56 protein-coding genes and 2 pseudogenes (2 of these 58 running past the window's edge) are annotated in these 55251 nt (G+C 62.5%); 20 read left to right on the top strand and 38 right to left on the bottom strand.

Annotated features, from left to right (window positions below; translation table 11 throughout):
- Window positions 1-1545, top strand: partial view of an aminopeptidase N gene (gene pepN, locus AMK00_RS06635; protein WP_064809946.1) — the 3' portion only. The gene continues 1104 nt to the left of window position 1, outside the view; the window shows 1545 of its 2649 coding nt (coding positions 1105-2649); the start codon falls outside the window, past its left edge; its stop codon occupies window positions 1543-1545.
- Between the two features lie 190 nt (window positions 1546-1735).
- A complete protein-coding gene (locus AMK00_RS06630; protein ID WP_064809945.1) occupies window positions 1736-4039 on the top strand; it encodes a PAS domain-containing sensor histidine kinase in 2304 nt (767 codons plus the stop codon).
- Here the strand turns inward: AMK00_RS06630 and AMK00_RS06625 are convergent.
- The 12 genes from AMK00_RS06625 to AMK00_RS06565 form a co-directional block, all read right to left on the bottom strand.
- Window positions 4036-6993, bottom strand: a complete 2958-nt coding sequence (locus tag AMK00_RS06625) for a bifunctional [glutamine synthetase] adenylyltransferase/[glutamine synthetase]-adenylyl-L-tyrosine phosphorylase (protein ID WP_064809944.1) — start codon at window positions 6991-6993, stop codon at window positions 4036-4038. The genes AMK00_RS06630 and AMK00_RS06625 overlap by 4 nt on opposite strands.
- A 135-nt stretch (window positions 6994-7128) precedes the next feature.
- On the bottom strand, window positions 7129-8541 hold the full coding sequence (locus AMK00_RS06620) for a sensor histidine kinase (protein ID WP_064801365.1): 1413 nt from the start codon (window positions 8539-8541) through the stop codon (window positions 7129-7131).
- Window positions 8538-9293, bottom strand: a complete 756-nt coding sequence (locus AMK00_RS06615; protein WP_405047712.1) for a response regulator transcription factor — start codon at window positions 9291-9293, stop codon at window positions 8538-8540. Before AMK00_RS06615 ends, AMK00_RS06620 begins: the two co-directional genes overlap by 4 nt.
- Window positions 9294-9360: 67 nt before the next feature.
- The gene (locus tag AMK00_RS06610) at window positions 9361-10962 is read right to left on the bottom strand and encodes a Do family serine endopeptidase (RefSeq protein ID WP_064809943.1); all 1602 of its coding nucleotides are present in this window, start codon (window positions 10960-10962) and stop codon (window positions 9361-9363) included.
- A 212-nt stretch (window positions 10963-11174) separates the two neighbouring features.
- Window positions 11175-11636, bottom strand: coding sequence for a cytochrome c-type biogenesis protein (locus tag AMK00_RS06600; protein ID WP_064809942.1), 462 nt, complete (start codon window positions 11634-11636; stop codon window positions 11175-11177).
- 179 nt (window positions 11637-11815) lie between these two features.
- A complete protein-coding gene (locus AMK00_RS06595; RefSeq protein WP_064809941.1) occupies window positions 11816-13810 on the bottom strand; it encodes a heme lyase CcmF/NrfE family subunit in 1995 nt (664 codons plus the stop codon).
- Window positions 13807-14307, bottom strand: coding sequence for a cytochrome c maturation protein CcmE (gene ccmE, locus AMK00_RS06590; RefSeq protein WP_064809940.1), 501 nt, complete (start codon window positions 14305-14307; stop codon window positions 13807-13809). Before ccmE ends, AMK00_RS06595 begins: the two co-directional genes overlap by 4 nt.
- A complete protein-coding gene (ccmI, locus tag AMK00_RS06585) occupies window positions 14304-15434 on the bottom strand; it encodes a c-type cytochrome biogenesis protein CcmI (RefSeq protein WP_064809939.1) in 1131 nt (376 codons plus the stop codon). Before ccmI ends, ccmE begins: the two co-directional genes overlap by 4 nt.
- 96 nt (window positions 15435-15530) lie before the next feature.
- Window positions 15531-15956, bottom strand: a complete 426-nt coding sequence (locus tag AMK00_RS06580) for a hypothetical protein (RefSeq protein ID WP_064801350.1) — start codon at window positions 15954-15956, stop codon at window positions 15531-15533.
- A gap of 119 nt (window positions 15957-16075) precedes the next feature.
- Window positions 16076-17479: a sensor histidine kinase gene (locus tag AMK00_RS06575; protein ID WP_064801348.1), complete on the bottom strand. Its 1404-nt coding sequence runs from the start codon at window positions 17477-17479 to the stop codon at window positions 16076-16078.
- A complete protein-coding gene (locus tag AMK00_RS06570) occupies window positions 17469-18140 on the bottom strand; it encodes a response regulator transcription factor (RefSeq protein WP_064682001.1) in 672 nt (223 codons plus the stop codon). The genes AMK00_RS06575 and AMK00_RS06570 overlap by 11 nt, the downstream gene beginning before the upstream one ends.
- Window positions 18141-18193: 53 nt before the next feature.
- The gene (locus tag AMK00_RS06565; protein ID WP_011424624.1) at window positions 18194-18442 is read right to left on the bottom strand and encodes a hypothetical protein; all 249 of its coding nucleotides are present in this window, start codon (window positions 18440-18442) and stop codon (window positions 18194-18196) included.
- Between the two features lie 513 nt (window positions 18443-18955).
- On the opposite strand from AMK00_RS06565, the gene AMK00_RS06560 reads away from it, so the two are divergent.
- Window positions 18956-20179, top strand: a complete 1224-nt coding sequence (locus AMK00_RS06560) for an MFS transporter (RefSeq protein ID WP_064809938.1) — start codon at window positions 18956-18958, stop codon at window positions 20177-20179.
- A gap of 259 nt (window positions 20180-20438) precedes the next feature.
- Here the strand turns inward: AMK00_RS06560 and AMK00_RS06555 are convergent, their stop codons facing one another.
- Both AMK00_RS06555 and AMK00_RS06550 read right to left on the bottom strand, forming a co-directional pair.
- Window positions 20439-20744 (bottom strand): Dabb family protein, encoded by a 306-nt coding sequence (locus AMK00_RS06555; RefSeq protein ID WP_064801342.1) that lies wholly within the window; start codon window positions 20742-20744, stop codon window positions 20439-20441.
- A 13-nt stretch (window positions 20745-20757) separates the two neighbouring features.
- Window positions 20758-21452, bottom strand: a pseudogene (locus AMK00_RS06550) (hypothetical protein).
- A gap of 157 nt (window positions 21453-21609) precedes the next feature.
- Here AMK00_RS06550 and AMK00_RS32450 point away from each other — a divergent pair.
- Window positions 21610-21771, top strand: a complete 162-nt coding sequence (locus AMK00_RS32450; RefSeq protein WP_164517771.1) for a hypothetical protein — start codon at window positions 21610-21612, stop codon at window positions 21769-21771.
- A gap of 9 nt (window positions 21772-21780) precedes the next feature.
- On the opposite strand, the gene AMK00_RS06545 is transcribed toward AMK00_RS32450, so the two are convergent.
- From AMK00_RS06545 to AMK00_RS06530, 4 genes and pseudogenes are all read right to left on the bottom strand, one after another.
- A complete protein-coding gene (locus tag AMK00_RS06545; RefSeq protein ID WP_064809936.1) occupies window positions 21781-22341 on the bottom strand; it encodes a TetR/AcrR family transcriptional regulator in 561 nt (186 codons plus the stop codon).
- Between the two features lie 20 nt (window positions 22342-22361).
- A pseudogene (locus AMK00_RS06540) lies at window positions 22362-22822 on the bottom strand (nuclear transport factor 2 family protein).
- A 78-nt stretch (window positions 22823-22900) separates the two neighbouring features.
- The gene (locus tag AMK00_RS06535; protein ID WP_064806040.1) at window positions 22901-23833 is read right to left on the bottom strand and encodes a pyridoxamine 5'-phosphate oxidase family protein; all 933 of its coding nucleotides are present in this window, start codon (window positions 23831-23833) and stop codon (window positions 22901-22903) included.
- A 58-nt stretch (window positions 23834-23891) separates the two neighbouring features.
- Window positions 23892-24503, bottom strand: coding sequence for a glutathione S-transferase family protein (locus AMK00_RS06530; RefSeq protein WP_064809935.1), 612 nt, complete (start codon window positions 24501-24503; stop codon window positions 23892-23894).
- A gap of 132 nt (window positions 24504-24635) precedes the next feature.
- Here AMK00_RS06530 and AMK00_RS06525 point away from each other — a divergent pair, with 132 nt between their 5' ends.
- Window positions 24636-25526, top strand: coding sequence for a LysR family transcriptional regulator (locus tag AMK00_RS06525; RefSeq protein WP_064809934.1), 891 nt, complete (start codon window positions 24636-24638; stop codon window positions 25524-25526).
- Between the two features lie 2 nt (window positions 25527-25528).
- On the opposite strand, the gene AMK00_RS06520 is transcribed toward AMK00_RS06525, so the two are convergent.
- Both AMK00_RS06520 and AMK00_RS06515 read right to left on the bottom strand, forming a co-directional pair.
- On the bottom strand, window positions 25529-25897 hold the full coding sequence (locus AMK00_RS06520; RefSeq protein WP_064801332.1) for a DUF983 domain-containing protein: 369 nt from the start codon (window positions 25895-25897) through the stop codon (window positions 25529-25531).
- Window positions 25898-26090: 193 nt separating this feature from the next.
- Window positions 26091-27494: an aminotransferase-like domain-containing protein gene (locus tag AMK00_RS06515; protein WP_064809933.1), complete on the bottom strand. Its 1404-nt coding sequence runs from the start codon at window positions 27492-27494 to the stop codon at window positions 26091-26093.
- A gap of 215 nt (window positions 27495-27709) precedes the next feature.
- Between AMK00_RS06515 and AMK00_RS06510 the strand changes: the two genes are divergently transcribed.
- The 4 genes from AMK00_RS06510 (at window position 27710) to AMK00_RS32445 (ending at window position 29882) form a co-directional block, all read left to right on the top strand.
- Entirely contained in the window at window positions 27710-28615 is a 906-nt protein-coding gene (locus AMK00_RS06510; RefSeq protein WP_064806038.1) for a S1C family serine protease, read from the top strand.
- Between the two features lie 162 nt (window positions 28616-28777).
- Complete coding sequence (locus AMK00_RS06505) at window positions 28778-29158, top strand: VOC family protein (RefSeq protein ID WP_064801328.1); 381 nt, start codon at window positions 28778-28780, stop codon at window positions 29156-29158.
- 202 nt (window positions 29159-29360) lie between these two features.
- On the top strand, window positions 29361-29678 hold the full coding sequence (locus AMK00_RS06500; RefSeq protein WP_064809932.1) for a hypothetical protein: 318 nt from the start codon (window positions 29361-29363) through the stop codon (window positions 29676-29678).
- Window positions 29679-29717: 39 nt separating this feature from the next.
- Complete coding sequence (locus tag AMK00_RS32445) at window positions 29718-29882, top strand: hypothetical protein (protein WP_167377184.1); 165 nt, start codon at window positions 29718-29720, stop codon at window positions 29880-29882.
- Here AMK00_RS32445 and AMK00_RS06495 read toward each other — a convergent pair.
- On the bottom strand, window positions 29873-30787 hold the full coding sequence (locus AMK00_RS06495; RefSeq protein ID WP_064801324.1) for an SDR family oxidoreductase: 915 nt from the start codon (window positions 30785-30787) through the stop codon (window positions 29873-29875). The genes AMK00_RS32445 and AMK00_RS06495 overlap by 10 nt on opposite strands.
- Window positions 30788-30893: 106 nt before the next feature.
- Between AMK00_RS06495 and AMK00_RS06490 the strand changes: the two genes are divergently transcribed.
- On the top strand, window positions 30894-31454 hold the full coding sequence (locus tag AMK00_RS06490; protein ID WP_064806036.1) for a TetR family transcriptional regulator: 561 nt from the start codon (window positions 30894-30896) through the stop codon (window positions 31452-31454).
- Window positions 31455-31461: 7 nt separating this feature from the next.
- On the opposite strand, the gene AMK00_RS06485 is transcribed toward AMK00_RS06490, so the two are convergent.
- Window positions 31462-31938, bottom strand: coding sequence for a YcgN family cysteine cluster protein (locus AMK00_RS06485; RefSeq protein ID WP_064801322.1), 477 nt, complete (start codon window positions 31936-31938; stop codon window positions 31462-31464).
- A 164-nt stretch (window positions 31939-32102) separates the two neighbouring features.
- Between AMK00_RS06485 and AMK00_RS06480 the strand changes: the two genes are divergently transcribed.
- The 3 genes from AMK00_RS06480 (at window position 32103) to AMK00_RS06470 (ending at window position 35589) form a co-directional block, all read left to right on the top strand.
- The gene (locus AMK00_RS06480; RefSeq protein ID WP_189637001.1) at window positions 32103-34307 is read left to right on the top strand and encodes a transglycosylase domain-containing protein; all 2205 of its coding nucleotides are present in this window, start codon (window positions 32103-32105) and stop codon (window positions 34305-34307) included.
- 150 nt (window positions 34308-34457) lie between these two features.
- Complete coding sequence (locus tag AMK00_RS06475) at window positions 34458-35045, top strand: DUF1214 domain-containing protein (protein WP_064809931.1); 588 nt, start codon at window positions 34458-34460, stop codon at window positions 35043-35045.
- A complete protein-coding gene (locus AMK00_RS06470) occupies window positions 35038-35589 on the top strand; it encodes a DUF1254 domain-containing protein (protein ID WP_064801318.1) in 552 nt (183 codons plus the stop codon). Before AMK00_RS06475 ends, AMK00_RS06470 begins: the two co-directional genes overlap by 8 nt.
- A gap of 52 nt (window positions 35590-35641) precedes the next feature.
- On the opposite strand, the gene AMK00_RS32440 is transcribed toward AMK00_RS06470, so the two are convergent.
- Both AMK00_RS32440 and AMK00_RS31835 read right to left on the bottom strand, forming a co-directional pair.
- A complete protein-coding gene (locus AMK00_RS32440; protein WP_167377183.1) occupies window positions 35642-35809 on the bottom strand; it encodes a hypothetical protein in 168 nt (55 codons plus the stop codon).
- Window positions 35810-36161: 352 nt separating this feature from the next.
- Window positions 36162-36542 (bottom strand): hypothetical protein, encoded by a 381-nt coding sequence (locus tag AMK00_RS31835; protein WP_123876186.1) that lies wholly within the window; start codon window positions 36540-36542, stop codon window positions 36162-36164.
- Between the two features lie 108 nt (window positions 36543-36650).
- Here AMK00_RS31835 and AMK00_RS06465 point away from each other — a divergent pair, with 108 nt between their 5' ends.
- Window positions 36651-37700 (top strand): DUF2336 domain-containing protein, encoded by a 1050-nt coding sequence (locus AMK00_RS06465; RefSeq protein ID WP_189637627.1) that lies wholly within the window; start codon window positions 36651-36653, stop codon window positions 37698-37700.
- A gap of 18 nt (window positions 37701-37718) precedes the next feature.
- Here AMK00_RS06465 and AMK00_RS06460 read toward each other — a convergent pair whose 3' ends face one another.
- From AMK00_RS06460 to AMK00_RS06445, 4 genes are all read right to left on the bottom strand, one after another.
- Window positions 37719-38063, bottom strand: a complete 345-nt coding sequence (locus AMK00_RS06460) for a DUF1491 family protein (RefSeq protein WP_064809929.1) — start codon at window positions 38061-38063, stop codon at window positions 37719-37721.
- Window positions 38064-38124: 61 nt separating this feature from the next.
- Window positions 38125-39573 carry a methyl-accepting chemotaxis protein gene (locus AMK00_RS06455; protein WP_064811661.1) on the bottom strand — a complete coding sequence of 483 codons (1449 nt, stop codon included), beginning with the start codon at window positions 39571-39573 and terminating at the stop codon, window positions 38125-38127.
- Window positions 39574-39707: 134 nt separating this feature from the next.
- Window positions 39708-40664 carry a peptidoglycan-binding domain-containing protein gene (locus AMK00_RS06450; RefSeq protein WP_064809928.1) on the bottom strand — a complete coding sequence of 319 codons (957 nt, stop codon included), beginning with the start codon at window positions 40662-40664 and terminating at the stop codon, window positions 39708-39710.
- Window positions 40636-42177 carry a sensor histidine kinase gene (locus AMK00_RS06445; protein ID WP_064809927.1) on the bottom strand — a complete coding sequence of 514 codons (1542 nt, stop codon included), beginning with the start codon at window positions 42175-42177 and terminating at the stop codon, window positions 40636-40638. The genes AMK00_RS06450 and AMK00_RS06445 overlap by 29 nt, the downstream gene beginning before the upstream one ends.
- A 452-nt stretch (window positions 42178-42629) precedes the next feature.
- On the opposite strand from AMK00_RS06445, the gene AMK00_RS06440 reads away from it, so the two are divergent.
- Window positions 42630-43118, top strand: coding sequence for a DUF5330 domain-containing protein (locus tag AMK00_RS06440; protein ID WP_064809926.1), 489 nt, complete (start codon window positions 42630-42632; stop codon window positions 43116-43118).
- Between the two features lie 387 nt (window positions 43119-43505).
- A complete protein-coding gene (locus AMK00_RS06435; RefSeq protein WP_064801307.1) occupies window positions 43506-43928 on the top strand; it encodes a SufE family protein in 423 nt (140 codons plus the stop codon).
- A 376-nt stretch (window positions 43929-44304) separates the two neighbouring features.
- Here the strand turns inward: AMK00_RS06435 and AMK00_RS06430 are convergent, their stop codons facing one another.
- A complete protein-coding gene (locus AMK00_RS06430; RefSeq protein WP_010060045.1) occupies window positions 44305-44736 on the bottom strand; it encodes a MucR family transcriptional regulator in 432 nt (143 codons plus the stop codon).
- A gap of 457 nt (window positions 44737-45193) precedes the next feature.
- Window positions 45194-45409, bottom strand: coding sequence for a hypothetical protein (locus tag AMK00_RS06425; RefSeq protein ID WP_064806030.1), 216 nt, complete (start codon window positions 45407-45409; stop codon window positions 45194-45196).
- Window positions 45410-45596: 187 nt separating this feature from the next.
- Between AMK00_RS06425 and msrB the strand changes: the two genes are divergently transcribed.
- Entirely contained in the window at window positions 45597-46010 is a 414-nt protein-coding gene (gene msrB / locus AMK00_RS06420; protein ID WP_064801305.1) for a peptide-methionine (R)-S-oxide reductase MsrB, read from the top strand.
- Between the two features lie 51 nt (window positions 46011-46061).
- Entirely contained in the window at window positions 46062-46592 is a 531-nt protein-coding gene (locus AMK00_RS06415; RefSeq protein WP_064801303.1) for a GNAT family N-acetyltransferase, read from the top strand.
- 214 nt (window positions 46593-46806) lie between these two features.
- Here AMK00_RS06415 and AMK00_RS06410 read toward each other — a convergent pair whose 3' ends face one another.
- The 3 genes from AMK00_RS06410 to AMK00_RS06400 all read right to left on the bottom strand — a co-directional run bounded on the left by AMK00_RS06410 (window position 46807) and on the right by AMK00_RS06400 (window position 48545).
- Complete coding sequence (locus AMK00_RS06410) at window positions 46807-47172, bottom strand: SPW repeat protein (protein WP_064801301.1); 366 nt, start codon at window positions 47170-47172, stop codon at window positions 46807-46809.
- Between the two features lie 332 nt (window positions 47173-47504).
- Window positions 47505-48014, bottom strand: a complete 510-nt coding sequence (locus AMK00_RS06405) for an Hsp20/alpha crystallin family protein (protein WP_064801299.1) — start codon at window positions 48012-48014, stop codon at window positions 47505-47507.
- 54 nt (window positions 48015-48068) lie between these two features.
- Window positions 48069-48545, bottom strand: a complete 477-nt coding sequence (locus AMK00_RS06400; protein ID WP_064809925.1) for an Hsp20 family protein — start codon at window positions 48543-48545, stop codon at window positions 48069-48071.
- Between the two features lie 214 nt (window positions 48546-48759).
- Here AMK00_RS06400 and AMK00_RS06395 point away from each other — a divergent pair, with 214 nt between their 5' ends.
- The gene (locus AMK00_RS06395; RefSeq protein WP_064809924.1) at window positions 48760-48981 is read left to right on the top strand and encodes a hypothetical protein; all 222 of its coding nucleotides are present in this window, start codon (window positions 48760-48762) and stop codon (window positions 48979-48981) included.
- Between the two features lie 37 nt (window positions 48982-49018).
- Here the strand turns inward: AMK00_RS06395 and AMK00_RS06390 are convergent, their stop codons facing one another.
- The 5 genes from AMK00_RS06390 to groES all read right to left on the bottom strand — a co-directional run bounded on the left by AMK00_RS06390 (window position 49019) and on the right by groES (window position 54936).
- Window positions 49019-51229: an amylo-alpha-1,6-glucosidase gene (locus AMK00_RS06390; protein ID WP_064809923.1), complete on the bottom strand. Its 2211-nt coding sequence runs from the start codon at window positions 51227-51229 to the stop codon at window positions 49019-49021.
- 15 nt (window positions 51230-51244) lie between these two features.
- The gene (locus AMK00_RS06385) at window positions 51245-52339 is read right to left on the bottom strand and encodes a glycosyltransferase family 4 protein (protein WP_064809922.1); all 1095 of its coding nucleotides are present in this window, start codon (window positions 52337-52339) and stop codon (window positions 51245-51247) included.
- Window positions 52340-52424: 85 nt separating this feature from the next.
- The gene (locus tag AMK00_RS32885) at window positions 52425-52847 is read right to left on the bottom strand and encodes a hypothetical protein (protein WP_064809921.1); all 423 of its coding nucleotides are present in this window, start codon (window positions 52845-52847) and stop codon (window positions 52425-52427) included.
- Window positions 52848-52941: 94 nt separating this feature from the next.
- The gene (groL, locus tag AMK00_RS06375; RefSeq protein WP_064809920.1) at window positions 52942-54570 is read right to left on the bottom strand and encodes a chaperonin GroEL; all 1629 of its coding nucleotides are present in this window, start codon (window positions 54568-54570) and stop codon (window positions 52942-52944) included.
- 51 nt (window positions 54571-54621) lie between these two features.
- Window positions 54622-54936, bottom strand: a complete 315-nt coding sequence (gene groES, locus AMK00_RS06370; RefSeq protein ID WP_064809919.1) for a co-chaperone GroES — start codon at window positions 54934-54936, stop codon at window positions 54622-54624.
- Window positions 54937-55217: 281 nt separating this feature from the next.
- Here groES and AMK00_RS06365 point away from each other — a divergent pair, with 281 nt between their 5' ends.
- A protein-coding gene (locus AMK00_RS06365) for an usg protein (protein ID WP_011424576.1) crosses the window boundary here: on the top strand, window positions 55218-55251 show its 5' portion. 239 nt of this gene lie beyond the right edge of the window; only the first 34 of its 273 coding nucleotides appear in the window; its start codon is at window positions 55218-55220; its stop codon lies beyond the right edge, outside the window.

The raw sequence follows: 55251 nt of genomic DNA, 5'->3' as shown, positions 1-55251 counted from the left end.
CATCCGGTGCGGCCGACGACATATCGCGAGATCAACAATTTCTACACGCGGACTGTCTACGAGAAGGGCAGCGAAGTCACGCGCATGATCGCGACGCTCGTCGGCAAAGACGGTTTCAAGAAGGGCATGGACCTCTATTTCGACCGGCACGACGGCCAGGCGGTGACGATCGAGGATTTCGTCAAATGCTTCGAGGATGCAAGCGGGCGCGACCTCACGCAATTCTCGCTCTGGTATCATCAGGCCGGCACGCCGCTGGTCACCGCATCGGGCGGTTATGATCCGGCAGCCGGCACCTTCACCCTGTCGCTCGAACAGATGATCCCGGCAACACCCGGCCAGTCGAGCAAGGAACCGATGCATATTCCGCTCAGCCTCGCGCTCTTCGGCGAAAATGGCGGCAAGATCGAGCCGAGCGCGGTCAGCGGCGCGGAATATTCCGGCGAGGTGCTGCACCTGACCAGCCGCGCACAGACGGCGGTATTCCACGGCGTCGGCTCACGCCCGGTCGTCTCGATCAACCGCAGCTTCTCGGCGCCGATCAACCTGCATTTCGATCAGAGCCCGGCCGATCTTGCTCGCCTCGCCCGTTACGAGACGGATCACTTCTCCCGCTGGCAGGCGCTGACCGATTTGGCGCTGCCGAACCTTCTCAAAGCCGCCCGTGACGCGCGTGAGGGCAAGCCGGTTGCCTGCGAGGCGACCTTCGTCGAGACCCTGGTGGCGGCTGCCGCCGACGAGAGCCTCGAGCCTGCCTTTCGCGCCCAGGCGCTGGCTCTGCCAAGCGAATCCGATATTGCCCGCGAACTCGGCGGCAATAACGATCCCGACGCCATCCATACCGGCCGGCAGGCGATTCTGAAACAAATTGCCGATGCCGGAAAGAGTATCTTTGCCGGCCTCTACGCATCGATGACGACATCAGGCGATTTCAGCCCGGATGCCAAAAGCGCCGGCTTGCGCGCGCTGCGCAATAGCGCCCTCACCTACCTCTCCTATGCCGAGCAGACACCGGTTCGCGCCAAGGCCGCCTTCGATGCGGCCAACAATATGACCGATCTCAGCCATGCGCTGACGCTTCTCGTCCATCATTTCCCCGAGAGTGCAGAGACGGGTCAGGCGCTGGCCGCCTTCCGCGACCGCTTTGCGGAAAACGCGCTCGTCATCGACAAATGGTTCTCCATTCAGGCCGGCATTCCAGGCGCCAAAACCCTGGAGCGGGTGCGCGCCCTCATGGAGAATTCGCTCTTCAGGCGGACCAATCCGAACAGAATGCGGGCGCTGGTCGGCACCTTCGCCTTTGCCAATCCGACCGGTTTCGGCCGTGCCGACGGCGAAGGCTATCATTTTCTCGCGGGCGAGATTCTCGAAATCGACGAGCGCAACCCGCAGCTTGCCGCCCGCATTCTGACCTCGATGCGCTCCTGGCGCTCGCTGGAGCCGACGCGCGCCGATCACGCCCGCGCCGCATTGAGCAGGATCGAACAGGCGCCCAACCTTTCCACTGACGTCCGCGACATCGTCGAGCGCACGCTTAAAGGGTAATTTGCCGAACCGGCCGCCGCGCAGGACGTGGCGGCCGGCCCGCCCGTGATTCGAATCGCGCAAAAAATACAGAAATATAAATAGTTAACGGATTTTTACCTTTGCCTCTGGACAAGGCGAATCACCCATGATTCTCTAGGTCAGGTTCGGGCGAGCGGCGCGCGAATCACACGAGGGACAAGGCGAAGAGATGATGGACGTGCGACGGGCAACCGTGGCCGGAGGACGGCTGCGTGTCGATTTTGACGGGCTGAAAGCTTGGCGAAACAGCCTTTCCGGTCATGCGGCATCGGAACCGCTCCTTCGTCATCTGCCGAAGGCGGAACTCGTCTTGAAGCGCACCATTCCGGCGCTGATCATCGCCTTCCTCTCCGTCGTCGCCGCCTCGCATTTCTTCGGCATGGCGAGCGAGTATGCCCGACTTGAGGCTTCCGCCCGCCATGCCACCGCGCTCTCGGCGGCCACTGCCTCGGCCGTGTTTGCCGATGCGGCCCAGATCTTCGACAGTGGCGATGTCGGCCAGGCGCAGACCCGCCTCACCAAGTACCTGCCGCAGGACCGGCTGGACAGCGGTGCTTTCGTGCTGCTGGTCCAGGCCAGCGGCAAGGTTTTTGCCGCAACGACCGCCGGGCTCTCGCATGTCGGCAGCAATGTCGGCGATTTCTTCCCGGAGGTCTCGGCGATCCGGCGTTTCGGCGATCGTGCCGGCGTCATCGAAACCACGATCGGCGGCGTGCCGCACTATGCCGAGATCACCTTGATGGGCAATGCCGGCGGCTATATCGTCGCCGCCACCTCGCTTGAGGAGATCAGTCAGGTCTGGCGTGAGGAGCTGGCGCTCAACGTCACGCTGTTTGCCGGCATATCCTCGATCCTGCTCGTCATCCTCTACGCCTATTACACCCAGGTGAAACGCGCCCGCGACGCCGACGATATCTTCCTGGAGTCGAACCTGCGCGTCGAGACGGCGCTGTCGCGCGGCCGTTGCGGCCTCTGGGATTTCGATTTCGAGAACCGCGAATTCTTCTGGTCGCGCTCGATGTACGACATGCTCGGCCTGCCGGGTTCGGACAAGACACTGGGGTTCGGCGAGGCCGCGCGACTGATGCATCCGGATGACGGCGGTCTCTACGAAATCGCGCGCGCCATCGCCAACGGCCATTCCGGCCAGGTCGACCAGATCTTCCGCATGCGCCATGCCGGCGGCCACTATGTCTGGATGCGCGCCCGCGCCCAGGTGATCCGCAGCAATTCCGGCCGCATGCACCTGATCGGCATCGCCATGGACGTGACCGAACAGCATCGCCTCGCCCAGCGCTATGCCGAAGCCGACCAGCGGCTCGCCGACGCCATCGAATGCACCTCCGAAGCCTTCGTACTCTGGGACAAGAACGACCGGCTCGTCATGTGCAACACGCATTTCCAGGAAGCCTACGGCCTGCCGGACAACGTGCTGGTGCCCGGCACCGAACGCTCGATCGTCAATGCCGCCGCCGCCCGCCCGGTCATCGAGCGGCGGGTCGCCGATGCCGACGGCTCGGGGCGCACGACGGAGGTGCAGCTTGCCGACGAGCGCTGGCTGCAGATCAATGAACGGCGCACGCGCGATGGCGGCCGCGTTTCGGTCGGCACCGATATCACGCTGATGAAACGTCATCAGGAGCGGCTGCGGGAATCCGAACGCCGGCTGATGGCGACGATCGGCGATCTCTCCGCCTCGCGTCAGACGCTGGAGCTGCAGAAGGCCGAGCTTTCGACGGCGAACGCCAACTATCAGGCGGAGAAGGAGCGCGCCGAAGCCGCCAACAAGGCAAAGTCGGAATTCCTCGCTAACATGTCGCATGAGCTGCGCACCCCGCTCAATGCCATCCTCGGTTTCTCCGAGATCCTGCAGAACCAGATGTTCGGGCCGCTCGGCTCGCTGAAATACGACGAATATGCCCGCGATATCCATGATAGCGGCAAACATCTGCTCAACGTCATCAGTGACATTCTAGACATGTCGAAGATCGAGGCCGGCCACCTGAAGCTGCACCGCGAGCGCATCGACCTCGTGCCGCTGATCGAGGAAAGCCTGCGTTTCACCGCCATTCCGGCCGCCGAAAAGAACATCGTCATCGAACAGCGCATCTCGTCGGGCCTGACGCTGACGGCCGACCGCCGGGCGATGAAACAGGTACTGCTCAACCTGCTCTCCAATGCGGTGAAATTCACCGACAATGGCGGCCGCATCGCGGTGCGCACGCGCCGCGTCGACGGCGCCGTCTTCGTCACCATCGCCGACACCGGCATCGGCATTCCCCGCTCGGCGCTCTCGAAAATCGGCCAGCCGTTCGAACAGGTGCAGAGCCAGTACGCCAAGAGCAAGGGCGGCTCCGGCCTCGGACTTGCCATCTCGCGCTCGCTGACCTCGCTGCATGGCGGCCGCATGAAGATCCGCTCCCGCGAGGCGGTGGGCACGGTAATCTCGCTGCGCATTCCGGATGATGTCTAAGCTTTCACGGTATTGACGAATATCTTTCTCACCGCCTTCGAAAGCCGCTTCACCTCTCCTTCCAGGGTCCTGATGTCAGGGCAGTCGCCGGCACGGCAGACGAGCTCGATGAGGCCGGCCGGCGCATCGTTCGGGTCAAACTCGCTCTCGATGCAGAGCCGGATCAGCTGCGAAAGACTGGTGTAGAGCGCAAAGGCTTCGAGGCAGATGTCGAGGTCGGCCGCCGACATCAGTCGGTCGCCGAGCAGCTTAAGAGCCTCACCGGTGCTCTTGCCGTTCACGGCAATGCCGACGTCCCTCGTTGGCGCGATCAACGCCAGATATTGGGCAATGAATTCGAGATCGATGACGCCGCCGGGGATCTGCTTCAAGTCCCATAGACTGGATGGCGGCTTTTCCTTGTCGATCAGTTCGCGCATCTCGGCAACATCATGCGCCACCTTGGCGATGTCGCGATCTGAAGTCAGCACCTCGCGGATAATATGCTCCGCCTCGGCGATCAGGCTTTCATCGCCCGAAATCAACCGGGCGCGGCTGAGCGCCATGTGCTCCCAGGTCCAGGCCTCCTCGCGCTGGTACTTGCCGAAGGCATTGATGCGGGTGGCGACCGGGCCCTTGTTGCCGGAGGGGCGCAGCCGCATGTCGACCTCATAAAGCACGCCCTCGGCGGTCGGCGCAGACAAGGCGGCGATCAGTCGCTGGGTGATACGGGTGAAATAACGCGTCGCATCGAGCGGCTTCGGCCCATCGGATTCGGAAGCCGCGTCGTCATAATCATAGAGCAGGATCAGATCGATGTCGGAACCTGCCGTCAGCTCGAAGCTGCCGAGCTTGCCCATGCCTGAGATGGCGATGCGACCACCGGGATAATCGCCGTGTGCGGCCCGCATCTCGCTCGTCACGGCATCGAGTGCGGCTGCGATGATGAGATCGGCGAGATGGGTGAAGGCGCGGGCGGCCATTGCGCCATCGATTGCGCCGGTGAGCAGGCGGATGCCGATCAGGAAGCGCTGCTCGGCAGCAAAGATGCGCAGCCGGTCGAGCACTTCCTCATAATGGCGCGCCTGAGCAAGCGAGCCCTTCAGGCGCTCGCCGAGATAGTCGCGCGTCGGCAGCTCGGCCATCAGGCCGGGGTCGAGCATGCCGTCGAAGACATGCGGCCTGGCGGCGATCACCTCGGCAAGCCGGGGTGCGGAGGACATGATGTTGACGATCAGCGACAGGAGCGCCGGATTGCTGCCGAGCAGCGAGAAGAGCTGGATGCCGGCGGGAAGGCCGGAGATGAAGCTGTCGAAGCGCAGCAGCGCCTCATCGGCGCGCTTGCTTTCGCCGAAGACACGCAGCAACTCGGGCGTCAGCTCCGTCAGCCTTTCGCGCGCCTCTACCGATTGCGTCGCGCGATAGCGGCCATAGTGCCAGGTGCGGATGATGCGGGAAATGTCGGATGGCCTGGTGAAGCCAAGCTTCTTCAGCGTCTCCAGCGTGTCCGGGTCGTCGCCCTGGCCGGTGAAGACGAGGTTTCCGGTTTCAGTGGAAAGCCTGGTCTCCTGTTCGAAAAGACGGGCATACCGCCGCTCCACCGTCTTCAGTACGCCGACCAGCCTTTCGGAAAAGCTCGGCGTGTCGGAAAAGCCCATCATGAAGGCAATGCGCTTCAGGTCGGCATCGGTCTCCGGCAGGAGGTGAGTCTGCTCGTCGCGCACCATCTGGATGCGATGTTCGACATCACGCAGGAACCAATAGGCCTCCGTCAGTTCGTCCCGCGTCTGCGCATCGATCCATTTCGCCTTGGTGAGTTCGCCGAGCGTCTCCTCCGTCGCCCGGCCGCGCAGCGCCGGCATGCGGCCGCCGGCGATCAGCTGCTGCGTCTGGACGAAGAATTCGATCTCGCGGATGCCGCCGCGGCCGAGCTTGACATTATGGCCCTTGACCGCGATCGCACCATGGCCCTTGTGCGCGTGGATCTGCCGCTTGATCGAGTGGATATCGGCGATTGCCGCGTAATCGAGATATTTGCGGAAGACGAAAGGGCCGAGCCCGCGCAGGAACTCGCCGCCGGCCGCAAGGTCTCCGGCCACGGCGCGCGCCTTGATGAATGCCGCCCGCTCCCAGTTCTGGCCCCTGCCCTCATAATAGATCATCGCCGCGTCAACCGGGATCGCCAGCGGCGTCGAGCCGGGATCGGGACGCAATCTGAGATCGGTGCGGAAGACGTAACCATCCGCGGTGCGCTCCTGCAGGATGCGCACCAGCCGGCGCATCAGCCTGGGGAAAATCTCGATCGCATCATCCGGGTCGGGCACGATGCCGGCCTCTTCGTCGAAGAAGACGACGAGATCGATATCGGAGGAATAGTTGAGTTCGGACGCGCCGAGCTTGCCCATGCCGAGCACGATCAGGCCCGAGCCCTCGCTTGGCTGCGCCGGATCGCGCAGCCTGAGCTTCCCACCCTCATGCGCCGAAAGCAGCAGATGGTCGATCGCGGCCGCAACCGACGCTTCGGCAAGCCGGCTGAGCCAGGCCGTCGTCGCACGTCCGTCCAAGATGCGCGAGAGATCGGCAACGGCAACGAGGAAAGCAGCCTTGCGCTTGATGATGCGCAGCCTGCTCATCACCACAGATTCCGCGGGTGCGGCGCCCTCGCCGTCCGGCCGCCAACAGCCGCGCGCCTCGGCGATCAGCGCCTCGATCTGCGGCTCCAGCGGTTCATTGATGGCGCCAGCGAGGATGGCGGGATCGAGACTGACGATTTCGCGCAGGTAGGGCGACAGCGACAGCACGGCGGCGATGAAATCGCGCAGCCGCCCTCCCGTCTTCAGCATCGCCGCGACTGACGGCTCGCTTTTGCCGGCCTCCTGAAGATCGGCCAGCGCCAGCTTCAGCTCCGTCTGGCTCAGCGGACGCAGCAACCCTTCGGCGACATCCTTCAGGCCATGCGTCGATTTCGTCAGCATGCGCTCTCCCTGGCTCTGCAAAAGAAGTGACGATTACCCGGAATCGCGCTCGCCGCCTCCGTTCCGAATTAACTTAGGGCCTAGGCGGAAAACCGCCAATACGCGATTCAGCCTATCGCAATTCGGACAAGACCTTCAGGCAGCCTTGGCCGGGAAGATCATGCTGACGGTCAGTCCGCGCTGCTCGGGCTTGTCGGGATTGGTGTCGGAGAGCTCCAGTCGGCCGTTATGCAGTTCCATCACTGCTTCGACCAGCGAGAGTCCAAGCCCGGTGCCCGGCTTCGAACGGCTTTCATCGAGGCGAACGAAGCGCTTCACCACATCGTCGCGCCTGTCGGCCGGAATGCCGCGGCCATGGTCGGCCACCGACAGGCAGATGCCGTCCGGATGGCGGGCAAGCTTGAGCGACACCTCGCCCGCCCCTTCCGTATCGGAGGAATATTTGATCGCATTGTCGAGCAGGTTGAAGATCGCCTGGCCGATCAGCTCGCGATTGCCCTGCACCTCGATGCCAGGCTCGACGCTGGCACTGAGACCGAGACCGGCTTCTTCAGCCGCCGGTTCGTAAAGCTCGGCGCTGTCGGAAACGATTGCCGAAAGCTCGACCGGCGACATCTCCGCCGCGACCGATCCGGCCTCAACGCGGGAGATCATCAACAGGGCGTTGAAGGTGCGGATCAGCTGATCCGATTCGGAAATGATGCCTTCGAGCGCCGTTCGTCGCGTTTCGCCATCGGCCATATCGAGGGCGTCGGCGGCCTTGTTGCGCAGCCGCGTCAGCGGGGTCTTGAGATCGTGGGCGATGTTATCGGAGACCTGCCGCAGGCCTTCATTGAGCTTCTCTATGCGTTCCAGCATGGTGTTCAGCGACATAGACAGCCGATCGAATTCATCGCCGGATCCGCCGACCGGCAGGCGCTGCGACAGATCGCCCGCCATGATCTTCTTGCTCGCATCCGACATGCGGTCGATGCGTTTGAGCGCGTTGCGGCCGATGCCGAACCAGATGATGATCGCGCCGAGCCCCATGATCGCCAAAGCCACCATCAGCGCCTGGCGCACCAGCAGGCGGAAACGCTCGGGATCGCCGAGGTCTCGGCCGACCAGAATTCTCAAGCCGTTGTCGAGCACGAAAATGTTGGCGATCGCCTTGTGCCGGCGCTCGACACCACCACCGTCTGTATAACGCTGATAGGCGAAGGGAGCCGAGGTCCAGCCGACCTCCTCGAAGACACCAGGCTGCACCGAGGCGACATTGCCGGCGAGAATATCCCCCGAGGGACCGGCGATGATGTAGAGATTGGCGCCCGGCTGGCGGGCACGCCGCTCCATCGTGCGCAGCAGAAGGTTCATGCCGCCGGTGTCATAGGCGCGCTGCACCTGCTCCACCTCCTGCCGGACGGCGTCGCGGATCTGGCCGGTCAGCAGCCGTTCCGACATCGCCGTCACATAGAAGACGAGGGTCGCGGCGCAGATGGCGAATAGCAGGATGTAGAGTGCCGAAAGGCGGACTGCGGTGGACTTGAAGAGAACCCTGAAGCGGCTCATCCCTCGTCCTTGATCATGTACCCCGCGCCCCGAATGGTTTTCAGGAGCGGTTGGCTGAAGTCCTTCTCGATCTTCGAGCGCAAGCGCGAGACATGGACGTCGATGACGTTTGTCTGCGGGTCGAAGTGGTAGTCCCAGACGTTTTCGAGCAGCATGGTGCGGGTCACCACCTGGCCGGCATTCTTCATCAGATATTCAAGCAGGCGGAACTCGCGCGGCTGCAGCGGGATTTCCTTGCCGCCGCGGCGCACCTCGTGGGAGAGTCGGTCGAGTTCAAGATCGCCGACGCGATAGACGACGTCCTGTTCCGGCGTGCCCTTGCGCCGGCCGAGCACTTCGACGCGCGCCAGCAGCTCACTGAAGGCGTAAGGCTTCGGCAGGTAATCGTCGCCGCCGGCACGAAGGCCGGTCACGCGGTCATCGACCTGGCCGAGCGCCGAGAGGATGAGGACCGGCGTGTGGATGCCCTTGCGGCGCAACTCGCTGATGACGGAAAGTCCGTCCCGGCGCGGCAGCATGCGGTCTATGACGATGACGTCATAGGTGTTCTCCGACCCCATGAACAGGCCGGCCTCGCCGTCGCTGGCGTGATCGGCGACGATGCCCGCCTCGCGAAAGGCTTTCGTGAGGTAGGCCGCGGCTTCGAGATCATCTTCGATGATGAGAATCTTCATGCGGCCGACATTACCCACCGGCTGCGTTTCGGCAAGGCTCAAAGCATCTTGCTGCGGGGCGGCGCTCATCGCGATCATCCTTGAAAGGTCAGAAGAAATGAGCCGCGCGGACCTCGGTCCGCACGGCTCCTGCTTTCTTTGCGGATCAGCCCTGGCCGTTGATCGGAAGCGCGACGAAACGGCTTCCTTCGCTGGACTGGATCTGGAACAGCGCGCGGGTGCGGCCGTCCTTCTTGGCCTGGTTCAACACCTTGACGACATCGGCGGCGGTGGAGACCTCCTGGTTGTTGACCGAGGTGATCTTTTCGCCTTCCTTGATACCCTTGTCGGCGGCATCGGAGTCGGGATCGATGCCAGTGATCGCCAAGCCCTTGCCGTCATCAGAAGGACCGACAGTCAGACCGAGATCGGCAAGGGCCTTCTCGGAAGCCGGTGCCTCAGGCTGCTGCGGCTGATTGTTGTTGTCATCGGCATTGGCATCCTTCTGATCGGCCGGCAGCGTGCCGAGTTCGACCGTGAGCGACTGGGCCTTGCCGGCGCGCCACACCGAAAGCTCGGCCTTGCTGCCCGGCTGCATCGCACCGATGCGGCGGCTGAGATCACGGGCATCCTTAATCGTTTCGCCATTCAGCGCCGTGACAACGTCACCGGCCTTCATGCCGGCCTTGTCACCCGGCGATCCGGGCTGCGGGGCGACAACGAGAGCGCCGCTCGGCTCGGAAAGGCCGATAGATTCGGCGATATCCTTGGTCACCGGCTGGATCTGGACGCCCAGCCAGCCGCGCGACACCTGGCCATCCTTCATCAGGTCGGCGACGACATCCTTGGCGGTCGAGGCCGGAATGGCGAAGGCGATGCCGACGCTGCCGCCCGAGGGCGAGAAAATCGCGGTATTGATACCGACGACTTCGCCGTTGAGGTTGAAGGTCGGACCGCCGGAGTTGCCGCGGTTCACGGCCGCGTCCACCTGCAGGTAATCGTCATAGGGACCGGAACCGATATCGCGGCCGCGGGCCGAGATGATGCCGGCGGTGACGGTGCCGCCGAGGCCGAAGGGGTTGCCAACGGCGACGACCCAGTCGCCGACGCGGACATTGTTGTCGTCGGCCCAGTTGACATAGGTGAACTTCTTGCCCTTGCCGTCGACTTTGAGGACGGCGAGATCGGTGCGCGGATCCTTGCCGATCAGCTTGGCATCGAGTTCGGTGCCGTCATTCATGACCGCGACGAAAGCCTGGCCATCCGAAACCACGTGGTTGTTGGTGACGATGTAGCCGTCCTCGGAGATGAAGAAGCCGGAACCTTGAGCGACCGGCCGCAGACGTCCTTTACCGCCCGGACCGTTCGGGCCGCCCGGACCACCGGGGCCGTTCTGGCCGAAGCGGCGCTGGTGGCCCTGCTGGTCGTTCGGATCCTGGCCAAACTGCTTGAAGAAGCGCTTCAGCGGGTGATCGTCGGGCAGATCGTCGAAGCCGCGGCCATTGAAATCGAAGGAGAAGCCGTCATTGTTGTCGGCAACGGGATTGACGCGGTTTTCAACGCGAACGGAAACAACGGCGGGCGAAACGGCATCGACGACATTGGCGAAGCTCGGGACGGCGGGGGCCTGAACCTTGACCGCTTCAGCGTAGGCCCGGGTAATTTCGAGCGGAACGCCGGTTGCGAGCACAGCGGCTGCGATACCGGCGACGGTAGAAGCCTTGAGCACAGTGGCGAGGGACGGACGTCCGTTGAAATTCTGCAGCATTGGAGCACCTTCTCTTGTTCTTGGATCTTCAGACCGGCGACGCCGGATCAGTCGATGACTTAAGATATAGGATGGCGCACCTTACTGCGAACTGTCCGGTCAATGAAAAGTTCGTAATGTTTGTGATGTTTCTGACGGTCGGACGCGCGCGGCCATGTCTCAGGCCCGCTCAGAGCATGCGGAAATAGTGTCGCTACCGCCTCGTCCGAGCGCTATTTCTTTAGAAGTTCGCGCAGCTGCGCCTGTTCTTCCGGCGTCAGCTTGCTGCCCGTCGGCTTGCCGGCCCTCCGACGCGCAAAGACCAGCAGTGACAGCCCCCCGGCGAGCACCAGCAGCGCCGGCGTTCCCCACAGCAATACCGTCTTCAAGCTGAACTGCGGTTTCAGCAGGACGAATTCGCCGTAGCGCGAGACGATGTAGTTGAGTACAGCCTCATCGCTGTCGCCGTTGCTGATGCGCTCACGCACAAGCAAGCGGAGATCCTTGGCGAGCTCGGCATTGGAATCGTCAATCGACTGATTCTGGCAGACCATGCAGCGCAGTTCGGCCGACAGGGCGCGGGCCCGCGCCTCCAGCACCGGATCGGCCAGCACCTCATCGGGATTGACAGCGAAGGCGGAGACGGGCGCGAAGAGGATGAAGAGAATGACGAGAAGCCGGGAGAGAAGCGGCATTCCCCTTCTCCCCTCGGGGAGAAGGTGCCCGACAGGGCGGATGAGGGGGCGACCCCTCGCAGCAATAACGACCTTTCGCTTGCGCTCAAAATCCTCGCGGCTCTGCCGTTCGGCCCCCTCATCTGCCCTTCGGGCATCTTCTCTCCGGTGGGGAGAAGCGGAAAAAAGGTGCGAGCGCATCATTCCGCCGCCTCCATCACAGGCGCGGCCGGTTTTGCCTTCGCCTTCCGGCGCGGGGCGCCGACGCGCAGGCGCCGGTCGGAGAGCGAGACGCAGCCGCCGGCGGCCATGAACAGCGCGCCGCCCCAGATGCAGAGGATGAACGGCTTCCACCAGATGCGCACGACGATGCCGCCGTCCTTGGTGGCGTCGCCGAGCGAGACATAGAGCTGGCTGAGGCCGAAGGTCAGGATGCCCGCCTCCGTCGTCGGCATCTGCCGGGCGGTATAGAGCCGCTTGGCCGACCAGGTGTCGGCAATGGTGACACCGGCGCGCCGGATGGTGAAGTGGCCGCGCTCCTCGGTGTAGTTCGGCCCCCTGCCCGCCCGCATGCCGTCGAACGCAAGGCTGTAGCCGCCGGCTTCGACCGTCTGACCCGGCTTCATCTCGACGACATGTTCGCTCTGGAAGGTGGTGACGGCGACGATGCCGAGCACACTGACGCCGAGCCCGGCATGGGCAAGCGCCGTGCCGAAAGCCGAGCGCGGCAGGCCCGACAGGCGGCGCCAGGCGACAGAGCCCGCCAGCTTGCCGATGCCGGCCCGATACCAGAGATCGGCAATGGCGCCGAGGATCAGGAACAGCCCGGCCGCCAGCCCGAGCACGGAGAGCACCGGCCCGCCATGTTGGAGATAGAAGAAGACCAGAGCGGTGGCGAAGGCGAGAGCCGCGACAAGGTAGAGCCGCTGCAGGGCGCCGAGCAGATCGCCGCGCTTCCAGGCCAGCAGCGGCCCGAACGGCACGATGACGAGCAGCGGCGCCATCAGCAGGCCGAAGGTCAGGTTGAAGAAGGGCGGCCCGACCGAGATCTTGTCACCGGTGATCGTCTCCAGAAGCAGCGGATAGAGCGTGCCGGTCAGCACCGTGCCGCAGGCGACCGTCAGGATCAGATTGTTGAGGACGAGCGCGCCCTCGCGCGAGATCGGCGCAAACAGCCCGCCGGCCGCAAGCTTCGGCGCCCGCAGGGCAAACAGCGACAGCGCCCCGCCGATGAAGATCAAGAGGATCGAGAGGATGAAGACGCCGCGGGTGGGATCGCTGGCAAAGGCATGCACCGAGGTCAGCACGCCGGAGCGCACCAGGAAGGTCCCCATCAGCGACAGCGAGAAGGTCAGGATGGCGAGCAGCACCGTCCAGATCTTCAGCGCCTCGCGCTTTTCCATGACGAGGGCCGAATGCAGCAGCGCGGTGCCGGCCAGCCACGGCATGAACGAGGCGTTCTCCACCGGATCCCAGAACCACCAGCCGCCCCAGCCGAGCTCGTAATAGGCCCAGTAGGAGCCCATGGCGATGCCGAGCGTCAGGCAGGTCCAGGCAGCCAGCGTCCAGGGTCTCACCCAGCGGGCCCAGGCGGCGTCGATCCTGCCTTCGAGGAGAGCCGCCACGGCAAAGGAGAAGCAGACGGAAAAGCCGACATAACCGAGATAGAGCAGCGGGGGGTGGATGGCGAGCCCGATATCCTGCAGCACCGGATTGAGGTCGCGGCCTTCGGCCGGGGCCGGATCGAGCCGCAGGAAGGGATTGGAGGTCAAGAGAATGAACAGGGTGAAGGCGAGCGAGATCCAGGCCTGGACGGCAAGCACATTGGCCTTCAGCGTCTCCGGCAGGTTGGCGCCGAAGATCGCGACCAGGGCGCTGAACAGCGCCAGGATCAGCAGCCAGAGCATCATCGAGCCCTCGTGATTGCCCCAGACGCCGGAATATTTGTAGATCAGCGGCACCAGCGAATGCGAATTCTCCCAGACGTTCTCGACCGAGAAGTCGGAGACGACATGGGCATAGGTCAAAACGGCGAAGGCGAAGGCGACGAGCGCAAACATGACAAGCGAACCGACGCTCGCCACATCCATCATCGCCCGGTCATGGCGGCGGGCGCCGATGACAGGCACGATCGAGACGATCAGCGCCGTCGCCAGCGCCAGCACCAAAGCGTAATGGCCGATCTCGATGATCATGGCGTCGCTTTCGCCTCCTGCCCTTGGCCCGGATTTTGTTGGCTCTGGCCCTGCCCTTGGCCATCCTGCCACAGGCCCTGCGCCTTCAGCTTGTCGGCCACCTCCTTCGGCATATAGGTCTCGTCATGCTTGGCCAGCACGGTGTCGGCAGTAAAGACGTTGCTGCCCGCGGCAAACATGCCTTCGGTGACGACGCCCTGCCCTTCGCGGAACAGATCGGGCAGGATGCCGGTATATTGAACCTTCACCGCATTGGCGCTGCCGTCGGTGACGGAAAACTCCACCGTCGAACCGGCGCCGCGCACGACGCTGCCGGCCCCGACCAGGCCGCCGAGCCGGATGCGGGTCTCCGGCGTCACCGGCGTCTTGGCCAGATCGGCCGGCATGTAGAAATAGGCCACCGACTGGCTGAAGGCGAACATCACCAACAACACCGCCGCCAGAATGAAACTCATCCCGCCAGCAATCACCGCAAGGCGCTTCTGCTTGCGCGTCATTGTGTCATTCCCTCCGTGGCAATGCCAAGTTCCCTGGCAAGCGCCAGCAATTGCCGACCCTGCTCGCCGGACGGCGGAAAGGCGGCAAGCCCTCGCTTCAGGGCGTCGGCTGCGCGATTCTTATCGTTCAATACGGCGTAAGAGCGGACGAGCCGCATCCATCCCTCGAAATTGTCGGGATCCTCGCTGAGCTCGGCATCAAGCCTTTCGACCATGCCACGGATCATCTGCTGACGGTCGCCGGCATTCATGTTTTCAGCCGCCGCCACATCTTCCGACGTCGGTCCACCGGGCGTCGCCGGCGGGGCGGCCGCGCCGCCGTTCTTGGCGATATGTTCATTGACCAGCGGCAGCCAGGGCGCATCGGCCGGCGATTGCTGCGCCAGCGCCTCGAAGGCCCGGCGGGCCTCGTCGGCCCGTCCCGCCTGTTCCATGCTGAGCGCAATGTAGAAGCGGGCACGAGGATTATCGGGCTCCAGCGCCAGCGACTGTTCCAGCGCCTGCCGGGCCTCCTCCGTCACGACGCCGTCGGAGACCGCCATCAACGTCTCGGCAAGACCGTCGAGCCGGATCGGGCTCGGGCCAAGAAGCCGGATCGCGTTGCGGTAGGCCACCTCAGCATCGGCCACCCGCATCGTGCGGAAATAGATCGGCGCCAGCACGTCCCAGCCTTTGCCGTCGTCGGGATTTTGAGCCAGATGCCGTTCCGCCTTGGCGATCAGCACCGCCACGTCGTCACCGGGATTTTCCAGCCGCGCTTCCAGCGGCTGCGACGGCAGATCCGGCCTGCCTGTCGTCAGATAAAGACAGAGCCCGAGCGCCGGCAGGATCAAGAGGACGAAGACTTCGGCAAGGCGATGATGCCGTGCGGGTTTCTGCGTCATCTCCGCCTCTCCGGCAGAGACGGCGATCAGCCGCCGGCCGATTTCGGCTCTGGCGTAATCAGCCTCCTCAGGCGTGATCAGCCCGCCAGCAAGATCGCGGTCGAGTTCGCGCAACTGGTCGCGATAGACTGCCGCCTCGCCGGCGCGGCTGTTCTGCGCCGCCTTCGCACCACGCAGAAGGGGGTAGAGCAGGATGACGGCGACGGCTGCCGTCAAAACGGCAACGAGAATCCAGAACAGCATATCGGCCCAAATACGTGAAGCATACGCCTATTCCAACTGCCAAAGCCGGAATGACGAAGATTTGAGGCTATTCGCCGCAATCTAGAGCCGGATTTCTCAGCCGAGCGGCGACCAACTGCCGTCTTCGTTGCGGCAGGCTGCACCCCGCGCCACGGTTTCCTTGCCGTCGACGGTCAGCGTATGGGTATATTGCCGGCAATTCTGCGAGCCGACCTGATAGGGCGCGGCCGCCACGACCTTGCCTGTGACGTCCTTGCCGCTCCAGACTACCGGCTGGCCGACCGCCGCTCCTTCCAGCGCCCGATATTCCGCCTCGAGCGCCCGCTGCTTGTTGCTGTCGCTCAAGCTCACGCCGCTGCGGCCGACGATGCCGCCCTGGAGCGCGGTGATGAACGCGGCCGACGCGGAGGGTTTGCTCGAAAAAATGCCGCGCGAAGCGGCACCCTTCGTCGTCGTGCAGCCGGTGAGCGCGACGGCGATAAGAAGGATGGAAACCATCATGCCTTGCGAGCGTAGAATCATTGCGTCGAACCGCGATCAGAGGTCAAATTCAAGCCGATCGAAGTGCAGCGTCCCCGTGTCAGCATTATGGCAAAGCATGCTATACGTTTGCCACTATCCTTGTGACATCAAGCAGTTGGTCATGCAACATCCTTTGTGACGCCTGGCAGGATAAGCTTCGCCTTCAGGCCGCCCCATTCGCCGCGGGAGAGCTCAAGCCTTCCCTGATATTCGTTGGAAATCTCGGTGACGATCGAAAGGCCGAGCCCGGTTCCCGGCTTGCTTTCATCGAGCCTGCGGCCACGCTTCAGCGCCTCGCGGATCTGGTCGGGCTCAAGGCCGGGCCCGTCATCCTCGACGGCAAGCTCCACCCAGCGCCGGCGGGCGCTCGCCTCCGCCCCTTTCACGTCCTCGCCGGCCTCGACGGCCGAAAGCCGCACCCTGCTCTTAGCGAAACGCGCCGCATTTTCCAGGAGATTGCCGACGGTTTCCTCGAGATCCTGCTGTTCCATGGCGACGGCAAGATGCGGCGGCGAGACGACAAGATCGAATTCGGTATCAACGTTCAGCCGGCGCATGACGCGCACCAGCCGCTCCAGCGCCGGTTCGGCATCGGTGCGGGCCAGCACGGATTCGCGCTGGGCGGCGATGCGGGCCCGGTTGAGATAGGACTGCACCTGCCCCTGCATCGATTCCGCCTGGCTGCGCACCAGTTCGCCATGGGATTTTTCCAGCACCCGCGCCTCGTTGAGCAGAACGGCGATCGGCGTTTTCAGCGAATGCGCCAGGTTGCCGACCTGCATGCGCGCCCGCTCGACGATGCGGCGATTGCTATCGATCAGCGCATTGACCTCGTTGGCGAGCGGCAGGATCTCGCGCGGGAAGTCACCTTTCAGCTGCTCGCTCTCGCCGGCGCGGATGCGCTCCAATGCGGCACGCGCCTTGTCGAGCGGCTTCAGGCCGTAGAGGATCGCCAGCGCATTGACGATCAGGCTGCCGACGCCGAAACCGGCGAGCGCCAGATAGAGGCTGTGGGAAAAGGTGCGGACATCGTCCTCGACGACGTCGACATTGCCGGTGACGCGGAAGCGCGCCGCGCGCCCGTCGGTGTCGAGCACCACTTCGGTCTCGGCCACCTGCACGCGGTTCCCGGAGGCATCCATCACCTGGTAGTAGCGCTCGTAATTCTTGTCGAAAGGCGCCTCGACGACGGAGGGTACCGGAATGAGCGCCGAGCCGAGCGAGGGGGAGACCAGCGGCGCAGTCGTATAGGTGCCGAGCGGCTCCACCACCCAGTACCAGCCGGTCTTCGGCTGAGCGAAACGCAGATCACCGAGCTGCGGGCTGCCGCTCAACGCCCCCTGATCGCCGATCGTCACGGAATTGATGACGTTATAGAGCTGCGCGCGCAGCAGATCCTGGAAACCGCGTTCTGCGCTCTTGCGATAGAGCGTCGAGATCAGCAGGCCGATCACCACCAGGGCCACCGTCGACCAGACCGTGGTCAGCAGCAGCACGCGTGCGGTGAGCGACTTAATTCGCATGTTTCGGCGCTTGGATGCGGTAGCCGAGACCGCGCACCGTTTCGATCAGGTCGACGCCCATCTTTTTGCGCAGGCGGCCGACAAAGACCTCGATGGTGTTGGAATCGCGGTCGAAATCCTGGTCATACATGTGCTCGACCAGCTCCGTGCGCGAGACGACCTCGCCCATGTGATGCATGAGATAGGCGAGCAGGCGATATTCATGCGAGGTCAGCTTCAGCGCCGTACCGTTGACCGTCGCCTTCGAGGATTTGGTATCGAGCCGCACCGGCCCGCAGACGATCTCGGAGGAGGCATGCCCGGCGGCGCGGCGGATCAGCGCCCGGATGCGCGCCAGCACTTCCTCGACATGAAAAGGCTTGGTGACGTAATCGTCGGCGCCGGCATCGATGCCGGCGACCTTGTCGCTCCAGCGGTCGCGCGCCGTCAGGATCAGAACCGGCATGCCGCGGCCGGCGCCGCGCCATTTTTCCAGCACGGTCACACCGTCCATCTCCGGCAGGCCGATATCGAGGATAATGGCGTCATAGGGTTCGGTGTCGCCGAGGAAATGGCCCTCTTCGCCATCGAACGCCTGGTCGACGACATAACCCGCCTCCTTCAGCGTGTCGGTCAGCTGCCGGTTCAGATTGACGTCGTCTTCGATTACCAGGATGCGCATCGGTCCGCCTTCGTCCACTTTAAATCGATCGTGATTGAATAGACCGATTCCGCTTACATCGGAACCTTTACCGTCACCTTGCGTGGACGCTGGCCATTGCCCGACACGAGAACGGTAATGATGCAGCTATCGCCCACCGGTTGCACGGACAGGAGTTGCCCGCCCGTCTGTTCGACGACCTGGGCTGCGGCGGCGCTGCAATCGCCAGCCACGCGCAGGACGAGGGTGCCTGCGCCGTCCGGTGAGGGCGCCGATACCACCAGTCCGGCGGCCACTACTGCGACGCTCAGAGGAAAGGCCATGTCTTACGCTTTCAAGGTAATTCCAACTTGCTGCGAATATGTACTCAAGCGACCTGAATGGCAAATGAATGCGCTGTAATACAGGGCATTTAGAACCGTTCTCGACTGTTTGGGGCAATCGATTTCAGCCCTTGGAATCGGCGGCCGCCACAAGTGCCGGCGGTCCGCCTTGCGCCTGGAGACAAGGCGTCCCGCCGCTGGAATCCGGATGCTGGCCAGCTCCTCCGGCAAGCATGCGAATCCGGGGTGATCCCACCGCGGTCATCGTTTGGCCGTGTCGTTCTGATTCGCGCCGAACAGCAATTACGTCAGGCCGGCCGACAGCGGCACGCATCAGGGCGCAGCGGGTCGTCCTCAAATTGTACCGCTCTCTCATGTCGTTCGCTCATCTTTTCATCCGTTCGAGAAAAACGCAGGCGTCAGGCATAGCGGAATTGCCGATCGCGGCTTTCGCCGGCTGGTTGAAACTGCTATCCCTTGCTGGCCTCGCATTTCAGAGCCTTTTCAGCCCCAATGCCAAATTCCTTCCGCTTCCGTTCGGCGCAGACGGTCACCGTGCTTGCCGCTACCCAGCTGATCGGCTGGGGCACGACGTTCGACATGCTCGGCGTCATGGGCCGCGCCGTGGCACCGGCTCTCGGCGTGGCGAACGAGGTTATCTTTGCCGGCCTGACGATCATGATGGTGGTCAGCGCCATTGCCGGCCCGACGACCGGCCGTTGGCTCGGCCGCTATGGCGCCGCCCGGGTGCTTTCGGCCGCCTCGCTGATCTTCGCGCTCGGCCTCTCTCTGCTGGCGGTGGCAAACGGCATTCTGCTCTACGCCGCCGCCTGGCTCGTCATCGGCATCGGCGGCGCATTGGGTCTCTCGGCACCGGCCTATACCGCCGTCGTCGAACGCGAAGGGATAAACGGCAAACGCGTCATCGCCATCCTCATGCTGTTCACCGGGCTATCGAGCACCATCTTCTGGCCGATCCTCAGCCTGCTCAACGAGGCGGTCGGCTGGCGGCTCACCTTTGTTTTCTGCGCGGCGCTGCAATTCTTCGTCTGCCTGCCGCTGCATCTTTTCGCTCTGCCGAAGCCGATCGTGACGCATGCCGAGAGCAGCGCGGCGGAGATTCCGCCGGTGCCATTGTCGAAGACGGCTCGGCGCAAGGCTTTCCTGCTGATTGCCGCGGTGACAACGATCTCGACCTTCGTCACCTTCGGCATCGCCCCATCGCTGCTCGAAATCTTCCGCCAGTCCGGGGCTTCACCGGCGCTCGCGCTGCAGCTCGGCTCGGCGCGCGGCGTCCTCGGCATCTCGGCCCGTTTCCTCGACATGCTGCTCGGCCGCCGCGGCAACCCCATCCTCAGCGCCGTCACGGGCATCAGCCTGACGGTAATCAGCTTTCTGATCATGCTGACAGCCGGCCCATCGACGCCGGTCCTCGTCACCTTCATCCTGCTCTACGGCTTCGGCTCGGGCGTCATGGCCGTCGCCCGGGCCCTGCTACCGCTGGCGCTGTTCTCACCGAGCGAATTCGGCCTGCATTCGGCCCGGCTGTCACTACCGCAGAACCTCGCCAATGCCATCGCTCCGGTCGTCTTCACCGCCATTCTAGATCGCGCCGGCACCGGTCCGGCGCTGCTCGCCTGCGCCGTTTTCTCAGCATTGGCGCTCACTCTCGTGCTGATGCTGATGGCGCTGGTGCGGGACGCCGGGGCACCGGAGCCGAGCCCGGTCGTTTCGTGAGGCTCGGGCCTGGACGTCAGCGGTTCCGAATATCTCTCGATCAACATCTTCAGGCCGCTGCAGCTGTTCCGACGAGCCATGATCCGTCGTGATCGGCGAGTCTTTTGAGTCCCTTGCGGCGGGTTTCTCGAAAAGTGATTCCGGTGTCTCAGAAGGTCGATCCGTGTCGCAACGACCTAAATCCGAAAAATCGCTCATCTCTCTGAAAAAAAGGCGATTTCCCCATGCCCCAAGCGCGGCTACCGGAGGATGGCCGGCGTCAGAGCGGCCGCGTCACGGCCGTGCGGCTGTCGTAATCGGCGGCGATGCGCTTTTCCCGAAGCGGGCGCACGCGCTCGATCGAACGCTGGTAATCGGGGTGCGCCTTATAAGCAGCGAGAGCCGCCTCATCGTCGAATTCGCCATAGACCACAAGATCGATCTCGGTGCCCAGCTGATCGGTCTTCACATTGGAGCCGATTTCCAACAGGCGCGCGTATGGAATGGCGGTCAGGATCGAAAGTCCCGCCCTCACCTCCTCCAGATGTTCCTCCTGCACGGTGAAGAAGACGATATGGCGGATCACGCGGAAGCTCCTGTCAGATTCCAGAGGGGGTGGCCCGCGCGATAACACGCGCGGCGTGGGCCTTCAACTGCGCGGCCCGCCCTGCGCGGCATCCGGACGCAGTGCCGCATGGAAGGCCATGGCGTAACCCGCGAGCTTTTCCGCCCGGTCGGTACCGTTGACGATGCGGCGCGCGTTGACCCAATCCTCGGTCGTCGCATTCAGGTGATCGGCGAGTTTGTGGCCGGTAAAGCTGCCCTGCAGCATGCCTTCGATCAGGATCGTCACCGCCGCCTCCATTCCCATCGCCCGATCGGGATCGGCAACCAGATCGATGCCTGTCAGCGCGCTCATTGCCTCGTAATTCCGCTTATGGGTGAGCTGCACCAGTCCGCGCCCGAGCCAGCAGCGGCCATCCTCGTCCGGCCGCCAGTAGGGCGTCTTCACCCAGGAGAGCCGGCCTGCGGCAAAGGCTGCCTCCAGGATCTCGGCCGCGCGCACATCGCTTTCAGCCAGTGTCTCGCGCACCGGCTGCATCGTATAGGCGGTCTCATGATAGGCGGTTGCGAGGATATAGGCCAGCCATCGGCGGTCGGTCGGCGCAGACCGCTTTTCCCAGGCGTCGAGAATCGCCGTCATCCCCACTACCTGAGGATGAGTCAGCTCTCCCCTGAAGAGCTCGCGCCGTACAGCGTCAAAAAAGAATACCCGGTTCATGTGAACAACCATTCCGCGCTTCCCGTAGGCCTTGTGGTTAAAACGGTCTTAATCGATTAAAATAAACTTAATCGTTTGAAGTGTCTAAGCCCCTGATTTACACGCCTTTTGTCTTGTGCAATGCATTTTTCACGCCCTGAAGCCTTACCACCACAAGAGGAGACTTCCGATGCAGACGCCCGCCAACACGCAGACCACCATTCCCCAGCATGTCGTCGACCAGATGGAAAATGAGTGGCGCCAGATTCGCCTTGAGCGCGAGAATACCCGCCCGGCACCGGCAGCCTCAACAGCAGCGCTGATTGATACAGGCAAGGCGGCGCGGATGTAAGGCCTGACCTCATCGTGTTTCAGCCTCAAGCCGGTTCGCCAGCGCTTCGAGCGACCGAGTGAAGACCTTTCCATCTCCGAGTGCGCGCGACAGCACCAACGCGCCTTGAATGCCGCAGACGCCTTCCTCAGCGAGCGTCTGCGCCTCCGTCTCAGCACAGCCAGCCCGCATCAGCGCCGAACTCAACGCCTCGATCCAGCGGATGAAATAATCCGCGATCTCCGACGAAAACCGCGCGCGGGTGTCATCGAGCGCGAAGGCGCCGACAAGGCAGATGCGGCCGCCGGCGCGGAAGTAGTCATTGACATTGACCCACATCGCCGCAATCGCCTGACGGGCGTCGTCATTCCTCAGCGGCCGATAGATCGCCTGTTCGAACCAGGCATCGATATCGGCGAGCACAGCGCCGGCCATCTCCTCCTTGCCGCCGGGGAAGAAGTGATAAAGGCTGCCCTTGCCGATGCCGGTACGTTCGGTGATGCGGCTGAGCGTGGCGCCCTCATAGCCGAGCTCGCGGAAGATTTCCGCGAGCAGCGGTACGATATCGGCGCGTTCATAGACGGTCCTCACCGGCCCAAGTTCATCCTATTCTAGAGGCCGAGCTCGGTCAGGCCGGGATGTCGTCAGGCCGCCGGCCGAGCGGCCAGCGATATTTGCGCTCCGTTTCCCGGATCGGCAGATCGTTGATGCAGGCAAAACGGCGCTGCATCAAGCCGGTGGCGTCGAATTCCCAATTCTCATTGCCGTAGGAGCGAAACCAGTTGCCGCTGTCATCGTGCCATTCATAGGCAAAGCGCACGGCGATGCGATTATCGGTAAAGGCCCAGATCTCCTTGATCAGCCGGTAATCCAGTTCCTTGGCCCATTTGCGGGTGAGGAAAGCGACGATCTCGCTGCGGCCGGTGATGAATTCGGCGCGGTTGCGCCAGCGGCTGTCCGGCGTATAGACGAGCGAGACGCGCTCAGGGTCACGGCTGTTCCAGCCGTCCTCGGCAAGCCGAACCTTCCGGGTGGCAGTCTCGAGAGTGAACGGCGGGACGAGGCCGGACATGGTCTTCTCCTTGTACTGATCTGTCTTCTTTGTACTGACCAGTACAAAGATCTGCAAGCGGGACGATGAGGTATTTTCTCAGAGGCCGAGATTGCGGCTCCAGCGCAACGGCAGGGCATCAGGGCGAAACACTGTGTTTTCAGGGGTAAAACGCCAGAGTCTTTCGGCCCTTTCAAAGCTGGCGATCTCAGGCGAAGACAGCAATATTTCAGCTCTTCCGGTCATCTGCAGCATGTCACCGGTTTCAAAATCGACGAAGACCAGGCCGGCCTTCGGATTGACGAGAAGATTGCCGAGCGTGTTGAAGAACCGGTTGCCGGGAAAATCGGGGATGGTCAGCACACCATCGGCGCCGAGCCGCACGAAGCCGGCATTGCCGCCGCGATGAGAGACATCGACCTGCCGCTCGCCATTATCACGATCGACATAGGAGGCAACGAAAAACGTATCGGCGCCCTCGACCACGCGCCTCGCCCGGTCGTCGAGGATGACGGAGTGAACCGGCCGCATCGCGGTGGGTTTATCGGGATCGCGGGCAAAGGCGGCCGCGCGCGGCTGGATATATTGCGGGCAGTTGCCGAAGCTCTGGCCGACCCGCAGGCGGAAAGCCTCGGCATCCGTCCTGCGGATGACGCCGTTCAGCCGATTGCGCCTGCGGGTCTCGAGCTGGATGCCGAGCAGCGCAATCGCGTCTCCATCTTCCATGCCGGCATCGGCAGGATCGTCCGGATCGCGCCGCAGATCGACGTCGAGAGCCTCCGGCACCGGCGAGGACATGAATCCCGGCCGTCCCGCCCGCATCGTCGCCCAGACATCGCCCTTGGCATCGACCGCGCCGAGCACGACGAAAGGCAGCATCGGGAAGAAGGCGCGGTGCTGTTCGGGCATGGCCTTGCGGATGAAATTGCGCCCCGGCCCGTCCATGCGTTCGACGACGCCGATACTGCGCTGCATGGCAAGTTCGCCCTCATGCCAGGGCGATGCGGCATCCTGTCCTGTCTCGTTCAGCATCATGGCCTCCTTGCGGGATTATCGGGAAGCCGGGACTGTGCTCAGCCCCGGCGGTTCATCATGCGGCAAGGCCGATCTTCGTCTTGCGAAAGCCGACGAAACCCGGCAGCGCCTCGACACGCGCTAGCCATGCGCGGACGCTCGGATAGGCCGAAATATCGACATTGCCCTCGGGCGCATTGGCGATGTAGCTGTAAAGCGCGATATCGGCGATGGTCGGCCTGTCGCCGAGCAGGAAGCTGCGGGCGCCGAGCTCCGCCTCGAGCAGTGCAAGGATGCGGTGCGCCCGGGCAATCACCTCCTCTGTGCGGAAATCGGCGCCGAAGACGGTGACCAGGCGGGCCGCACACGGTCCGTAGGCGATCTCGCCCGCGGCGACCGACAGCCATTTCTGTATCCGCGCCGCCGCAACCGCGTCCTCCGGCAGCCAATCGGAGCGGCCGTATTTGCGCGCGAGATAGACGAGGATGGCGGAGGAATCGGCAATGACGGTGCCATCATCATCGAGAACCGGCACTTGGCCGAAGCGATTGAGCTTGACGAAATCCGGCGCCTTGTGGGCGCCTGCCGCCAGGTCGACCTCGACCAGTTCATAGGGCACACCAAGCAGCGACAGGAAAAGATGGGCGCGATGCGAATGGCCAGACAGCGGGTGATGGTAGAGTTTCATGATGGCTCCTCTGCGAACGAAGGCGATTGGCGATGGCTGCTCGGAACCATCGGCAGTGAATCTACGGCCTTCCACAGAGATGCAGTAGAATGCTAATCTGAGAGACGGATTTCCAGTTTATGGTAGGATAGGATGGACCGCCTCGAAGCCATGACCGTGCTTCTCACCGTCGTCGAACAAGGCAGCCTCTCGGCCGCCTCACGGCATCTGCACTCGCCGCTTGCCACCGTCAGCCGCAAGGTTTCGGAACTCGAAGCACATCTCGGCGCCCGGCTTTTGCAACGCAGCAACCGGAAGATCACGCTGACGGAGGCCGGCCGCGCCTATGTCGAGGCGGCGCGGGAGATTCTCGACCGGGTGGAAGAGGCGGAGCGGACGGCGGCCGGCGAATACAGCGCACCGAAGGGTGAGCTGACGATGACGGCGCCGATCGTCTTCGGGCGGCTGCATGTCCTGCCCGTCGCGGTGGACTTCCTGAAGGCCTATCCCGATATCAATCTGCGGCTGATGCTCGGCGACCGGCTGGCAAACCTCGTCGAGGATCATATCGACCTGGCGCTCAGGATCGGCAATCTGGCCGACAGCAACCTGATCGCCACAAGGCTCGGCGCCATCCGCCGCACGGTCTATGCAAGCCCGGATTATGTTGCCCAAAGCGCAATCCGCCACCCCAGCGATCTTTCCGCGCATGACTGCATCACCTTCGAGGGCATGGCCTCGACGCGAAGCTGGACATTCGTCGAGGGCAAACGCGACCTCGTCGTGCCGATCCGCTCACGGCTTGCCGTCAACACCGCCGAGGCGGCCGTAGATGCCGCCGTCGCCGGCCTCGGCATCACCCGCGTGCTCTCCTATCAGGCCGCCCGCGCCGAGAAGGCAGGCCTGCTGGTGCCGCTGCTTGCTGATTTCGAACCGCAACCGGCGCCGGTGCATCTCGTCTATCCCTCGCAGGGGCTGGTGCCGCTGAAACTGCGCGCCCTCATCGATTTCGCAACCCCGCGCCTGCGCGCAACGCTGAAATAGCGTCAGGCAAGCCTGCCCTCTTCCGCCTTGTAGAAATACTGGCTGGCGACCAGCCATCCTTTCAGCGGCCTGAGCGGCGGAATGCAGGTCGCGAGCATGAAGGGGCCGGTGACGAGAAGCTGCACCCAAATCGGCGCCGAGAATGCCACCTCCAGCCAGACGCCGAGCAACACGCTCGGGATGCAGGCGAAGCAGATGACGAAGAAGGCCGGGCCGTCAGCCGGGTCGGCGAAGGAATAATCGAGGCCGCAGGCCTCGCATTGCGGCTGCAGCGTCAGGAAGCCTTTGAACATATGGCCTTGGCCGCAGCGCGGGCAGCGTCCCCTGATGCCGGTCTGCATCGGAGGAAGCGGGGGGTATTCGGTGTCCATGACGATGTCGTCCTATCTTGCGGCTCATTCAATGCCGCGCAATGTATGCATTCAATATAGATACATTATATGGGAGACGCCAATCAATCTGTCAGATTGCCGCAGAAGTCCGCCGGTCAAGGACCGGTCGCAGATGTCGCAAATCCATTCGAGGACGGCCCCGCCTGGCAGGCCCAGCCGCGACGTCGGCGGATCAGAAGAACGAACTCGCCATTTCCGGCGGACCCTCGAGCGCATGGGCCATGAACTCCAATGCGCCCTGCAACTTCGCCCGTGCGATCGGACCGCCGAGGCAGACCCGGACTGCCTCGGGTGCGGCGCCCTCGACCGCGAAGGCATCGCTTGCCACCACGCCGATGCCGGAGGAATGCATATGGCTGCCGAAGGTGGAACGGGTCCAGCCGTTGCTCAGCGGCAGCCAGATATTGAAGCTGATCGGATCGGCGCGGTAGCTGCCGGCGGGCAGGATGGCGGCGACCATCTGCTGGCGGGCGCCGGCCTCGGCGCGGATGAACCGCAGGATCGCATCGGCCGTGCCGTCCTCGATCCAGCGGGTGGCGAGCGCCATATTCAACGGCGAAGCCATGACGGTGTTGGCGCGCATGGCGCTGACGAAGGGCCACACTGCCCTGGTGTCGGGAGCCACCACATAAGCAAGGCGCAGGCCGGCGCCGAGGCATTTCGCCAGGCCGCCAATATACCAAGTCAGATCGGGCGCCGTTGCCGCAAGCGGCGCGGGCCCTTCCGGCGGGATGAAGCCGTAGGCATCGTCCTCGATGATCGGCAGATGATATTTGCGGGCGACGGCTGCGATTTCCTCACGGCGACCAGACGAAATCGTCAGCGTCGTCGGGTTCTGCAGCGTCGGATTGAGGTAGAGCGCCTTCGGCTTCAACCGCTCGCAGGCACTGGCCAAAGCATCCGGCCTGATCCCGTCCCCATCCATCGGCAGGCCGGCAAGATTAAGCCGCAACTGGGCTGCGATCGAGCGCATGCCGGGATAGGTGACGATTTCCGAAAGCACGGTCTCGCCGGGCTTTGCCAGCAGGCCGAAGATCGCCAGCAGGGCCGGATGGGCGCCCGGCGTGACGAAGATCCGCTCCTGCGAAGGCGTGAGACCGCGGCGGCCGAGCCAGGCGGCGGCGGCCTCCTTGTCCATGCCGGCGCCGCCGAAGCCTTGATAACGAAGAAGCGGGACCAGGCTCGCCGCCACCGCCGACATGCCCTCACGCATGCGGGCGATCAATTCCGGATCGTCCGGTTCCGGCGGCAGGTTCATCGAGAAGTCGACAACCGATGCACGGCGGGGATCGGGCGCGGCATCGGCGCTCAAATCCTGGCGCTGCCTGACCGCAGCGCCGGTGACGAAGGTGCCTCGGCCGACATGGGAATCCACCAAGCCGCGCTTCTGCGCCTCGACATAACCTCTCGCCACCGTGGTGAAATCGACGTTCAGCCGTTTGGCGAGTTCGCGCTGCGGCGGCAGCCGGTCACCTGCCGCCAGGTGACCGCTGCGCAGATCCATTTCGATCAGATCGGCGATCGCCATGTAACGCGGGCTGCTGCTGCGGCTGAGATCGGGATGCCAGTCCTTCATGTCGTGATCCGTGCACGTCTGATTCCTGGATTGACCGTATATTGTTGCGCAGCGCCCCACCACCCCCGCATATTCCGGTATTCCTTCACGCCAGCAGATGCGGTTGCGGAAATTCCCGCCGCTCCAACCTTGCCGCCGCCCCTTCATCTCCTTACCTATGGAAGGAGAAGAGCCGGCTTTCGGCGTTGCGCGGCGGCGCCCATCGGGATGAAAGCATGAATATCGATCCGATCTTGCGGTCAGTCGTGGCCGTCCGTTCCACCATTCCGGAAGATGCCTTCACGGCGGAGACGCTGGGTACCGTCCGCGAGGGCAGCGGCGTGGTCATTCGCGACAATGGGCTGGTGCTGACCATCGGTTATCTCATCACCGAGGCCGAGGAAGTCTGGCTGACGACCCTTGACGGCCGGGTGGTTCCCGCCCATCCGCTTGCCTATGATCAGGAGAGCGGTTTCGGGCTGCTGCAGGCGCTCGGCGTGCTGAACGCTCCGGCGGTGGATTTCGGCGATGCGGCCGCGGCCAAGCCCGGCGATCCCGTCGTGCTTGCCGACGGCGACGGCGAATATGTCCAGGCAAATATCGTTGCCCGGCAGGAATTCGCCGGTTATTGGGAATATCTGCTGGACGAGGCGATTTTTACCGCGCCGGCTCATCCCGCATGGGGCGGCGCGGCCCTGATCGGCGCGGACGGCAAGCTTCTCGGCATCGGTTCGCTTCGTCTGCAAATGAGCCAGGACGGCGAGGTCGCCGATATCAATATGATCGTTCCGATCGATCTTTTGCCGCCGATCCTCGACGATCTCTTGAACCGCGGCCAGGTCAACAAGCCGCCGCGGCCCTGGCTCGGCGCATTCTCCGCCGAGAGCAGTGGCGGCGTGGTGGTGATGAGCGTCGCCGAAGGCGGCCCGGCCGCCGAGGCCGGCCTGCGTCAGGGCGATATCATTTCGGAAATCCGCGACGAAGAGGTCGATGGCCTGGCCGATTTCTACCGCAAGCTCTGGAGCAGCGGCCCGGCCGGCGCCGAGATTCCGATGCGAATTCTGCGCAACGGCCGGGAAGCCTGGCTGCGGATCAAATCCGCCGACCGCAACAGTTTTCTGAAAAAGCCGCAACTGCAGTAGGGCCGTATCGCGTGACTGCCGTCGAAGGCTGAAATCACGGCTGCTTCGCAGGCCGGGCCGGTCATCCGGCGCACCTATGAACGAGGCAAGTTCGTTCGTTGACTTGGAGCGGCCGTTGAAAGATGCTGCCGGCAATCCTGGGATGAACGGAGTCTGCGGTCCATGTTCGATCATATCTCCATCGGCGTCAAAGATCTCGAAAGAGCCCGCCGCTTCTACGACGCGGCGCTGGCGCCGCTCGGATATGAGCGCCTGTCGAATTCCGACGGCATGATCGGCTACGGTTCCGAACAGGTCGGCCTCTGGGTGATGCAGGTTGCGCATCCCGTTGTCGCCGACATGCGGTCCGGGCTGCATTTCTGCTTCGTCGCCCCGAACGAGGCAGCGGTCGACGCGTTTTTTGCGGCCGCGATTGAATCCGGCGGCACGGATAACGGCGAACCGGGCATCCGGCCGGATTACGGCCGCTTCTATTACGCCGCTTTCGTCATCGATCCGGACGGCTACCGCCTCGAAGCCTATTTCCACAAAGGCGAGATATAACGGCCGTCAGGGCGCAGCTCTGGAGATACCATCACCTGCCTGCGGCCGTCGGTCCGAGGGCAGCCCTCGCCCGTCCGCCAGCCGCAAAAATCCCGTTGCGTCGCCCCGGCGAAAGGCGCATTGTTTCAGCTTCGGCAGCCATCGCACGGGCGCTGCCGACTGAGGGTTTTATGACCCCCGCCCCGACGAAAGGAGGACTTCGATGTCTTCCACTTCCGATAAGCCCTATCTGACGTCATCCGATCTCGACATGCTTCAGGGGGTGCTCGATGCCGCCGGCTACAAAGCAAGAATCCCGGCCGGCGACGAACAGACCTGCAACGCCGCAGCCATGCTGCTGATCAAGCTGTTCCAGGACGGCGTCACCTCGCCGGCCATGCTCTTGCGGGCGCTCGAATACCATTTCGGTAAACCGAAGAAGCAACCGAAACCGGTCACCCCCGTCTGTAACCGCTATGCGATCCAGGGATTGCCGCGCGAGCGCCGAACGACGCGGCGGGGCAATTCCGCGGGCCGGTAGCGCGCGGCTTTCAATTCCGATCCAAAGGGAGATCTATCCATGGCAAAGGGACAACTGAGAAGCAATCGCGAGGCCCGCAAGCCGAAGAAGGACAAGCTGGTGACAAAGCCGGAAACCAGCTTCGCCGGACAGATGAAGACGGCGGCCCAAACCGCGCCTCACGGCAGCAGCGCGCCCAAGGGCGGCGGTCAGCCTCACCGGTAGCCGGTTACATCAGCCGGTTTGCCCGGCTCCTGCACTTCCACCAGGTAGCGCCAGCAATCCGGCCGCGAACCGTCGACATCGTCGAAACCATAGGCCTTGGCCATCCCGCCGCTCGACAGCGACTGGCCGTTCCAGCGGGCGCGGTCGGGATCGGCTGATATCGCCGCGACTGCACGGCCGACGAAGCGTGGGGTTTCGGAAATGGCGAAATGCGGCTGTGCCCTGGTCGCGTCACGCCAATTCTGCTCGCCCACGCCATAGGCCTCCAGCATCATTTCGGAGCGCAGCCAGCCGGGCGTGATCGAAACGGCGGTGGCGCCGTGTTTGGCCAGGTCCTGGGCATGCGCCCAGGCCATGCGGGTGACGCCCGTCTTGACGAGGTCGTAGAAGGGCGAGAGCCGGTAATGCGTGGCATTGTATTCAGCCGTGCCGTCGGTTACCTCCACCAGCAGCCCGCCCGGCCGCTCGATCATCAGCGCCAGCGCGTAATGGGCCGTGATCAGGTGCGTCTCGATGCCGAGCCGCAGCATGCGCAGGCCCTTGTCCAGCGAATGCTCCCAGATCGCCTTGTCCCATTCGAACAGCTTCTCGCAGCCCCAGATGTCGTTGACGAGGATGTCGAGCCGGCCGGCTTCCGCCCGGATGCGCGCGACGAGCGCCTCGACCTCATGCGGAACGAGATGATCCACTTGCACGGCAATGCCCTTGCCACCCGCCGACGTCACCAGCTCGGCCGTCTCCTCGATCGTTTCCGGCCGGGCATAATCGGACTGCTCGGCGCGTGTCGTGCGGCCGGTGACATAGACGGTGGCGCCGGCAGCGCCGAGTTCGACCGCAATGCCTCGACCGGCACCGCGCGTCGCGCCCGCTACCAAGGCCACCTTCCCCCGCAAATCCGCTGTCACGTCTCCATCCTCCACGCTAGAACCGAGAGCCGGCCGATTGTGACTGGCCCTAGTTGAATATAAACGAATGTTCGTTCATATTCAAAATGAACGCAAGAGGAATTTCATGCCGCGCCGCCGCACCCTTTCTGACGAACAGCTTCTCGCCATGGTGCTGGCGCTGATCCATGCCGAAGGGCCGGATGCGGCGACCTTTGCCGCGGTCGCGAAAGCGAGCGGGCTTTCCGGTTCGACGCTGGTGCAGCGCTTCGCGACGAAGGCCGCCATGCTGCGCGCCGCCCTGCTCCATGCCTGGGACCGGCTGGATGCACAGACGGCGCATCTCGCCGACAGCGTGGCGAAAACGCCGGAGGGCGCCGTCGCGCTGCTCGTCGGCCTGTCGCAGGATTACGGCGACGATGCCGCCGCCTATGGCGAGGGATTGCTGGTGCTGCGCGAGGATTTTCGCGATCCGGTGCTGCGCGCCCGAGGTGCGGCCTGGGGAACGACGCTGACAGCGGCGGTCGCACAATGTTTCGGCTCGGCGAAGGCGCCGGAAACGATCGCCCGGCTGATGCTGTCACAGTGGCAGGGATCGCTCACCTGGTGGGGGTTTGGCGCAGGCGGCCCGGTGGCAGCCTATGTGGAGACGGAATTGCGGCGCTTCCTGTCAGCAGTGGAAATATGACCGCCGCTCACGCTTCTTCTTCATCCTTTTCCGCGCCCACTGTCAGCGGCCAGTCAACGACGTAATCCTCGAGATCGTCGATATCGATCTCGTTTTCATTGATCGTGCGGCCGCGGGCGGAAATGCCGGCGGCGTGAACGGTCTCGGGATCGCCGGAGACAAGCGGATGCCACCAGTAAAGATCGCGGCCCTCATTAATCAGCCGATAGCCGCAGGTCGGCGGCAGCCAAGCGATCTCGGGCACGTTCTCCATGGTCAGTTGCACGCAGTCCGGCACGAAATCCCAGCGGTTCCCATAGCTGGAGCAGCGACAGCTTTGGCCGTCGAGCAGTTTGCAGCGGACCGAGGTGAAATAGATATCGCCGCTCTCCCATTCCTCGAGCTTGTTGAGGCAACAGAGACCGCAGCCGTCGCAGAGGCTTTCCCATTCGGCGGTGGTCATTTCAGCAAGCGTCTTGCTCTTCCAGAAGGGCAGATCTTTCATCGTCCGTTTCTTGCAACAGCGGCCCGCAAATTCACGTGACCGCCACTCTATCTCTCTTGTTATCCGCGACAAAATCAATCAATTCTTCAGCATGCTCCTGGTATTGGAGCGCTACAGGCCCATCGGGCCTCGCGCTTTCATCGCTTTCCGGCGACCGGACATGAATGACGCGCGATCAGGCGGGAATACAGGACGTGCAGGATCCGGACAAGCCAGAAAAGGGGCCAGGAAAAGAGGCGGGTGACCCAGCGAACCGGCGGCCGGCCAAGAGCCGTCATATTCTGCTGCGCATCGATTCCTGGATCGACTCAACCGTCTGGAATGCCGGCTTCCGCGCCGCCGAGATCTGGGAAGACACCACCATTTTCTTCCGCCGCTTCCGCGTGCGCGGCTGGAAACGCATGGTCTTCGAACTCGCCGGCGAAGGGCTGACCCTGGGGGCGGTCGGCGCGGTGCTGATGCTGGTGCTTGCCCAGCCGGCCTTCGAGGCGACCAAGGAGGACTGGCGCAATCGCGGCGATTTCGCCGTCACTTTCACCGACCGCTACGGCAACGTCATCGGCCATCGCGGCGTCATCCACCAGAATTCCGTGCCGATCGACGAGCTGCCGGATTCCTTGATCAAATCCGTCCTTGCCACCGAAGACCGGCGCTTCTTCGACCATTTCGGCATCGATGCGATCGGCCTCTTCCGCGCCATGGTCACCAACGCCCAGGCCGGCGAAGTGGTGCAGGGCGGCTCGACGCTGACCCAGCAGCTCGCCAAGAATCTGTTCCTCTCCAACGAGCGCTCGATCGACCGCAAGATCACCGAGGCCTTCCTGGCGCTGTGGCTCGAAGCCAACCTTTCCAAGAAGGAGATCCTGTCCACCTATCTCGACCGCGCCTATATGGGCGGCGGCACCTTTGGTGCGGCGGCGGCGGCGCAGTTCTATTTCGGCAAGAATATCACCGATGTGAACCTTGCCGAATCCGCGATGCTTGCCGGCCTGTTCAAGGCGCCGGCCAAATATGCGCCGCATGTCAACTTGCCGGCCGCGCGTGCGCGTGCCAACGAAGTGCTGACCAACCTGGTGCAAAGCGGGCTGATGACAGAGGGCCAGGTGATCGCCGCCCGACGCAATCCGGCCACCGTCGTCGACCGCAACGAGGTAGAATCCCCGGATTTCTTCCTCGACTGGGCTTTCGACGAAGTGCAGCGGCTTTCGCCGCGTTTCCACCAGCATTCGCTGATCGTGCGCACGACGATCGACATGGGCATCCAGCAGGCGGCCGAGGATTCGGTCGAGACGTCGCTGCGCGAATATGGCGAGGCCTATCACGCCAAGCAGGGCGCCATGGTGATGATCGAGAATGGCGGCGCCGTACGCGCCATGGTCGGCGGGCGGGACTACGGCGAGAGCCAGTTCAACCGCGCCACCAAGGCGCTGCGCCAACCGGGCTCCTCCTTCAAGGTCTATACCTATGCCCTGGCGATGGAGAGCGGGATGACGCCGCAGACGACGATCGTCGACGCGCCGATTTCCTGGGGCAACTGGAGCCCGCACAATTACGCCAACCGCTATGTCGGCCGCATCACGCTCGAGACCGCCATCGCCCAATCGATCAACACCGTGCCGGTGCGGCTCGCCAAGGAGAAGCTCGGTATCCAGCCGATCCGGGCAATGGCGAAGAACCTCGGCGTCGAAACGCCGATCCGCGACGACGTCACCATCCCGATCGGGACATCGGAGGTGACGGTGCTCGACCAGGCGACGGCCTATGCCACCTTCCCGGCCGGCGGCTATCAGTCGCGCCGCCACGGCATTACCCAGATCCTCGATTACGAAGGCGATGTGCTCTACGATTTCGACCGCGACGAGCCGGCGCCGAAACGCGTGCTGTCCGAACAGGCCGATACCTATATGAACCAGATGCTGTCGCGCGTCCCCTATGTCGGCACGGCGCGCAAGGCGGCACTCGACAACGGCATCCTGACCGCCGGCAAGACCGGCACGACCCAGGCCTATCGCGATGCCTGGTTCGTCGGCTTTACCGGCAATTACACCTGCGCCGTCTGGTTCGGCAATGACGACTATACCTCGACCAACAACATGACGGGCGGCTCACTGCCGGCAATGACCTTCAAGCGCGCCATGGACTACGCCCATCAGGGTGTGACGTTGCGCCCCATCCCCGGCGTCGAAAACCCCCTGCCCTCGGAGAAGGATGTCGCCAAGACCGCCGCCGCCAAACCGCAGGATGGACCGCCGCAGCTCATCCGGCCCCGCATGCTCTCGGTGCAATCGACAAACATCCTCAAGAAGCTCGGAGAGAAGCTGAAGGCCGCCGCGCCGCTGACGCCGCAGAAGGTGGCGAGCGCGGAGTAGACGCTGCGTGGAAGTGTCGCTTTCTCTCTCTCCGCGAGCATGCAGACGAGACCACCCGCCTCTGGACAGATCGGCGTTCATTCGCCACCCGGCATTCCACCTTGCCAGAATCAATGCTAACCCTGTCATCCCGGTTTCCAAGGTCATGACGTGTTTCGATTCCCCCTTTTCATCCTGATCACGCTGATTGTCGCCTTTGGCGGCGGGATCATGATCTCGCTTTACGCGCTGGATGCGACGCAGGGTTTCGGGGCGATCAAGCTTGGCGCCTGGGAGGCCTTTCCGGCTTTGCAGACGGTCGATGCCGACCCTTACGCCAAGTCGCACCGGGCGCGCGCCGGTAAGCTGCTCTACGGCAGCGCGGAGGGGCTGACCTTCACGGCGAGCGTCGACGACGACGGGGCGCGGCTGAATGCCGGCTGCCGCTACCGCCTCAGCGGTCAGACGCCGCCCGCCCGGCTGTGGACGCTGTTTACCGCCGACAATGGCGGCAATCCGGCGGCGGTGAAGACCGGCCTTCCCTCGGCGCTCAACTCCTGGACGGTGCTGCGCCAGTCCGACAGCAGCTTCTCGATCGAGATCTCCGCCACCGCGCAGCCGGGCAATTGGCTGGCCCTGCCGCAGGCCGGCACCTTCCGGCTGGTGCTGACGCTGTTCGACACGCCGACCGCCGGCAGCTCCGGCGTGATCGATCTCGCCATGCCGAAGCTCACCAAGACCGGGTGCGGCAATGCTTAGGATCTTCTTCGCCATCCTGACCGGGCTTTTCGGTGCGGCGCTGCTGCATCTCGTCATCATCCTGTCGCTGCCGCATTTCACCGGCAGGGATGCGGCGACCCGCGTGGCGGCAGAGGGCGATCTCAACAATTTCTATCTGCTCGGCGAGCAGTACGACGAGGCCGGCCTTGCCAATGGCGACCCCTTCCTGCGGACCGCCGTCTGCTCCTTCGATGTCGAGGATGCGCCGGTGCATTTCACCGCCAAGGGCAATGTGCCCTTCTGGTCGATCGCCATTTACGACAGCGCCTCCAATGAGGTGTTCAGCATGAACGACCGGACATCTGTCGGCGGCGCGCTCGACGTCCTGGCCGGCGGCCCGATCCAGTTGACGGACCTGCGCAAGAACCTGCCGAAGGAATTGGATCAAGCGATCCTGGTGGAAATGGCGCGGCCGGACGGTTATGCCGTGCTACGGACGCTGGCACCGCAGGCAAGCTTCGACGAAGCAGCGCGCAGCTTCCTGACGGAAGCGGGCTGCGAGCAATTCACCCCCGGCAATTAAGCGGGATGTCTCTTCTCAATTTCGGCATCACGCTCTGGGGTTGAAGAAGCGCTTACTTCTTCCTGGCGCGCTGCGAGGCCGTCGGACGATGTTTCGGATTCTCGGCGAGCCGCTCGTAGCGGACCCCGGTGAACCAGAGGATCTTGGCTTCGCGTGGTTCTTTGTCCGGGCGACGCGGCGCCCGCGGCCGCCGATCCGCCAATGCGACTACTATTGCCATTCTCGTCTCCATGCACTGCCCGAGACGGATGAACTTGCGACGGATTTCACCCTGCCCGCCAATCTGCGGGCCGGCGCGTCCTGCGGTGCCGGCATGGCCGAACCGAGGGCATTCGCGCCTTTCCCACGGCACCTGACTGAAATACCGTGATGCGGAGTTTCGACGATCCAAACACTCAAATCGCGTCGTTCCTGTCCGAATTGAGACACATGACAGTTAACAGTTTACTAATATTCGGCGGATGCCAAATACAGTTTCCGTAACTTCCTCTCCAACGCTTGAGGAGTCGATTTGGTTTCATGCCTCCGCTGAAAGAACGGAAGGCGGCCGATAATATAAAATTAGAAACAATTCATACGGTTGACGGTATCCGTCTGCCGCGGGCAGTGCCGGTGTTGCAAATATGCGGCACAAAAATATTCGTTGCGGCATATCTGGATCGGCTTTGGTTTGTCCTGCGTCGGCCACGCGTTTCGGGAGAGGGACCGATTGCAGTTCCCGCCACACTTGAAACGGCTGCAGCGGCCCGATTTTCATCTTTCTCGATGCGGCATGTTCGAAGCGCCGGAACCGATCCGGAGGAAGCAACGAGCTGCTTCAGCCGCCGCACCGGCGGTGGAAATTGCCGCAGCGCCTTTTCAAAACCGATCGCCTTTCCATTGCCGGCTAACCATTCGCCGCGCGTTCTGCAGGTATATTTCTGTATCATTTTAATAAAATCTTCAGCATCCATTAACCGTACCGGTGTAGGATTTGTTCATATCCGTGTGGTCCGAGAGGCGTCCCCGCCAGCGCTATCGGCCCGTGGTTTCCCTTGGTTCTGCGTTTTCAGGGTGTGCTTGTGCGTGACCGGTTTCGAGACCTAGAGGGCCCGTTGGCCGTCAGGAAAAAGGACGTGGTGTTAATGGCGACTGTGAGCAGTTTCGAGAGCCTGTCTCATCCGACACGATCCGAGCTGCGCCAATTCGCCGAGCTTTTCACACCGCTGTTCCAGGCTTCCTCCGACGGGGCCAAGCGCCAGGCAGTCGCCGCCCTTTCCCAATGCCAGACCATGCCGGCAGCCGTGGCGCTGTTCATCGGCAATCAGCCGATCGAGATCGCCGCGCCTTTCCTTATCGCCTCGAAGGCCATTGCCGACGACACGCTGATCACCATCGCGCGCATGCAGGGTGCGGCGCATGTCAAGGCGATCGTCAGCCGCGACTCGCTCTCGCCGAAGGTCATCGACGCGCTGGTGGCGTTGCGCCAGACCCAGCCGCGCTCCGCGACCGCTTCGGCGCCGATCACGGAATCGGTGGCCGTCCCGCTTTCGCCAGTCCAGGTGGAAAGCAACGAGGCCGAAGCGCTGGAGGAACAGCGCATCGCCAATGAGGAAGCCTTGCGCGGGCGCATTCTGGATCTTGCCGGCCATCTCGGCCGTGACGATCAAGACAGGCTCGGCCTGCGCACCCTCACCGACATTCAGGAGGCGCTGCTGGTGCGCTTCGCCCGCTCGCATGAGGCGACGCATTTCGCCACCGCACTCGCCGATGCGCTTTCCGCCAGCCGCTGGCTTGCCGAACGCATCATGCTCGACCTCTCCGGCCAGCAACTCGCCACGACGCTGACGAGCCTCGGCATGGGCTTTCTCGACGCCGTCTTCGTGCTGGAACGATTCTATCCGCATCTTGCCGAACAACAGCACAATGTGACGCGCGGCTGGATGGTGCTCGATGCGCTCGATCCGGAAGAATGCCACGAAAGGGTGGAGGCCTGGCGGCGCGCCGATCGCTACACCTATAAGGCCGAGGCATCCGATTCGCGCACATCTCGGGAGACTGAAACGCACCGTTTCGCCCGCCAGGCGCCGGCGCGGCGCGACATGCGCGCGCTAGGGCGGCGGTCACGTTGAGTTGAACAAGACCTGATCTCAGCGATCCCCCGCCAAGGGGATCATGTCCCCCAGTTCCTCCGCCTCCAGCTCGACGATCCAGAGGTCGGGGTCGAAGCGGCGTTCGCGATCCAGCATCGCCCGCACCGCTTCCGGCTCGCTGCGCGCGAGACGGACTTCGAACAGCCGGTCGCGGATCTCGTCTTCATCGAAGGCGGTCTGCGGCGCCGGCGCATAGAGCGTCTCCAGGCCGTCGCGAAAGTGCTGGCGGATGAAGATCGCGCCCGCCTCCTCCGCGCCCTTCTTCTCCACAGCCGCGAAATCGCCGCTTGCGAAGACGCGGCGCAGAAGCGAAGAAACGAAGATGTCAGCGCGTAATCTCATCGGCGCGATATAAACCGGCGCGCGGGCGCCGGCAATCGGCAGCCAAGTTTTGGCGGATACGTCAGACCTTGATCGCCAGCCGCAAGCCGCCCCAATGGCGGCCCCTGACGGTGATGGGAGCGGAGATATCCTTCATCATCACGAAATTGCCGCCGCCCATGTCGCGGCGATAGGTCTGGACGAGGAAAGGCGCAGTGCTGCGGCCGGCGGCAAGACCGACGCGATCGGCGAAGATACGGCGATTGCGGCAATTGGCAGTGTTCCAGACGATATCGCCCGGCCGCTGCGGCTGCGAAAACTTCCGGTTATGGGTCGGCAGATAGCCGTTTTCGTCGATCGCCGCGCAGAAGGCGACGCGCTCGTCAAGGGCAACGACGGGCTCCTGGATCGGCGGCAGCAGACGGTCGGTGAGTTCGGTGAAAGCGGCCATCATCTGAACCGGATCGGTGCCAGGCATCGGCCGGTAGCGTCGGTCGAAGAGGGCATCGAAACCGATCTGACCCTCGGCGACGGCGCGTTCGAAAGCGCCTGATATCTGCCTTGCCACCGATTGTGCTTCCTCGATCCAACGGCTGTCGGCGGTCTTGACGCCGGCGCTCGCCGTCAGCTGGATCAGCGTTTCCGAGAGGCCGACGACGCTGTCGACGCGGTTTGCCGCCTGCTGCAGCCTGACATTCGAACCGGCGACCTCGCCGGACATCTCGCCGAGCTTCTGGACGAAACCGGCGCATTGCTGGTCGACCGCCTCGGTGGTGTTGGCCATGACCGTCGAACTGTCGAGAATGCGGGTGATGACATGTTCCATGCTATCAAAGGCGCCGCGCATCGCGTCCGACTTGTCACGCACGCCGGCGGCACTGTCGCGGGCATCGCCGCCGACCGCCGACAGCCGGTCGATCTTCACCCGCAGCTCATCCAGCGTGTCCTGAATGGAGCCGGTCGCCTTTGACGTCTGCAGCGAAAGTGCGCGCACTTCAGCGGCGACAACGGCGAAACCCTTGCCCGCATCGCCGGCACGCGCCGCCTCGATCGCGGCGTTCAGCGCCAGGAGGTTGGTCTGGCGGGCTATGGTGCTGATCTCGTCGGCAATCTTGTCGACATCGGCAAGCGATTTCGAGAAGCCGGCGATTTCGGCGCCGATGACATTTGAAGCCTGAACCATATGGCCGATCTCGGCAACGGAGCCGGACAGGCGGTCGGCCGATTCCTTGAGCATCTGGCGAGCTTCGGCGGCCGTCCGGTCTGTCTCTCGCAGCGACAGGGCGACCGAGCGATTGGTCTCGGCGATGGAAAGTGCGGTGCTGGTGACATGATCGAAGGCTGAGGCATGGCGCGCCGACATCGCCGCCATGTCCTGAATGGCGCCGGCAATGTCGACGAGATCGATCCCAAGATTGGAGGCTTCTTCGGCAAGGCGCTGCAGGATGTGGCGCAATGCCTCGCGATCCGGGCTTTCCGCTTCGACCGCCGGTTCTGCGGCCAGATCGTCTATCGCCTTCAGCGCATGCATGACCGACATTCCCCCGCTGCAATGGGCAAAGCTTCGGACAACATGGTTAACAAGTTGCAAACGGCGCCGGCATCTTAGACTTAGGTTGTAACCCAAAGACCGACCCTGCGGCTGCACCGCTTGGCGCGTATGCCTTAAATCGCGCCGATTTCCCTCAACTTCTTCAGCACAGCCTCGTTCGGCTCGCCGTTTTCGGGGAGATTGTAGTGCTTCTGGAAATGGCGGATGGCAGCGCGGGTCTGCTCGCCGGCCACACCGTCGACGCCGACATTGGCATAGGCCATGTTGGAAAGGCCCTTCTGGATCTTCAGCACCAGGTCGACGGTGGCGAGCTCGCTTGATGGAAGCTGCTTTGCCGCGGATGGAGCCGTCTTGACGGTCTTTTCGGCGCTACGGATAGCAGCGGCGACCGGGTCTTCCGCCGCCGCCTTCGAGGTGACATCCTCACGCGGTTTTTCCACGGGCACGGTCGAGGGGCCGGCAGCTTCGGTTTTCAGCGCGGCCAGCACCTCCGGCGTCGCTTCCCCAGTCTGGGCCATGCCGACGGTCTCCTGGAAGAACAGGATGGCAGCGCTGGTGCGGGGGCCGATGATGCCGTCGGCGGTGCCGTTATAGAGGCCGCGGCGCACCAGCTGCTGCTGGATGTCCATGACCAGCTCGCTCGGCTGCTGAGCGGGTGCGGCCGGCGCCGGCGTCCCGCTGGTGGTGGCGCCGGCATCCTCCGGCCGTTCGATCCGGAAGGTGGTGACATCAGCCGGCTGTTCGTCGGCCGGACGGCGCGCACCGAGCACGTTTGAAGACTGCGGGTCGCGGGTGCGGAAAATCGGGTGCGGATGCAAGCCAGGCTGATACCAGAGGGCGTTGGCCGCAACGAAGGAGAAGATGACGAAGAAGGCGATCGCGCCGCCGGCGACCGACGGATTCCGGCCGATGACGCCGCCGAGCGCGGACGCCCCCTGCAGCCCGAGCCCACCCAGCGCGGATGCACCCTGCAGACCGAGGCCGCCGAGAGCGGCCGCACCCGACACGACAAGGCCCGGCTGCTGCCGCCGCTTCTTTCCCTTAGGCGATTTTCGCTTGCGCGCGGCCATCGAAAAGCCCCTCTTCCAATTCTGCTCCGGTACCGACCGCGTCCTTCAGCCGCGGCGGAAATTCGACGGTTGCGCCATGGCCGGCATTTTCGGCGCGCCGGGCGCCCGAGCCATCCACCGCGATCTCGACGGTGATGATCGTACCTTCGCCCGGCTGGCTGGCAATGGCAAAATTGCCGCCATGCAGCGCCACCAGCCCCTTGACCAGCGAGAGGCCGAGACCGCTGCCCTCGAAGCGGCGGGTGTAATCGTTCTGGATCTGGACGAAAGGCTGGCCGAGCATCGCCAGCTTGTCGGCGGCAATGCCAATGCCGGTATCGCTGACCGTCAGCTTCAGAATGCCGTCACGCACAGCCGCATCGACCGAGACGACGCCGCCGGCTTCGGTGAATTTCACGGCATTGCCGACGAGATTGATGAGGATCTGCTGGATGGCGCGCTGATCGGCGACGATCTCGCCAAGCCCGCGCTGAATCCGGCTCGTCAGCGTGACGCCCTTGGTCTTGGCTTGCAATGCCAGCATCGATTCGCAGGATCTGACGGAGCTTGAGATATCGAAGGCATCGAGAATCAGCTCGTAGCGCCCCGCTTCGATCTTGCTCATGTCGAGCATGGTATTGACGACGGAGAGCAGATGCGCGCCGGATTCGCGGACGAGCCCGACATATTCACGCTGGCGATCGTTTTCGAACTTGCCGAAATATTCGCCGATCAGAATATCGGAGAAGCCGAGGATGGCGTTCAGCGGCGTGCGCAGCTCGTGGCTGACCGCGGCGAGGAAGCGCGACTTGGCATCATTTGCCGATTCGGCGTCGGCCGCACGGTTCTGGGCTTCGGCCCGCAGCTGCTGCTCGACGGAGACATCGCGCAGTTGGGCGATGACGGCGGCAAGCTCGCCATCGGCATCGCGTCGCGCCGTCATGTCCATTCTCAGATAGGCGAACTGGCGCTGATCGCGCGAGACCGAAGGCCGATCGAGGCGCAGATCGACGCTTGCAGCATCTTCGCCGCGCCTGAGCTCATCGAGCGCCTGCAAGAACAGGATACGGTCGGAGACATGCACCTGCTCCAGGAAGCCCCTGCCCTTCGGATCGCGCATCCAGCCAAGGAAATCGCGCCGGTCGCGGCCGCCTATGGTGGCGACGCTGCCGTGCGGATCCAGGAAGAAGACGAGGCCGGGGGTGACGGCGAGGAAGAAATCCTCGGCCGACTGTGTGGCAATGCCGGCGGACGAGCCCTGGCGGGCCAACGCGATGCTGCCGACGGCGGAAAAGAGGAAGGCGGCGCAGACCATGGCGACGCCGGCCGGCAGCGCGACGGCCGGGCTGGTGACCGCCGAGAGGCCGACAGGCGCGGCGACGAGAGCGGCCGAGGAGAGCAACACGAGGCGGCGCAGAATCGCAAGCTCGCGCTGGCGCACGGCTTCGCCGCCACCCGTCCGGGAAAGCCAGCTTGTCGCCGCCCGGTCTACGAGGGTCGTCACCCAGCCGCCAATGTCACTCAATACTCGCACGCAATACCCGCCCAAAGAGGCTGTCTGTCGATCCGGACAATAGGCCCCCGCGACTTAAGGAAAGGATAAGGCAAAGGCGCTGTTCACAGCCAGAAAGAGCAGAAATTCCCGTTTTGGAGCATCCGAGAGCCCCTTTGCTTTTTGTGGTTAATGGCAGGTAAGCGGCGGATTTCCTTCATATTTCAGCATCGCGTTAACTCCTGTGGCAAGGCGAGCCGGCAAAAGCCCTGCAATTGCAGGCAGGTGCTGCCCTGATGCTTAACAACAATCGCTCGCATTCGACTTGAATGCCGCTCAAATGCGCTTCGCTAAAATTTGAATTAAATTTGCCGCAAATGCGCACGAGTTTCGAAAAGCGGCATTCGCAACTTGCCGATAGGGTGAAAGCACACCGGACAACCGGCCTGATTCGGCGATAAGAACCGGACGGGAAAACAGGATGGGCAACGACAATGTGGTTTCTGATCAAAGGATCCTTCTGGTTTGGCCTTGTGCTCGTGCTTCTTTCCGTCTTCAGCACGGAGGGATCCGACAAGCTCGCCGGCGGCCAGCAATTGCAGCTCTCCGACGCCTTTACGGCGGCGAGCGGCGCTTATGACTATCTCACCGGCATGTGCTCGGAAAAGCCGGAGGTCTGCGCCAAAGGCGCCGAGACCTTGACGGCGCTCGGCTATCGGGCCCGTGAGGGCGCCCGCGTCGCTTACGAACTTCTCGACAGCCAATTCACGGACGAACCGACGACGACCGCAAGCCCCGCCGAACGGGCGAACCGGGTGGCAGCCGCCGCCCCCTCCCTCGCCTCTCCTTCCGTCCAGGAGAAGGACAGCGAGGCAAAGGCTGCGCTCAACCAGCCGATGCCTTATCGTCCGCCGGTCGACGATGAAGCCGGGACCGTGGTAACCGGCGCGATCCCACTGCCGACGCCGAAGCCGGCGATCTGACGAAATTGCGCGGGCAACCGGCCCGCCGCACATAAGCAACGATCGGACGCGCCTCACTAGAATTCTACAGCTTGCATCGGTGGTCCGCATGACGCGGAAATGCCCCATGCCTGACGTGCCTGCCCTGTTTAATTCAGCAGATTGCTGCGCCGTGAGGATGCCCATCCCTCACGGCGTTTCTTTTTGAGAGCATGTCGAACAAGAATGTGCAGTGGTTTTCGATAACGACATGCGTAAAAAACAAAAGCCGGAGCGCGGCATCACTAAGATGGCTCGCTTTAGCGGTTCAAATCTGCAGGTCTATCACCTATATGCAGTCCTAGAGCATGTCCGGACGCAAAATTGCCGTGTCGTTTTGCCAGCATGCCAAAACGTGAAAGGCTTTTTATGGCATCCCTCGACCAGATCATCGATGACTTCGCCTTCCTGGACGATTGGGAAGACCGCTACCGCTATGTCATCGAACTCGGCAAGGCGCTGCCCGAACTCGCCGAGGAAAAACGCACCTCGGAGAACAAGGTGATGGGCTGCGCCAGCCAGGTGTGGCTGGTGACGCATACGTCGGGCGATCCGGAAAACCCAATCATGAGTTTCGAGGGCGATTCCGACGCGCATATCGTGCGCGGCCTCGTCGCCATCGTGCTTGCCACCTATTCCGGAAAGCCGGCTTCCGAGATCGCTGCGCTCGATGCCTTCGAGATCTTCTCGAAGATCGGTCTGGTGGAGAACCTGTCTTCGCAGCGCTCCAACGGGCTGCGCTCGATGGTGAAGCGAATCCGGGAAGAGGCGAAAGTCCGCGCCGCGGCCTGAACGCGATTGATTCGGTCGGCGAGCGCGGCCGATTGCGCATTTGCGGAAACGGCCAATCGACTATATTAACACTTGCTTATAGTATAGGAATACATTCTACGCCGCCTTCCCAAGCGTAAGAGAGGCTTCCTGATAATATCCCGTCTCCCCCAGTGCATGACTTGCGATAGCGGCGGAATAGTCAGGGAGGTATTATCCTCATTCAGAACAGGATGAACTCTGGGCCGTTCGGACCAAAGTCTGAATCGTGCTTTCTTTTAACAGGCCGGGACAGACAGCGCCGGGAAACGCTTCCGGTTTTCGGCATCATGTTTGCGGTACAGACAGAAAAGCCGGGCACAAGACCCGGCTTTTGTCGTTGACTGCTCCGAGAAGCTCAGCCGCGGCCGCGCTTGCGGCGCTGACCCAGGCCCATCTCCTTCGCCAGGCGCGAACGCGCTTCGGCATAGGCGGGCGCTACCATCGGGTAGTCGGTCGGCAGGTCCCATTTCTCACGGTACTCTTCCGGCGAGAGACTGTGATGCGTCATGAGGTGACGCTTGAGGGATTTGAAGTTGCCGCCGCATTCCAGGCACGTAATCTGCTCGTCCTGTACGGACTTGCGGACAGAGACTGCAGGCTTCTGCTTTTCGACGACAGCAGCAGCGGGCTGCGGTACGGACGTGTTGCTCAGTGCCGAATGCACGTCGGAAATCAGATTTGCCAGGTCGCTGACCGGGACAACATGGTTGCTGACATAAGCCGCGACGATGTCGGCCGTCAGTTCCACAAGCAGCTCCGGCCCATTGCCGGTCGCCATATCCGTCATATTTTTTCTCCTGTTAGCATGCTCAAACGATCTTTGACTGTCACGCCAAAGACCCGCCTCGTAGAAGCGAACAGCAAAAGCACAGGAAGCAATCTTCTGTTTCGAAAAACGTGAAATCCACCCCTAGATTCCGAAGTCCGAGACCTGTTCTTATACTGCCTGACCGAAAACCACTACCGTCTTGCTCCAGGCGATGGCCCCAGTTAGACATTGAAAAATCAAAACTGAGGGACTTGGAAGCAGTACGATTGTAATTCACAATCAGAATTCTACTTGCATTTTCAAATACCATCGTTTGGCCGAAAGGCCAATTATTATTTGTCGTTTTTCTTGAGAAAAAATGGCTGATGAAGAATTATAGGACTTTAGGCCAAGCTTTACTCACAGCTTCCTGTGCATAAGTGCGGCGTAAAACAGGTTAAGACGCCAATAGCATGGGCTCAGAGAGTTGCCGTGCTCAGGCCGGCGATCGGGAGAGACGCGTCAGCAGCCGGACGACCGAGCCGTGCAGGACGAAGAGCAGAAGCGTCAGCGGCCAGAGCAGGCAGGCGAGAAGTCCGGCGAGACGATGGAACGTCAAACCGGCATGATTGGCCCAGCCCTCCAGCAGCGTGACCGCCATGGCGGTCACGGCCACGAGGCCGTAGAGCAGGACGATTGCGGCTTCAAACACCAATGGCTCCTCAATGCACGTAACATTAACCCTAACAGAAAACCCTTAATAGATGTAAAAGCAGACGTCCTCCCTGATAGCTGCATGCCGCGATTCCCGCGGCCCGGCGCCGGAGGCTTGATGAAACAAAGATGGCGCACCACATTTCTCGCGAAACGGAACCGCCCCTCGGCGAAAGGAGCACGTCATGTCCGAAACTGCAACCACCGCCAAGATCCATAAGTCAGACGCCGAATGGAAAGAGCAGCTCACGCCAGAGCAATACCGCATCACCCGCCAGCACGGCACCGAACGCGCCTTCACCGGCCCCTACTGGGATTCCTTCGAGACGGGGCTCTACCGCTGCGTCGGCTGCAACGCGCCGCTTTTCCGCTCCGACACGAAATTCGACGCCGGCTGCGGCTGGCCGAGCTATTTCGAAGCGGTCTCTCCCGATGCTGTGACCGAGCATCGCGACACGAGCTACGGCATGGTGCGCACTGAAATCCGCTGCGGCACCTGCGATGCCCATCTCGGCCACGTCTTTCCCGACGGCCCGCCGCCGACCGGCCTGCGCTATTGCATCAACGGCCATGCCATGGTGTTCGAGCCGGGGGAATAGGCGCTGAGGCAATGATCGGCTATCGGCCGACCTGCAGACAGGAGGAGACCAATGGCGCGCGCCGTCCTGGAGACCGACCGGCTCACTCTACGAGAGATCACGCCTGACGACCTGCCGTTTCTCCACCGCATTTTCGGCGACGCTGAATGTATGCAGTACTATCCCAGGGTTAAGAGCTTTGACGAAACCGCACGCTGGTTTCAATGGCTTGCCTTCGACAGCTACGCTAGTCACGGATTCGGCCTCTGGGCGGTAACGGACCGGCAGAACGGTGCACTGCTCGGCGATTGCGGCATCACGCTGCAGGAAACCTCGCGGGGCCTGGAACCGGAGATCGGATATCATCTTTGGCGCGACCATTGGGGCAAGGGCTATGCCGTCGAGGCGGCTGCTGCCTGCCGGGACCATGCAACTCATAGCCTCGGACTGGCGCGGATCGTGTCTATCGTCAGGCTCGATAATATTCCGTCGCAGCGTGTGGCGGAGCGGGTACATCGGCGGCGGGAAAGGTTCGCCAAGGCGGGAAGTCCCGATGGCGGCCTGGCGGAATTTTACCTCTACATCACCGAGAACATAGACTGAGGGACCTACCAGGATAACTGGTGCGCGTCGGCGCGAAGGCCGCACGGTCAGCTATGCTGCGAGGTTAGTCGTGCCGCGACCGCGCACCCATTCATGGCGATCATTGCGTCGCGGTCGTCAACCAGTCTGATCGGCCGCCAGGCCTCTCCTTCGGGGGCGGCTGGCGAAGAAATAAGGCGAGCGGGCCCGGACGTCCGAACCCGTTCGCACTCAGTCATGCGGTCGACAACGGATGGTTATGACTGAACCAGATGCTGCCCGCTGCGAGGGCAGCGACGACCAGGCCGACAATCACATGCGCCCACATGGCCGCTGTCACGGCTGAAAAGCCGAGGAGCCACGGAGCGATCACAGCCCATAGCCCGAGGACCAGGTTGCACCATTCCTCGGCCTCATAGAAAGCGTAGAGAGCGGCAACGGCGATCAGGGTGATGGCCGCGCCAACGATCCACGCGTTCCAGGCGGCATAGGTCTCAGCGGCGAAACCGAACAGCCAGGGCGAGATGAAAAGGCCAAGACCGGCAACGATATTGACGATATCGAAAGCCGTCCGGTTGTTGGAAGACAAAGACTTCAGCATCGATCATTTCTCCTTCTTAGTTGGTTGCATCATCAATGGCCGCCTCCTGCGGGCAGAAGACGGTTGCGGCGGCAGCGGTTCGAACCACCATCGCCGCAAAGCTCGGTCATCGTGTAGTGGGACGCCAGAAATGAGATGCGGGCGACGCCGTTCCCTTGGAACTGCGGAACTGTGAAAGGAAGACGGCTGCGCCGATCGTCGTTCGAAGCGCAGAAGCGGAAGATCGGTGCTGTGTTTTTCGCGGTGTGTACGTCCGATAGTCTTCATCGTTTATCCTTCCCAAACTGGTGAAGGATGAGCGGCGGCCGGCCAAGTGTCGGCCGCCGCACTCGTCAGCTTCTGATGGCGATGCGCTTGACCTGTGACTGCGCCTTTTCGGTCTTGGGCAAAGTGACGGTGAGGACGCCGTTCTTGAAGGTGGCGTCGACCTGGTCTTCCTTGACCTCGGTGCCGAGCGGGATGCGTCGTTCGAAGCGGCCGTAGTAGCGCTCCGAGAACTGCTTTTCCTTGTCTTCCGTTTCCGAACGCTTCTCACCCTTCAGGGTCAGTACGCCGTCATTGAGAAAGACTTCGATGTCCTTTTCCTCAAGGCCGGGTATTTCGGCCGTCACCTTGATGTCCTTGTCGGTGTCTGAGATCTCCACGCTCGGCCAGCCGGCACCAAAGCCGCTGGCGCCGCGAAGTGACGGCAAGCTGGAACCGAAGCCGCGGAAAACGTCGTCGAACAGCCGGTTGACCTCGCGGTGGAGCGACAGGAAAGGATCGCGGTCGTCGTCGCGAAGGACACTCGGCATCTGATTGCCGTTGTTGCGGCCCCAGGGAATCAAATCACGAACACTCATGGCTCTACTCCTTTCTGATGGTTCATGGGCGCTAGACGGCGCCTGGCGCCACGCTTAGGCCGCCTGTGTCCCGCCCTCGATCTGCTTGGTCTCGGCCTTCGGCATTGCGTGCCCAGTTCCGATCTCGATTTGACGCGGCTTCATCTCTTCAGGAATTTCGTGCTTGAGATCGATGGTCAGCAGACCGTTGACCAGAGCGGCGTCGACAACCTTGACATGATCGGCCAGTTCGAACCGGCGCTGGAACGAGCGTCCGGCAATTCCGCGATGTAGGTATTGAACATCTTCGCTGTCTGCCCTCTGCCCCGATACCATGAGCATGTTCTGCTCTTGCGTGATTGCCAGCTCGTCCTGCGAGAAGCCCGCCACAGCCATGGCAATGCGGTAGTCGTTCTCACCAGCCTTGACGATATCGTAGGGCGGCCAGTTGTCGATTGTCTCGGCGCGGCCGGCAGCCTCAAGCGCGTTCAACATCCGCTCGAAGCCGATGCTCGACCGGAACAGGGGAGAGAAATCGAGGTTTGTCCTCATAGCCATATCCTCCTTGCAAGCAACATGGACACAAGGAGACGCCAAGAGCGACCGGCGTCTCCTGGACTTTCTGTCGATCCCTTTTGGGCGATCGACAATACTGATATAATTCAGTGTCTTACAGTTTCAAGGGGATCGAATTTCTTAACGAGAAAAATTGATCTTTTCGAAGACGCCACCATATGTTTTGGAGCTTGAGCGAGGAGCAATGGTTATGACACTGACTTTACACGATGTCGTCGCCGTCCTTGGGCCCGCCGACAAAACGCTTGTGGCCGAGATCATCGCGACAGGTGCAACCCAAGCCGAGCTTGCCGAGGCGTTTGCATGGGCCAACAACGACGAGGCCCTGGTGGGTGAAGGGCGGCATCTACCGACTGGCAGGGTTGCTGCGCTTGTTGACCTGCTGAGATCGGACGAAGAGGAACCGGATTAGAAAAGGCGGTTGACCGCCTTCCCTGCACCGTCCTTCATCAGGCCGTGGTGAGCACGCTGACATTGCCCTGTCGATTGATGACATCGACCACGACCTGGTGTCGAGACCGACGGATAGCCACGTCAGCCGAGCAATTGCCGATCAGCAGACGCCGCAAGATCACCTCGTCGAGAAACGAGGGAAGCCGCGGCACGCTGAAGCTGATCTGCAAACTATTCGGATCGAAGTCGAGGCCGAGGCAGGATTGCAGCAGCGACAAAGGGGCAGCTGCTGCCCATGCTTGCGGCGAGCAGGCAACCGGATAAGAGGTCGGTCCGCGTGCGCGTTGACGTGGCAGGCCGCAGAGGAGTTCGGGAAGCCGCCGCAGGTCGATATAGGTCGCAGCGGCAAACAGCCCCTCGAAGATTCGTGCGGCTTCGGCGCGATAGCCATAGCGGGCAAGACCACTGGCAATCATGGCATTGTCATGTGGCCAGATCGAGCCATTGTGGTAGCTCATCGGATTGTAACGTGCTTCGGTCGAGGGAATGGTCCGGATGCCCCAGCCACAGAAGGACGAAGCATTCATAAGGGTGCGGGTCACCTGTGCGACCCGTTCAGGATAAGCAATTCCGGTGAACAGAGCATGGCCGGCATTGGAGGATCGGACCCGGCAAGGCCGTTTATCCCCGTCGAGAGCCAACACATAGGTGCCCAGTTCCTCATCGAAGAAGCTCATGTCGAAGGCGCGGCGCAGTCCCTCCGCGCGCGCGAGAAAGCTCGCCGCGCGTTCCGGTTTGCCCCTCCACCGGAAGATTTCGGCAGCACTTTGCCAAGCGCCGTAGACATAGGCCTGGACTTCGGCGATCGCGATCGGGCCTCGGGCCAACGTGCCATCGGCATGGAAGACCGAGTCGTTGCTATCCTTCCACGCCTGATTAATAAGTCCTTCTTCCGTCAGCCGCCCGTATTCGACGAAGCCGTCACCATCGCGATCCCCATGTTCGTCGATCCAGGTCAGTGCCGCTTCGACGTGAGGCAGGATACGGTCGATGGTCGCAAGATCACCGGTTCGTTTAAGATAGTCGCCAGCCAGCATCACGAAGAGTGGCGTCGAGTCGATGCTGCCGTAGTAACGCCGGAATGGAACCTCGCCGAGCTCGGCCATTTCGCCGCAACGCACTTCGTGCAGGATCTTGCCCGGCTCGGCGTCTGAAGCAGGATCGACGTTCGTCGCCTGATTGGCGGCAAGATGACCGAGAACCCCGCGAGCGATCTCCGGATCGAGCCAAAGTGTCTGAAGCGCCGTGATCAGGGCGTCGCGGCCGAAAACGGTGCTGAACCAGGGAATACCGGCATAAGGATAGGGGCCTTCCGGCTTGTCGGTGATCAGCATATAGAGGTCGGAGGCGCTGCGTCGCGCGACTTCGTTGAAGATCTCGTTGGAGGTTGTGACCGACGCCGCGCGCGAGGAGGAGGCGCGCAACGCACGGCGGGCATCCCTCAAGGTAAGGAAGAAGGAAAGGCGGCTCAGTCGATCGGCGGAGGTATGGTCGCAGCCGATCTGCATGAAGAGCGATTTGGTCTCGTGCGGCTCCAGCTGGAGGTCGTAAGTAACAAGATCGCTACGAACTTCGGCCGGTTCGGGCATGAAGGAAAGGCGCGTCGACCGCTTGCGATCGTCCAGGCCAATATAGGAAAGCAGGATCCAATCCTGTTCCACGATGGCGGGAAGATGGCGCCCTCTTCTTGCTCTTGCGGTGCCGCGGACTTCAAAAAGATCGGCGAAATCGGCCCCGAAAGAGATCTGAATGCGAACATGTTGCCGCCGCTCGTCATAATTCCTCACGGCCAGCCGTTCATAACAACAGGCATTCCAGAGAAAGCGCGATCTGCGCAGATGAATCACGTCATGGCCCAGAACCAGCCTTCCCTTCTCATCGAACTGATCAGGATTGGTGAGATCGCAGGTCAGCGTGGCATTGTCATCCCGCAGCGTCGACGACAGAAGCATCGGCCGCTGTTCGTTGATCGTCAGGTAAAGATGCGAGAGATGACGGGTGTCCTGGTGGAAAAGGCCTTCCGGGCTGCCGGGACCGGAAAGAGCATCGCCATTATGGTCGAAGACGGCGAAAGTATCGCCGTGCTTCAAGGTACGCGGCCGGCGCTCCTGCAGCGATGCGGCGGCCGGAATGAAGAACTGAGCGACCGGCGCTGCCAGGTCTGACGATGCTGTGGCGGGGTTGCTGTCCGCAGACAGTTTCGACATGGTCTCCTCCTTGCCTCAGGCGACAGCCTGCAGGTCGAGCGCTTGACCATTCGACCGGCGGGTCGGCGCGGCTTTGATGCGAACGCCAGGCAGGTTGCGATAGATGTCGAGATAATCGCACGCCATTCGTTGTGCGGTGAAGCGCTTTTCAAACGCGGCACGCACCTTCTGCCGATCGAGGCGGAGTGCCCATTCGACGTTTTCGGCCGCCTCGGTGACGCTGTCGACCAGGATGCCGGAGATGCCGTTGTCAATGACCTCGGGAACCGAGCCACAGCCGAAAGCGATGACCGGCGTGCCGCAGGCCATGGCTTCGATCATCACCAGCCCAAACGGCTCCGGCCAGTCGATCGGGAAAAGCAGAGCGCCTGCATTCCCAAGGAAGTCAGCTTTCTCACGTTCATCGATCTCGCCGATGAATTCCACATGCGGATGGCTCTTAACCATCGGCTCGATGACCGTTTCCCAGTAGGCCTTGTCGACATTATCGATCTTGGCGGCGATCTTCAGCGGCATTCCGACCCTTGTCGCGATCTGAATGGCGCGGTCCGGGCGTTTTTCTGGCGAAATACGGCCAAGGAAGGCCAGGTAATTGCCCCTTGGATTCTCCGTGAAGGGAAGAAGATCGGCCGGCAGACCATGATAGACCGTTCCGCGCCAGTCGACCGGAGGCATCGGACGGCGCTGATCATTGGAGATCGACACCAGCGGAATATCGGGGAACGTCCCGTAGAACGGCTTGAGATCCGGCAAGTCGAGTCGCCCGTGCAGCGTTGTCACCGTCCGATCGGCGAAATCGCGGATCAGCGGGAAATGCAGCAGGTCGATGTGGAAATGCAGCACGTCGAACTCGTGCGCCCGCTGTCGGATCTCCTCCAACATCAAGACCTGATGTGGAAGATGGTCCCTGACCGCCGGATTGAGCCGTAAGGCGACGTCCGCACACGACACGAGTGTCGCCTGGGTGACGGAATCGCCGCTGGCAAAGAGCGTGACCTCATGCCCCTGGGCCACGAGTTCTTCAGCAAGGTAGGAAACGATCCGCTCGGTTCCCCCGTAGAGCTTCGGCGGAACGCTTTCGGCGAGCGGTGCAATCTGAGCGATCTTCATCGGCAAACCTCCTCAGTTGAGCAAAGAGCCGTCGGCAAAAATCATGCCCGCGTCCTCGAGAGGCACACGGCAGGCCAGACGAGGGTCAGGTTTCGAACAGCGGTCGACGCCGTCCTCCTTTCCAGTAGCTGCACAAGCCAAGGCCGGGAAGCCGGCGTGCGGGCGGTTTTCGACGGCGGATCCTATGGCAACTCAGGGAAGCGGACGTATCCTGCCTCGCGGATGGTTGATCGCCATTATCCAAAGCCTTCAGCGCTTCAAGGATCTCGTCATAGGATACAGCTCTTTCGGCCCCGGGGTGAAGGCGGAGGGCTGGTACGGATTCGACTGCGAAGATATCGGATGCCCATGAAGCGAGAATTGCCCGCTTCTCGTCGTTGTCGATCCCGGCGGCGGCAAGCACGTCACGCGGGTGACCGAAATGCTTCGCCGGATGAAGCAGATGCGCCGCGCTTATGGCTGCCACGGCATTCTGCTGTATGGAATTGCTGATGTTTTCCTTTCTCATAGCTTGGCTCCATTGATGTCGACCCGATGGAACTTGTTAATTCGATAGTGCGTAGAACGGCCCGCCCCGATGGCAGAGCGGGCCGAGCGATCGCTTAGAAGTCCATGCCGGCGCCGGCCGGCATGGCCGGAGCAGCTTCCTTCTTCGGCTTCTCGGCGATCATCGCCTCTGTCGTCACCAGCAGGCCGGCAACCGAAGCTGCGTCCTGCAGTGCGGTGCGAACGACCTTTGCCGGATCGATGACGCCCTGCGCGTAGAGATCGCCATATTCGCCGGTCTGAGCGTTCCAGCCATAGGAGAATTCGCTCTTCTCGCGCAGCTTGCCGACGATGATGGAGCCTTCCGCACCGGCGTTTTCGGCGATCTGGCGAACCGGTGCCTCGATCGCCCGGCGAACGATGTCAACGCCGACCCGCTGGTCGTCATTGGCAGTCTTGATCGCGTTGAGGGCCTTGACCGCGCGCAGCAGCGCCACGCCGCCACCTGGCAGGATGCCTTCCTCGACCGCTGCCCTTGTTGCATGCAGCGCGTCGTCAACGCGATCCTTCTTTTCCTTCACCTCGACTTCGGTCGAGCCGCCGACGCGGATGACGGCAACGCCGCCGGCGAGCTTAGCAAGACGTTCCTGCAGCTTCTCGCGATCGTAGTCGGAGGTGGTCTCTTCGATCTGGGCGCGGATCTGAGCGGTGCGACCGTCAAGTTCCGCCTTCGAACCGGCACCGTCGATGATGGTGGTGTTTTCCTTCTCGATCGCCACCTTCTTGGCGCGGCCGAGCATATTGAGCGTCACATTCTCGAGCTTGATGCCGAGGTCTTCGGAGATCACGGTGCCGCCCGTCAGGATGGCGATGTCTTCGAGCATGGCCTTGCGGCGGTCGCCGAAGCCAGGGGCCTTGACGGCAGCGATCTTCAAGCCGCCACGCAGCTTGTTGACGACGAGCGTTGCAAGGGCTTCGCCTTCGACATCTTCAGCGATGATGAGGAGCGGCTTGCCGGATTGAACGACGGCTTCGAGAACCGGCAGCATCGACTGCAGGTTCGACAGCTTCTTCTCATGGATGAGGATATAGGGATCCTCGAGCTCGACCCGCATCTTGTCCTGATTGGTGACGAAATAGGGGCTGAGATAACCGCGGTCGAACTGCATGCCTTCGACGACTTCGAGTTCGGTTTCGGCGGTCTTGGCTTCTTCAACCGTGATGACGCCTTCGTTGCCGACCTTCTCCATGGCTTCCGCGAGGTAGCGGCCGATCTCGGAATCACCATTGGCGGAGATCGTACCGACCTGGGCAATTTCGGAATTGTTGGAAATCTTACGGGCGTTGTTCTTCAGCTCCTTGACGACAGCGTCGACGGCAAGATCGATACCGCGCTTCAGATCCATCGGGTTCATGCCGGAGGCAACCGCCTTTGCGCCCTCCTTGACGATCGCTTGGGCAAGAACGGTCGCCGTCGTTGTACCGTCGCCGGCAAGATCATTCGTCTTGGATGCAACTTCACGCAGCATCTGGGCGCCCATGTTTTCAAACTTGTCTTCAAGTTCGATTTCCTTGGCGACGGAAACGCCGTCCTTGGTGATGCGCGGCGCGCCGAAGGACTTGTCGATCACCACGTTGCGGCCCTTCGGGCCGAGCGTTACTTTCACCGCATTGGCCAGCACATCGACCCCACGCAGCATGCGTTCACGGGCATCGCTATGAAATTTGACTTCTTTCGCAGCCATTCTGTAACTCCTTCAATAGGCGGCTTTTTTGACTAATGCGCGGAAATCGCCTCAGGCGGCGATCTTTTCGGCGGCCCGGGCCTCGATAATGCCCATGACATCGCTTTCCTTCATGATCAGCAGGTCTTCGCCATTGATCTTGATCTCGGTGCCAGACCACTTGCCGAACAGGATGCGGTCGCCGACCTTGACGTCGAGCGGCTGGATCTGGCCGGCATCGTTGCGGGCACCGGGGCCGACGGCAATGACCTCGCCTTCCTGCGGCTTTTCCTTTGCAGTGTCGGGAATGATGATGCCGCCCTTGGTCTTTTCTTCGGAATCGACGCGGCGGACGAGAATGCGATCATGAAGCGGTCGGAACGACATGTTTTCCTCCAATGGACAAACAATAATGATGTTGTTCCCCTGGCCGGACCGGATGACCAGTCCGGGCGGGTGCAAAACCTCGATCGAGCGTTCTGCGCGGAATGATCTGGTTTTGCGCTTTTTCCATTTCAAGAGGGGCGCCATAAAAAAATTAGCACTCACTCGAAGCGGCTGCTAACATCCTGTAAAGGAACAATAAACAGGGTGGACGCGTTCGGAAATCCGTTGATAGCCGCAAAATTTTGCGCCACCTTTCGAGCGTCATGAAACGGAGATGAAGCATGCAATTTTCATCAGATCTGGAGCGTCAGCTGA

The organism is Rhizobium sp. N621, assembly GCF_001664325.1.
In the GTDB taxonomy this organism is placed as follows: domain Bacteria; phylum Pseudomonadota; class Alphaproteobacteria; order Rhizobiales; family Rhizobiaceae; genus Rhizobium; species Rhizobium esperanzae.
The sequence above is the reverse complement of the archived record's forward strand: the minus strand, read 5'-3'. Positions and strand labels throughout refer to the sequence as shown.

Excerpts from the sequence above, each read along its gene's own strand:
- AMK00_RS06535 (WP_064806040.1), bottom strand. The coding sequence starts at position 23,833 with ATGCTGAACGAGACAGGACAGGATGCCGCATCGCCCTGGCATGAGGGC.
- ccmE (WP_064809940.1), bottom strand. The coding sequence starts at position 14,307 with ATGACGCGCAAGCAGAAGCGCCTTGCGGTGATTGCTGGCGGGATGAGT.
- AMK00_RS32440 (WP_167377183.1), bottom strand. The coding sequence starts at position 35,809 with ATGGCAATAGTAGTCGCATTGGCGGATCGGCGGCCGCGGGCGCCGCGT.
- AMK00_RS06595 (WP_064809941.1), bottom strand. The coding sequence starts at position 13,810 with ATGATCATCGAGATCGGCCATTACGCTTTGGTGCTGGCGCTGGCGACG.
- AMK00_RS06500 (WP_064809932.1), top strand. The coding sequence starts at position 29,361 with ATGTCTTCCACTTCCGATAAGCCCTATCTGACGTCATCCGATCTCGAC.
- AMK00_RS32450 (WP_164517771.1), top strand. The coding sequence starts at position 21,610 with ATGCAGACGCCCGCCAACACGCAGACCACCATTCCCCAGCATGTCGTC.
- AMK00_RS32445 (WP_167377184.1), top strand. The coding sequence starts at position 29,718 with ATGGCAAAGGGACAACTGAGAAGCAATCGCGAGGCCCGCAAGCCGAAG.
- AMK00_RS06480 (WP_189637001.1), top strand. The coding sequence starts at position 32,103 with ATGACGCGCGATCAGGCGGGAATACAGGACGTGCAGGATCCGGACAAG.
- AMK00_RS06435 (WP_064801307.1), top strand. The coding sequence starts at position 43,506 with ATGGCATCCCTCGACCAGATCATCGATGACTTCGCCTTCCTGGACGAT.
- AMK00_RS06570 (WP_064682001.1), bottom strand. The coding sequence starts at position 18,140 with ATGCGCATCCTGGTAATCGAAGACGACGTCAATCTGAACCGGCAGCTG.
- AMK00_RS06610 (WP_064809943.1), bottom strand. The coding sequence starts at position 10,962 with ATGCTGCAGAATTTCAACGGACGTCCGTCCCTCGCCACTGTGCTCAAG.
- AMK00_RS06440 (WP_064809926.1), top strand. The coding sequence starts at position 42,630 with ATGTGGTTTCTGATCAAAGGATCCTTCTGGTTTGGCCTTGTGCTCGTG.
- AMK00_RS06630 (WP_064809945.1), top strand. The coding sequence starts at position 1,736 with ATGATGGACGTGCGACGGGCAACCGTGGCCGGAGGACGGCTGCGTGTC.
- ccmI (WP_064809939.1), bottom strand. The coding sequence starts at position 15,434 with ATGCTGTTCTGGATTCTCGTTGCCGTTTTGACGGCAGCCGTCGCCGTC.
- AMK00_RS06565 (WP_011424624.1), bottom strand. The coding sequence starts at position 18,442 with ATGGCCTTTCCTCTGAGCGTCGCAGTAGTGGCCGCCGGACTGGTGGTA.
- AMK00_RS06580 (WP_064801350.1), bottom strand. The coding sequence starts at position 15,956 with ATGATTCTACGCTCGCAAGGCATGATGGTTTCCATCCTTCTTATCGCC.
- AMK00_RS06515 (WP_064809933.1), bottom strand. The coding sequence starts at position 27,494 with ATGAAGGACTGGCATCCCGATCTCAGCCGCAGCAGCAGCCCGCGTTAC.
- AMK00_RS32885 (WP_064809921.1), bottom strand. The coding sequence starts at position 52,847 with ATGAGAAAGGAAAACATCAGCAATTCCATACAGCAGAATGCCGTGGCA.
- AMK00_RS06430 (WP_010060045.1), bottom strand. The coding sequence starts at position 44,736 with ATGACGGATATGGCGACCGGCAATGGGCCGGAGCTGCTTGTGGAACTG.
- AMK00_RS06510 (WP_064806038.1), top strand. The coding sequence starts at position 27,710 with ATGAATATCGATCCGATCTTGCGGTCAGTCGTGGCCGTCCGTTCCACC.
- AMK00_RS06490 (WP_064806036.1), top strand. The coding sequence starts at position 30,894 with ATGCCGCGCCGCCGCACCCTTTCTGACGAACAGCTTCTCGCCATGGTG.
- AMK00_RS06455 (WP_064811661.1), bottom strand. The coding sequence starts at position 39,573 with ATGCATGCGCTGAAGGCGATAGACGATCTGGCCGCAGAACCGGCGGTC.
- AMK00_RS06405 (WP_064801299.1), bottom strand. The coding sequence starts at position 48,014 with ATGAGTGTTCGTGATTTGATTCCCTGGGGCCGCAACAACGGCAATCAG.
- AMK00_RS31835 (WP_123876186.1), bottom strand. The coding sequence starts at position 36,542 with ATGGATGCTGAAGATTTTATTAAAATGATACAGAAATATACCTGCAGA.
- AMK00_RS06450 (WP_064809928.1), bottom strand. The coding sequence starts at position 40,664 with ATGGCCGCGCGCAAGCGAAAATCGCCTAAGGGAAAGAAGCGGCGGCAG.
- AMK00_RS06620 (WP_064801365.1), bottom strand. The coding sequence starts at position 8,541 with ATGAGCCGCTTCAGGGTTCTCTTCAAGTCCACCGCAGTCCGCCTTTCG.
- AMK00_RS06560 (WP_064809938.1), top strand. The coding sequence starts at position 18,956 with ATGCCAAATTCCTTCCGCTTCCGTTCGGCGCAGACGGTCACCGTGCTT.
- AMK00_RS06625 (WP_064809944.1), bottom strand. The coding sequence starts at position 6,993 with ATGCTGACGAAATCGACGCATGGCCTGAAGGATGTCGCCGAAGGGTTG.
- AMK00_RS06400 (WP_064809925.1), bottom strand. The coding sequence starts at position 48,545 with ATGAGGACAAACCTCGATTTCTCTCCCCTGTTCCGGTCGAGCATCGGC.
- AMK00_RS06575 (WP_064801348.1), bottom strand. The coding sequence starts at position 17,479 with ATGCGAATTAAGTCGCTCACCGCACGCGTGCTGCTGCTGACCACGGTC.
- AMK00_RS06415 (WP_064801303.1), top strand. The coding sequence starts at position 46,062 with ATGGCGCGCGCCGTCCTGGAGACCGACCGGCTCACTCTACGAGAGATC.
- AMK00_RS06505 (WP_064801328.1), top strand. The coding sequence starts at position 28,778 with ATGTTCGATCATATCTCCATCGGCGTCAAAGATCTCGAAAGAGCCCGC.
- groL (WP_064809920.1), bottom strand. The coding sequence starts at position 54,570 with ATGGCTGCGAAAGAAGTCAAATTTCATAGCGATGCCCGTGAACGCATG.
- AMK00_RS06395 (WP_064809924.1), top strand. The coding sequence starts at position 48,760 with ATGACACTGACTTTACACGATGTCGTCGCCGTCCTTGGGCCCGCCGAC.
- msrB (WP_064801305.1), top strand. The coding sequence starts at position 45,597 with ATGTCCGAAACTGCAACCACCGCCAAGATCCATAAGTCAGACGCCGAA.
- AMK00_RS06600 (WP_064809942.1), bottom strand. The coding sequence starts at position 11,636 with ATGCCGCTTCTCTCCCGGCTTCTCGTCATTCTCTTCATCCTCTTCGCG.
- AMK00_RS06410 (WP_064801301.1), bottom strand. The coding sequence starts at position 47,172 with ATGCTGAAGTCTTTGTCTTCCAACAACCGGACGGCTTTCGATATCGTC.
- AMK00_RS06390 (WP_064809923.1), bottom strand. The coding sequence starts at position 51,229 with ATGTCGAAACTGTCTGCGGACAGCAACCCCGCCACAGCATCGTCAGAC.
- AMK00_RS06525 (WP_064809934.1), top strand. The coding sequence starts at position 24,636 with ATGGACCGCCTCGAAGCCATGACCGTGCTTCTCACCGTCGTCGAACAA.
- groES (WP_064809919.1), bottom strand. The coding sequence starts at position 54,936 with ATGTCGTTCCGACCGCTTCATGATCGCATTCTCGTCCGCCGCGTCGAT.
- AMK00_RS06460 (WP_064809929.1), bottom strand. The coding sequence starts at position 38,063 with ATGAGATTACGCGCTGACATCTTCGTTTCTTCGCTTCTGCGCCGCGTC.
- AMK00_RS06520 (WP_064801332.1), bottom strand. The coding sequence starts at position 25,897 with ATGGACACCGAATACCCCCCGCTTCCTCCGATGCAGACCGGCATCAGG.
- AMK00_RS06470 (WP_064801318.1), top strand. The coding sequence starts at position 35,038 with ATGCTTAGGATCTTCTTCGCCATCCTGACCGGGCTTTTCGGTGCGGCG.
- AMK00_RS06485 (WP_064801322.1), bottom strand. The coding sequence starts at position 31,938 with ATGAAAGATCTGCCCTTCTGGAAGAGCAAGACGCTTGCTGAAATGACC.
- AMK00_RS06530 (WP_064809935.1), bottom strand. The coding sequence starts at position 24,503 with ATGAAACTCTACCATCACCCGCTGTCTGGCCATTCGCATCGCGCCCAT.
- AMK00_RS06615 (WP_405047712.1), bottom strand. The coding sequence starts at position 9,293 with ATGATCGCGATGAGCGCCGCCCCGCAGCAAGATGCTTTGAGCCTTGCC.
- AMK00_RS06385 (WP_064809922.1), bottom strand. The coding sequence starts at position 52,339 with ATGAAGATCGCTCAGATTGCACCGCTCGCCGAAAGCGTTCCGCCGAAG.